This is a genomic window from Pseudomonas cannabina, from assembly GCF_900100365.1.
GTDB classification, from domain to species: Bacteria; Pseudomonadota; Gammaproteobacteria; order Pseudomonadales; family Pseudomonadaceae; genus Aquipseudomonas; species Aquipseudomonas cannabina.
The window spans coordinates 3,912,855-3,970,525 of the sequence record NZ_FNKU01000001.1; the positions used below are offsets into that span (position 1 = coordinate 3,912,855).

Here is a 57,671-nt window from a genome sequence, read left to right on the forward strand (position 1 = left end):
CGTCGGCACCGCCATTCCTGGCTACGCCCCCTGGTTCAGTCACAAGAGCCGCAAGACCCGCGACGTGAAGATCATCTTTGGCCACTGGGCGGCGCTGGAAGGTCGCTGCGACGAACCCGGTGTCTTTGCCCTCGACAGCGGATGTGTCTGGGGCGGCGCCATGACCCTGCTCAACGTCGATACGCTTGAACGCCATCAATGCAATTGCGATGCTACAGGCAATGCCGCGCCCGCGCCCATCGTCATCGGCAGGCAGCCCGATATCGCCGACACCCAGCAACCTCAGGCCCAGGAGCCCAAGCAATGACCGAATTCAAACGTATCCCGCCTGAACAGGCTCAGGCGCTGCGCGAACAGGGCGCCGTGCTGGTCGATGTACGAGACGCGCAGTCCTTTCAGAGCAATCACATTCCTGAATCCCTGCATCTGGACAACCATTCGATCGCCGACTTCATCCGTGAAGCCGACCTCGACAAGCCACTGGTCGTGGTCTGTTACCACGGCAACTCCAGCCAGAGCGCTGCGGCCTACCTGGTGGGTCAGGGTTTCTCCGATGTGTACAGCGTGGACGGCGGTTTCGAACTGTGGCGCGCCACTTACCCCGACAAAACCGCGCAAGGCTGATACAAAATATTTTTATGACAGCTGATCCCGCGTTCTACGCGGGCTCGCGCACCATCTGACGAACGGTCTGCCCCTCTTCTCGCGCATCCCTTCTTTATCTTTCCGAATCCGAACTATCCTTAGCCTCAGGCCATCCGTATTCAGGGGAGAGCCGGTACACCGGCGCGTGGGTCATCGGTAGTTACTTTTATGGTGTTCTGGGAGGTAAACAGCATCTGGATACTCAGTTGCTGCCAGCATCGACTGACGATCCGCCGCCGGCTCTACGTATCGAGCGAGGTGACGTCATGAGTATATTCAGCCACTTCAAAGACCGCTTTGAAAGCACACGACAGGAAGAGCTCTCGTTACAGGAGTATCTGGAGCTCTGCAAACAGGATCGCAGCGCCTACGCCTCAGCCGCAGAACGTCTGCTGCTGGCCATCGGCGAACCTGAACTGGTGGACACGTCCGCCAACTCCCGGTTATCGCGAATATTCTCCAACAAGGTCATACGCCGCTATCCGGCCTTTGCCGACTTCCACGGGATGGAAGAATGCATCGACCAGATCGTCTCGTATTTCCGCCATGCCGCCCAAGGCCTGGAAGAGAAGAAACAAATCCTCTATCTGCTCGGCCCGGTGGGCGGCGGTAAATCGTCCCTGGCTGAAAAACTCAAGCAACTGATCGAAAAAGTCCCGTTCTATGCCATCAAGGGCTCGCCGGTTTTCGAATCGCCTCTGGGCCTGTTCAATGCCAGTGAAGACGGCGCGATTCTCGAGGAAGACTTCGGTATTCCACGCCGCTACCTGAGCACCATCATGTCGCCTTGGGCGACCAAACGTCTGGCAGAGTTCGGGGGCGACATCAGCCAGTTCAAGGTGGTGAAGCTGTATCCCTCGATTCTCAATCAGATCGCCGTAGCGAAAACCGAGCCGGGCGACGAAAACAACCAGGATATTTCCGCGCTGGTCGGCAAGGTCGATATCCGCAAGCTGGAAGAATCCCCACAGAACGACGCCGATGCCTACAGCTATTCGGGCGCGTTGTGCCGGGCCAACCAGGGACTGATGGAATTCGTCGAAATGTTCAAGGCCCCGATCAAGGTCCTGCACCCGTTGCTGACCGCGACCCAGGAAGGCAACTACAACAGTACCGAAGGGCTCGGGGCGATTCCGTTCACCGGTATTCTGCTGGCCCACTCCAACGAATCGGAATGGCACAGCTTCCGCAACAACAAGAACAACGAAGCTTTCATCGACCGTATCTACATCGTGAAGGTGCCCTACTGCCTGCGGGTCAGTGACGAAATCAAGATTTACGACAAGCTGCTGTTCAACAGCTCGCTGGCCAAGGCGCATTGCGCTCCGGACACCCTGAAAATGCTCGCGCAGTTCACCACGCTGTCGCGCCTCAAGGAACCGGACAACTCCAACATCTACTCCAAGATGCGCGTGTACGACGGCGAAAACCTGAAGGACACCGATCCGAAAGCCAAGTCGATTCAGGAGTACCGCGACAGCGCAGGCGTCGACGAAGGCATGAACGGCCTGTCGACACGTTTTGCGTTCAAGATCCTGTCCAAGGTTTTCAACTTCGACCCGCATGAAATCGCCGCCAACCCGGTGCACTTGCTTTACGTGCTGGAGCAACAGATCGAACAGGAACAATTCCCGGCCGAAACTCGCGAACGCTACCTGCGTTTCATCAAGGAATACCTGGCTCCGCGTTACATCGAGTTCATCGGCAAGGAAATCCAGACCGCGTACCTGGAATCCTACAGCGAGTACGGTCAGAACATCTTTGACCGCTACGTGCTGTATGCGGACTTCTGGATTCAGGATCAGGAATACCGCGATCCGGAAACCGGCGAAATTCTCAACCGTGTGGCCTTGAACGAGGAACTGGAGAAGATCGAGAAACCGGCCGGCATCAGCAACCCGAAAGATTTCCGCAACGAAATTGTCAATTTCGTGCTGCGCGCTCGTGCCAATAACAATGGCAAGAACCCGACCTGGCTCAGTTACGAAAAACTGCGGGTGGTGATCGAGAAGAAAATGTTCTCCAACACCGAGGACCTGCTGCCGGTCATCAGTTTCAACGCCAAAGCCAGCAAAGAGGACCAGCAGAAACACAACGACTTCGTCACACGAATGGTCGAGAGGGGCTACACGGACAAGCAGGTACGGTTGCTGTCCGAATGGTATCTGCGCGTTCGCAAGTCTCAGTAACGCAGGTGCAAGCTTCAAGCTATCGGCTGCAAGCGAACAGCAGTCAGGCCTGTGGTAACAGGCTGACAGCGCATTCGCTTGCAGCTTGAAGCTTTCAACTTGAAGCTCCCCGGAGGGGCCTATGAGTTATGTGATCGACCGACGTCTCAACGGCAAGAACAAGAGCACGGTAAACCGGCAGCGGTTTCTGCGGCGTTATCGTGACCATATCAAGAAGGCAGTGGAGGAAGCCGTCAGCCGACGCTCCATTACCGACATGGAACATGGCGAACAGATCAGTATTCCCGGGCGCGACATCGACGAACCGGTTCTGCATCACGGGCGCGGTGGCAAACAGACCGTGGTTCATCCCGGCAACAAGGAATTCACGACGGGCGAGCACATCGCCCGCCCGCAAGGTGGCGCCGGTGGCAAAGGGCCTGGTAAAGCAGGCAACTCCGGCGAAGGTATGGACGAATTCTCGTTCCAGATCACACAGGAAGAGTTTCTCGAATTCATGTTCGAGGACCTGGAACTGCCCAATCTGGTCAAACGTAACCTGACCGGCACGGACACCTTCAAGACCGTGCGCGCCGGGATCAGCAATGAAGGCAACCCGTCACGCATCAACATTATTCGCACGCTGCGCTCGGCTCACGCGCGGCGGATCGCACTGTCGGGCAGCAGCCGCGCCAAGCTCCGGGAAGCGACCAGCGAACTGGAGCGCATGAAGCGCGAAGAGCCGGATAATTTCGGGGACATCCAAGAGCTGGAAGTCGAAATAGAACGCCTCAAGGCTCGCATCCGGCGCGTACCGTACCTCGACACTTTCGACCTCAAATACAACCTGCTGGTCAAACAGCCCAACCCCAGCTCCAAAGCGGTCATGTTCTGCCTGATGGACGTTTCCGGCTCCATGACCCAGGCCACCAAAGACATCGCCAAGCGCTTCTTCATCCTGCTGTATCTGTTTCTCAAGCGTAACTACGACAAGATCGACGTTGTGTTCATTCGCCACCACACCAGTGCTCGCGAAGTGGACGAAGAGGAATTTTTCTATTCCCGGGAAACCGGCGGCACCATCGTTTCCAGTGCCTTGAAACTGATGCAGGAAATCATGGCTGCACGCTACCCGAGCAGCGACTGGAATATCTATGCCGCCCAGGCTTCGGACGGCGACAACTGGAACGACGATTCGCCGATCTGCCGGGAAATCCTCACCAAACAGATCATGCCGTTTGTGCAGTACTACACCTACGTGGAGATCACTCCTCGTGAACATCAGGCCCTATGGTACGAATACGAGCGCATCGGTGAAGAATATGCCGACACGTTTGCCCAGCAGCAGCTGGTCTCTGCCGGTGATATCTATCCGGTATTCCGCGAACTCTTCCAGCGAAGGTTAGTGTCATGACCGCCAGAGAGCAGAAACGCCAACCCCTTTCCACCGGGTCAGAGTGGACGTTCGAACTGATACGGGCCTACGACCGGGAAATCGGCAGGATTGCCGAGCGCTATGCCCTGGACACGTATCCCAACCAGATTGAAGTGATCACCGCCGAACAGATGATGGATGCCTATGCGTCGGTGGGCATGCCGCTGGGTTACCACCACTGGTCCTACGGCAAACATTTCCTCAGCACGGAAAAATCCTACTCGCGAGGCCAGATGGGTCTGGCCTACGAAATCGTGATCAACTCCGATCCGTGCATCGCCTATCTGATGGAAGAAAACACCATCTGCATGCAGGCGCTGGTGGTTGCCCACGCCTGCTATGGACACAACAGCTTTTTCAAGGGCAATTACCTGTTCCGCACCTGGACTGACGCCAGTTCGATCATCGATTACCTGGTGTTCGCCAAGCAGTACATCATGCAGTGCGAGGAGCGCCATGGCATCGACGCCGTGGAGGACTTGCTCGACTCCTGCCATGCGTTGATGAATTACGGCGTGGACCGCTACAAGCGTCCGTACCCGATTTCTGCCGAAGAGGAGCGACGTCGCCAGAAGGACTGTGAGGAGCACCTGCAACGGCAGATCAACGACCTGTGGCGGACCATTCCGAAAAACGCCGACAAGAGCAGCAAGGAAGACAACGCGCGCTTCCCTGCCGAACCCCAGGAAAACATTCTCTACTTCATCGAGAAGCACGCGCCGCTGCTGGAGCCCTGGCAGCGCGAAGTGGTGCGCATCGTGCGCAAGATTGCGCAGTACTTCTACCCACAACGTCAGACCCAGGTGATGAACGAGGGCTGGGCAACGTTCTGGCATTACACGCTGATGAATGACCTGTATGACGAAGGCCTGGTGACTGACGGCTTCATGATGGAATTTCTGCAGTCGCACACCAGTGTGATTTACCAGCCGGGCTTTGACAGCCCGTATTACAGCGGCATAAACCCCTACACCCTCGGCTTTGCGATGTATCAGGACATCCGCCGGATGTGCGAGCACCCGACCGATGAAGACCGGCAGTGGTTTCCGGAAATTGCCGGCACCGACTGGCTGACCGCGATCAAGTTTGCGATGAGTAGCTTCAAGGACGAGAGCTTCATCCTGCAATACCTGTCGCCCAAGGTTATCCGTGACCTCAAGCTGTTCAGCATCATGGACGACGACCAGAAGGAAGACCTGCTGGTGCCGGCCATCCACGATGAAAACGGTTACCGGACCATCCGCGAAATCCTCGCGGCCCAGTACAACCTCGGCAATCGTGAGCCCAACATTCAGATCTACAGCATCGATCGTCGCGGCGACCGCTCGCTGACCCTGCGCCACCAGCAGCACAACCGTAAACCGCTGGGCGACTCCACTGATGAAGTGCTCAAGCATTTGCATCGGCTATGGGGTTTTGACATCCATCTGGAAACGCTTCAGGGCGATGAGGTGGTCAAAGTCCATCACGTCCCCCCGAAGGGCGAGCATGCCGACAGCGAGTTTTCCCGGCGTGATCTGGCGGTTGTACACCTGTAGTGAGTGGACACACTGTTAGCTGAGCAGTGATTCACTCAGTTTTAGCCTCCGTGAGTGCGACGCAAGGTTTATCCTGTCGCGCTTACGGAGGTTTTTTATGCAGATATATAAAGTTGGCGGCGCTGTACGCGACCGACTGCTGGGATTGCCCGTCACGGATGTCGACTGGGTGGTGGTGGGTGCAAGCACGGAAGAGATGCTGATCAAGGGCTATCGCCCGGTCGGGACGGACTTTCCGGTGTTTCTGCATCCGCTGACCAACGAGGAATACGCGCTGGCGCGCACCGAGCGTAAAAGCGGCGTCGGTTACGGCGGCTTTGTCTTTCATGCCAGCCCCGAAGTCACGCTGGAACAGGACCTGATCCGCCGCGACCTGACGATCAATGCGATGGCCGAAGACAAGGACGGCAATCTGACCGATCCTTACCACGGCCAGCGCGATCTTGAAGCGCGCATTTTGCGTCACGTTTCGCCCGCGTTCGCTGAAGATCCACTCAGAGTGTTGCGCGTGGCCCGTTTTGCCGCGCGCTACGCCGAACACGGTTTCAGCATTGCGCCAGAGACCATGGACTTGATGCGCCAGCTCAGTGAGTCCGGTGAGCTCAAGGCGTTGACCGCAGAACGAAGCTGGAAGGAAATCTCCCGCGCCTTGATGGAAAAACAGCCTCAGGTGTTCATCCAGGTGCTGCATGACTGCGGCGCGCTGAACGAGCTGATGCCGGAGGTCGAAGCCCTGTTCGGCGTACCGCAACCGGCTGCGCATCACCCGGAAATCGACACCGGCGTGCACGTGCTCAGCGTGCTTGAGCAGTCAGCCATCCACCAGCATCCGCTGAGTGTACGCTGGGCCTGCCTGCTGCACGATCTGGGTAAAGGGCTGACGCCCGAGTCCGAATGGCCCCGCCATATCGCCCATGAACACACTGGTTTGCGGCTGATCAAAGCCGTCAATGAGCGCTTTCGTGTGCCAAGGGAATGTCAGGAACTGGCGTTGCTGGTCGGTCAATATCACACCCACGGGCACCGGGCGCTGGAACTGAAGCCTTCGACCCTGCTGGAGCTGTTGCAAAGCTTCGACGTCTACCGCCGCCCGCAGCGATTCGAAGAGTTCATTGCCGCTTGCGAAATGGACGCCCGAGGCCGACATGGCTTCGAGCAGCGTAATTATCCACAGGCCGAGTACCTGCGCGGCGCGACACAAGCGTCCCGAGCGGTGTCAGTGCAACCGCTGCTGGAGAAAGGCCTGAAAGGCAAGGAGCTGGGCGATGCGCTGAAAGAAGAGCGGCTCAAGGCATTGAAAGTTTACAAGGCGGGGCATGCTGCCTGATTTGCACACCCGCTATCGCTACCACGCTCATCCTTAAACACAAGCCCTGGAACGCCTGGAATAGAGGGCTTACGGGCTTCTGCCCGAAGGGCGTGGGAGCGACCGGGGTGGCGACCCGCATTGTTCGCGAAAGGGCCGGAACATCCGCCGAAGATGTGGCGCCTGAAACACCGTCTTCGCGAACAATGCGGGTCGCCGCCCCGGTCGCTCCCACGGCCTCCGGCCAGAATCAAAAGCGGACTTGCGTATAACGGAGCAGGTTGCATGGCTGACTAGCATGCTCGCTCCCACAAGATTGGCACGAAACCGTCTGCACTGAAGCACCACGACCCACCTCACCGACCCAGCAAACCCTCAGGCGTCAACCCCACTCCCCGCCACTCGAATGCCACCGGCCAAAGCTGCTGGTCAATCTGCGCATCAGCCCACAATGTGCTGAACGACACGCCTACCCCCGGATGCAGACGTTCGGGGGCGATCAGTGCCAATGGGCGCAATACGAAAGCATTTTTCAGAATTTCAGCGCGCGGTAAAATCAGTCCGTCAAAGTTGCCGACCTGCTCGCCATACAGCAGCACGTCGATGTCCAGCGGCAAACCGACCCGCTCCGGCGCATAGCGGCCATTGTCCGCCTCGATGAATTTCAGACGGCGATCCAGTTCTGCCAATGGTAAATCGGTCAGCGCCGACACCACCAGATTGAAAAATGGACCGCTTTTGATGCCCACCGCGTGGCTCTCGAAAACCGGCGAGCAGCTCATGTCGGTCAGAAAGCCATCCAGCGCGTCCAGCCCTGCATGCAGATGCCGTTCGCGTTCGATATTGCTCCCCAGACCGAGGAAAATCCGCGTCAGCGACATCCGCGCTCGATCTCCACGCCTACACGGCTGGCGGCGGCCACGGCGCCCGGCTTGGTCAATTTCAGACGCAGCCAGGGGATATGGAATTCGCTCATCAAGACTTCAGCCAGACGCTCGGCAAACGTCTCGACCAGTTGAAACTGCGCCTGCTCGGCGAATGCCTGAATGCGCGCCGAAACACTGGCGTAGTCGAGCGCCTTGCTCAGGTCGTCGCCCGCTGCGGCAGGTCGGTTGTCCCAGGCAAAACTGAGGTCCAGACGCAGGCACTGGCGAATGCCACGCTCCCAGTCATAAGCGCCGATGACCGTATCGACCTCCAGGCCCTCGATGAAAACTCTGTCCAAGCCTACTCTCCACTGCACGACAAGGGCGCGATGCGCCGTTAGAATCAGGGCATCCTCGCCCGGAATGGTTAGCATGTTTTGGTTACTGGCGACCTTCGCCTACCTGCTCGGCTCGCTGTCCTTCGCCATCCTGCTCAGCCGCCTCAGCGGCAGCCCGGACCCGCGCGCCAGTGGTTCCGGCAATGCCGGCGCCACCAACATGTTGCGTCTGGCCGGGAAAAAGCTGGCCATCCTGACCTTGCTCGGCGACCTCTGCAAAGGCCTGATTCCGGTAGTGCTCGCCGGCGCCTGGGGCCTCGACCCCTCACAGCAGGGCTGGATCGGCGTCTGCGCAGTGCTAGGCCATCTGTTTCCGCTGTACTTTCGCTTCCGGGGTGGCAAAGGTGTCGCGACCGCCGCCGGCGTACTACTGGGCCTTTACCCACCTGCAGCTGCCCTGGCGATAGCGGCCTGGCTGCTGACGCTCTACCTGACCCGCACCAGCTCGCTCGCCGCGCTGATCGCCACACCCCTGACCCTGCCCTTACTGGCCTGGCAAGAACCGCATGCCTTGTTGCCGATGAGCATGCTGACCCTGCTCATCGTCTGGCGCCATCGCGGCAATCTACGCGACCTGCTCGCCGGGCGCGAACGGCATTTCTGACGATGCTCCCCGACACCCGCGCAACCGCCCCGCTGCCTTCACCGCCTGATAGCTAGAGCCCCGACAGCTGCTCCATCGGCCAGCGCGCCTGCACACTGATGCTCAAATCCTGCTTCTGCCCGGCCAGCAAACGCTGACAGCCAGCAAAGGCGATCATCGCGCCGTTGTCGGTACAGAACTCCGGACGCGCGTAGTAAACGTGCCCGCGCAGGTCGCCCAGCATACTTTCCAGCGACACCCGCAGCGCCCTGTTGGCGCTGACACCGCCCGCGATGACCAGGCTGTTGAGCCCGGTCTGCTTGAGCGCGCGCTTGCACTTGATGGTCAAAGTCTCCACCACCGCCTGCTGGAAGGCCAGCGCGATGTCGCAGCGGGTTTGCTCACTGTCGTCTCCAGCACTCTGGCACTGCTGCCAAGTGTTGAGCGCCGAGGTTTTCAAGCCGCTGAAGCTGAATGTCAACCCGGGCCGATCAGTCATCGGCCGAGGAAAGACAAACCGCCCCGGCACACCCTGCAGGGCCGCCTTCGAGATTTCCGGACCGCCGGGATACTGCATGCCCATCATCTTCGCGGTCTTGTCGAAGGCCTCGCCCGCCGCATCATCCAGCGTCTCGCCCAGCAGTTCGTATTGACCGATACCGTCAACGCGCACCAGTTGCGTGTGGCCACCGGACACCAGCAAGGCGACGAACGGAAACTGCGGCGGGTTTTCTTCCAGCATCGGGGCCAACAGATGGCCTTCCATGTGATGAACGCCCAGCGCCGGAATATCCCAGGCAAAGGCCAGCGCCTGAGCGCACGAAGCGCCGACCAGCAGCGCACCGACCAGACCTGGCCCGGCGGTGTAGGCAATGGCATCGATATCGGTCGCCACGCAGTCCGCTTCGGCCAGCGTCTGGCGGATCAGCGGCAGCATGCGCTTGACGTGATCGCGTGACGCCAGCTCCGGCACGACGCCGCCATAGGCGCGGTGCAGGTCGATCTGACTGAATAATGCATCCGCCAGCAAACCGCGTTCGCTGTCGTATAACGCGACGCCGGTTTCGTCGCAGGAGGTTTCTAATCCCAGTACTAGCATGGGTTTGCGCCTTGTAGGGGGCAGATTTTAAGGCGCGCATAATAGTCGCCGCCCGAGGTGCCGACCAGCGGTTTTCGATCAGAGGCTTTGCATTCCTCTCAATGAGGGGTTAACATCCGCAACCCTTAAAAACCGACGTACTTTTGTGCAGTGTTTGCACGAAGCGTTGACCCCGGTAATGAATGAAGGTAGCTCTGGATGCCAGCCGTCAAAGTTAAAGAGAACGAACCCTTCGACGTAGCTCTGCGTCGTTTCAAGCGCTCCTGCGAAAAAGCCGGTGTTCTGGCTGAAGTTCGTAGCCGCGAATTTTACGAGAAGCCGACTTCGGAGCGTAAGCGCAAGGCAGCAGCTGCTGTCAAACGCCACGCCAAGAAAGTCCAGCGCGAACAGCGCCGCGCCGTTCGTCTGTATTAACTTACAGACCTTCGTCGCAAGTTTCTGCCTTGCCCAGCCAACCAGCTGGGCTGTCGGCAGTTGCAGCACTGTTAAAGCTGTATAGCAGCGAGAGCTTCGCGCTAGCTAAATTGACAGATTTCCAGACCGCACATGCGACCCGGATGTTTAGTCAAGCACGTCCGGCCTGCTTGCAGGCAACACTGGTCATGCCCACCCGGGCAACAAGACGACCCGTGAACAAGACGAGTATGCCTTGATGACTTCGCAAGAAGCTCAGCCAAGGCAGCGTCTCGTTTGATATCAGATGAACATCAAAGGCCACGGCCCGATGATCAACTCGACCATCACGCACTCACCCTCTCCTGATTTCAGCGCCGACCTGCGGATGCAAAGACGTGCCCGCGTATTGCTGTCGTCGCATAAAAGACGGCTGACAGGCTGACGGAAGACTCGTAGAGTCATCCGATATTTTTGTGACACGCTTGAATGACGAGAACGCCATGGCCGGGCTGATTCCCCAGAGCTTTATCGACGACCTTCTGAACCGCACCGACATTGTCGATGTTGTCAGCTCGCGCGTGCAGCTCAAGAAAGCCGGGAAGAACTACAGCGCGTGCTGTCCGTTCCACAAAGAGAAAACCCCCTCTTTCAGCGTCAGCCCGGACAAACAGTTCTATTACTGCTTTGGCTGCGGCGCAGGCGGTAACGCGCTTGGCTTCATCATGGACCACGACAACCTGGATTTCCCTCAGGCCGTCGAAGACCTGGCCAAAGCCGCCGGCATGGAAGTGCCCCGCGAACAGGGCGTGAAAGGCCAGAAGCCACGCCAGCCGACCGACTCCCCGCTCTATCCATTGCTGAACGCCGCCGACGAATTCTATCGTCAGGCCCTGAAAAGCCATCCGGCGCGCAAGGCGGCAGTGGATTACCTCAAAGGGCGCGGTTTGTCGGGCGAAATTGCCCGGGACTTTGGCCTCGGCTTCGCACCGCCGGGCTGGGACAACCTGTACAAGCACCTGAGCAGTGACGCCTTGCAGCAGAAAGTCATGATCGACGCCGGCTTGCTGATCGAAAACGCAGAAACCGGCAAACGCTATGATCGTTTTCGCGACCGGGTGATGTTTCCGATCCGCGATTCACGCGGGCGCATCATCGCCTTTGGCGGTCGCGTGCTCGGCGACGACAAGCCCAAGTACCTGAACTCTCCGGAAACCCCGGTGTTTCACAAGGGCCAGGAGCTGTACGGGCTTTTCGAGGCGCGCAAATTCAATCGCAACCTTGACGAGATCATCGTGGTTGAAGGCTACATGGACGTCATCGCCCTCGCCCAGCAAGGCCTGCGCAACGCGGTGGCGACACTGGGCACGGCCACCAGTGAAGAACATTTGAAACGGCTGTTCCGGGTCGTGCCCAACGTGCTGTTCTGCTTCGACGGCGATCAGGCCGGACGCAACGCGGCCTGGCGGGCGCTCGAGGCCACGCTGTCCAACCTGCAGGACGGCCGGCGGGCTCGCTTTTTGTTCCTCCCGGAAGGCGAAGACCCGGACACGCTGGTGCGCTCCGAAGGCACTGACGCGTTCAAGGCGCGCATTAATCAGCACGCGCAGCCGCTCGCCGATTACTTCTTCGAGCAACTGACCAAAGAGTCTGACCCGCGCTCGCTGGAAGGCAAAGCGCACATGGCCACCCTCGCGGCTCCGCTGATCGATAAAGTCCCCGGCGCGAACCTGCGCACGCTGATGCGTCAGCGCCTGAGTGAAATCACCGGCCTTACCGGCGAGGCGGTCAGTCAACTGGTGCAGAGCGCCCCGGCGGAGGCACCGCCCAGCTACAACCCGTATGTCGATTACGACGCTGCGCCTGACTTCGCCGATTATCAGCCACAAGGCGGTTACGAAGCCCAGCAGGAATGGACACCGAAGAAAACCGGCGGTCCGAATCAAAAGAAATGGGACAACAAGTCCTGGGGCAAAAAAGGCAAGCGTCAGGACTTCGAACCCCGGACGCCGCGTGTACCGACCGCCGTCGAACCGCCGATGCAGGCCGCCCTGAGAACCTTGCTGCACCACCCGGAACTGGCCGAAAAGGTCGAAAATGCCAGCCACTTCGCCGCAGAAGACCAGTCAAACGCACAATTGCTGGTGGCGTTGATCGAAGCCAGGCAAAAGAATCCCAGCCTGCGGTCGTTACAGTTGATAGCACGTTGGCACGGGACGGAGCAGGGTCGCTTGCTGCGCGCCCTGGCCGAAAAGGAATGGCTGATTGAAGCCGACAACCTTGAACAACAGTTTTTCGACACTATAACTAGTCTATCCGCTCGCCAACGCGAGCGCAGTCTGGAACATCTGATCAGCAAAGCTCGTCAAACCGAGCTGAGCCCAGAAGAGAAAATTCAGCTTCGGGAACTGCTAAATCGCAATGTTCCCGTACAAACCCCGACCTCAACTGGCGCGTGAGGTCATAGCTCGGGTATAATCCTCGGCTTGTTTTTTGCCCGCCAAGACCTTCAGTGGATAGGGTGTTATGTCCGGAAAAGCGCAACAGCAGTCTCGTATCAAAGAGTTGATCACCCTGGGTCGTGAGCAGAAGTATCTGACTTACGCAGAGGTCAACGACCACCTGCCCGAGGATATTTCAGATCCTGAGCAGGTGGAAGACATCATCCGCATGATCAACGACATGGGGATCCCGGTACACGAGAGTGCTCCGGATGCGGACGCCTTGATGCTGGCCGACGCCGATACCGACGAGGCAGCCGCAGAAGAAGCGGCTGCAGCGTTGGCAGCGGTCGAGACCGACATCGGGCGTACCACCGATCCCGTTCGCATGTATATGCGGGAAATGGGCACCGTTGAACTCCTGACCCGTGAAGGCGAGATCGAAATCGCCAAACGTATCGAAGAAGGCATCCGTGAAGTGATGGGCGCAATCGCGCACTTCCCTGGCACGGTTGACCATATCCTCTCCGAATACACACGCGTCACGAGCGAAGGCGGTCGTCTCTCCGACGTTCTGAGCGGTTACATCGACCCGGATGACGGCATTGCGCCGCCTGCCGAAGTGCCTCCGCCTGTCGACCCTAAAGCCGCCAAGGCTGAAGGCGATGACGAAGAAGAAGAAACGGCAGAGGCCACCGATGACGAGGAAGAGGTCGAAAGCGGCCCCGATCCGGTCATTGCCCAGCAGCGCTTTGGTGCCGTTTCCGATCAAATGGAAATCACCCGCAAGGCGTTGAAGAAATTCGGTCGCGACGACAAGCACGCCATTGCCGAAATGGTGGCCCTCGCCGAACTGTTCATGCCGATCAAACTGGTTCCAAAGCAGTTTGAAGGTCTGGTCGAGCGTGTTCGCGGTGCTCTTGAGCGTCTTCGCGCTCAGGAACGCGCCATTATGCAGCTGTGTGTACGTGATGCACGTATGCCGCGCGCCGACTTTCTGCGCCAGTTCCCGGGCCACGAAGTTGACGAAAGCTGGACTGACGCCCTGGCCAAAGGCAAAAGCAAATACGCTGAAGCCATTGCCCGCCTGCAGCCTGATATCCAGCGTTGCCAGCAGAAGCTGTCGGCACTGGAAGAAGATACCGGCCTGAAAATAGCCGAGATCAAGGACATCAACCGTCGCATGTCGATCGGTGAGGCCAAGGCCCGCCGCGCGAAGAAAGAGATGGTTGAAGCGAACTTGCGTCTGGTGATCTCCATTGCCAAGAAGTACACCAACCGTGGCCTGCAATTCCTCGATCTGATCCAGGAAGGCAACATCGGCTTAATGAAGGCTGTGGACAAGTTCGAATACCGTCGCGGTTACAAGTTCTCGACATACGCCACCTGGTGGATCCGTCAGGCGATCACTCGCTCGATCGCCGACCAGGCACGCACCATCCGTATTCCGGTGCACATGATCGAGACGATCAACAAGCTCAACCGTATTTCCCGGCAGATGTTGCAGGAAATGGGTCGCGAACCGACCCCGGAAGAGCTGGGCGAACGCATGGAAATGCCTGAGGATAAAATCCGCAAGGTACTGAAGATCGCCAAAGAGCCGATCTCCATGGAAACCCCGATCGGCGATGACGAAGATTCGCACTTGGGTGACTTCATCGAAGACTCGACCATGCAGTCGCCAATCGATGTTGCCACTGTTGAAAGCCTGAAAGAAGCGACACGCGAAGTGCTGTCGGGCCTCACCGCCCGTGAAGCCAAGGTTCTGCGTATGCGTTTCGGCATCGACATGAACACCGACCACACGCTTGAAGAGGTGGGTAAACAGTTCGACGTAACGCGTGAGCGGATTCGTCAGATCGAAGCCAAAGCACTGCGTAAACTGCGTCACCCGACCCGAAGCGAGCACCTGCGCTCGTTCCTCGACGAGTAATCGCATCTGCGAGTCAACAAAACCCCCGGCATGCCGGGGGTTTTGCATTTTTCGGTCCACAGTCATTACAAACCAGACGCAAATCTGATCGATTTCGGACTGCCAGACGTCGGTCGGATTGCAGGCCCGGAGTAATTGACCTACAACTATGTATCACAACAGACACGATACTTTAGGATTAACCCTTGGCCAGTGGCTTGCTGCCAAGGTCCTGTTACATCAGCGATGGTCAGACACGTACCTGAGCCACCTATGCGAGGAGTAACGATCAATATCAGTGACCGGGATGCACTGCGCCTGTCCGAAGGCAAGTTTGCCTCGGTTTTTGCTCAGTGCCCGGACGCGATGATCATCGCCAGTCTTGTCGACGGGCATATCCTGAATGCCAACGAGGCATTCGTGGAGCAGACAGGTATCGCGGTGGATGAAGCCATCGGCAAAACCCCCACTGAACTGGATCTCTGGGCAGTGCCCGGCATGGGGCCAAACATTCTGGTGCAACTGCAAAACGGTGATATCCATAATCTGGAAATACCTTTTCGACGCAAAAACGGTCAGACTTTTTCCGGCCTCATGTCCGCCCAGCCTTTCGACATGGGCGCAACGCCCGCACTACTGGTGATCGTTCGCGACATTACCCAGCTCAAACAAGCCCAGCAGCAATTGCAGCTCTCCGAAGAAAAGTTCGCCAACGCCTTCCATGCCACGCCTGACGGGCTGTCGATCACCCGCCAAAAAGACGGAATGCTGCTGGAGGTCAATGAAGGGTTCTGTCGCATTACCGGCTACAGCGAGCAGCACTGCCTTGAGCACTCAACGTTCGACCTCGGCGTGTGGGCTGACCTGAATGATCGCCACACAATGATTGAACGGCTTAAAAGCCACGGCCAGGTGCGGGATTTCAGAACCCGGCTTCGCGACGCCAGCGGTAATATCCGGATATGCGAAGTGTCATCGCAGCCGCTGGTGATCGCAGGTGAGGACTGCGTGCTGACAATCACGCGGGACATTACCCAGCACCAGCAAATGCAGGAAAAACTGCATCTGGCAGCAACCGTCTTCGAAAGCACCGCCGAAGGGGTGCTGATCACCGACACCGACCAGCGCATCACGGCGGTCAACCGCGCGTTCACTGAAATCACCGGCTACGGCGAGAGCGACGCTATCGGCCTGACGCCTCGCCTGCTCGCCTCAGGTCAGCATGACAGCGCATTCTACGCGTCGATGTGGCACCAACTGACCGCCGAAGGTCACTGGCAGGGCGAGATCAGTAACCGACGCAAGGATGGCGAGCTTTACCCGAGCTGGCTGACCATCAGCGCCGTGCGCAGCAAAGACGGCCTGCTGACGCATTTCGTTGCCGTATTCGCCGATATCTCCAGCCTTAAGCAAGCGCAGGCACGACTCGACTACCAGGCGCATCACGACCCACTCACCGGCCTGCCCAATCGAACCCTGTTCGAGAATCGCCTCCAGTCAGCGCTATTGCACTGCGAAGAGTCCGGCGGCCTTGGCGCAGTGCTGTTCCTTGATCTGGACCGCTTCAAGCACATCAATGACAGCCTCGGTCATCCGGTCGGCGATCTGCTGCTGAAAGGCATCGCTCATCGCCTCAAGGAGAGCCTGCGGGACATCGACACCGTCGCGCGGGTCGGCGGTGACGAGTTCATCGCTTTGCTGCCCGGCCTGCTGCAACCCAGCGACGCCCTGACCATCGCCAACAAACTGCTGGCCTGCTTCAACGCTCCCTTCGAAGCCGGTGAGCACGAACTGTTCATCAGCCCGAGCATCGGCAGTTGCCTGTTCCCTGACGACGGCACCGACGTCGCGACGCTGGTCAAAAACGCCGACGCCGCCATGTATCGGTCCAAAGCCAAGGGCCGCAACCGGGTCGAAAGCTACACCCGCGACCTGACCGTCCAGGCCAGCGAACGCATTGCGCTGGAGCAGGAACTGAGGCGCGCACTGGACCGCAACCAGTTCAGCCTGGCCTATCAGCCCAAGATCTGCCTGTTGACCCAAGCGCTGGTCGGTGCCGAAGCACTGATTCGCTGGAGCCACCCGACCTTCGGCGACGTGCCCCCGGAAAACTTCATCCCGCTGGCCGAAGAGAACGGCATGATCCTGCAAATCGGCGACTGGGTGCTGGAGCAGGCTTGCCGGCAAATGGGCAAATGGCGCAAAACCCGTCAGCCCTTCGGCCCCCTGTCGGTCAACCTCGCAGGCGCCCAGCTGCGCCAGCCAAATCTGGTCGAACACATCGAAACACTGCTCGCCGACAACGGCCTGGTGCCCGGCTGCCTGCAACTGGAAATCACTGAAAACTTCATCATGAGCCAGACGCAGGAAGCACTGGCCGTGCTGCACAAACTTAAGACCCTCGGCGTGCAACTGGCCATCGACGACTTCGGCACCGGCTACTCATCGCTGAGCTACCTCAAACGCCTGCCACTGGACATTCTCAAGATCGACCAATCCTTTGTCCGGGGCCTGCCCGACGACACCCACGACGCCGCCATTGTCCGCGCCATCATCGCACTGGGCCGAAGCCTGCAACTGACCGTGATCGCTGAAGGCGTCGAAACCCGCGAGCAGCAACAATTCCTCGCCAGCGAAGGCTGCGAACAGATGCAAGGCTACCTCACCAGCCTCCCCCTCCCCGCCGAAGAATTCAGCGCGAGGTTTCTTCTTATGAATCTTTCGGACGTTTCGGATAGCACAGCCGTGAAACCACCGTTATAATCCGCGACCTACTGAGGGCCCATAGCTCAGTTGGTTAGAGCAGAGGACTCATAATCCTTTGGTCCACGGTTCGAGTCCGTGTGGGCCCACCACATCCAAAGCCGCGCATTTCGCGGCTTTTTGCAGTCTGCGAGAAAAACAGCTGGACCAGTCCTATGGTCCACAGGTACAAAATCAGTACAGTGCCAAGACAACGGTACGTTTTTGGAGCAGAAATAAAATGGCCACCATCGTCAAAACAGACGCTGGCACTTGGAAAGCCCTGGTGCGGAAAACCGGCTGGCCCGCCAACGCGAAGACCTTTCGCACCAAGCGTGATGCCGAAGACTGGGCCCGTCGCACAGAAGATGAAATGGTCAGAGGCGTGTACATCCAGAGAAGTGGGTCCGAACGCATGACTCTGGCCATGGCATTAAAACGCTACCTGGCAGAGATCAGCCCAACGAAGAAACCGACGACTCAGCGCGCGGAGGCAACCAAGGCCAAACAGCTGATCAGCCATTTGGGGAAGTACTCAATGGCAGCGCTTTCTGCAGAAATCATCGCCAATTACCGAGATTCGCGCCTAGCCTCGATCACGCATCGCGGCAAGCCAACAAGCAACAACACTGTGCGCTTGGAACTTGCCCTTCTGAGCCACCTGTACACCGTGGCAATCCAGGAGTGGGGTTTGGGGTTAAGTTTCAACCCAGTGCTGAACATCCGCAAGCCAAGCCCCGGCCAAGGTAGAGATCGACGCCTTTCTGCCGAAGAGGAACGCCGGTTACTGGCCGCAGTGAATGCGCACAGCAATCCGATGCTTGGCTGGATTGTTCGAATCGCCTTGGAGACCGGCATGCGCTCGTCGGAGATAACATCGTTGCGCCGACATCAAGTCGATCTGAAAAAGCGCGTGGTGCGCCTCTCTGACACTAAGAACGATAGCGCCCGCACTGTGCCGCTGACCCGGCTAGCCACCGACACGTTCCAATTGGCGATGAGCAACCCTATTCGCCCAATCGATTGCGATCTAGTGTTTTTTGGGGAGCCTGGCAAAGACGATAAGCGCAGCGCGTATGCCTTTACCAAGACATGGGGCAAGCTGAAGACCAAGCTAGGAATGCCTGACCTACGCTTTCATGACCTTCGTCATGAAGCAGTCAGCCGGTTGGTAGAGGGTGGCCTTTCTGACCAGGAGGTTTCTGCCATCAGCGGGCATAAGTCGATGCAGATGCTCAAGCGCTACACGCATCTACGAGCAGAGGATCTGGTAGGCAAATTGGATAAGCTGGAGACAAGAAACTCCTAAATTGAGTAATTGCATCGGCTTGGCAACCCGTTCGCATTCGACGCGAGCAGTCATCTGTATTGCCATGACCGACAGAGAACGACCCAAAACCGCCTTCGGGGAGGGCAACTAACGGTAAAAAGCAGATGGTAGAGATCCTCATGACTTCGTAATGTGCTCGCCATCCAAGTCGAATTGCCTATAATCTGCTTGGCGTTCTTGCACAAGCATTGAGTCCAGACAAGGAGTTGGGAATGGGCAGAATTTTATATAACATAAGTAGCGTTTATAATTTACCGCTTTATGGTCGTTATTTTGTGCTAGTCATAATTCAGGCTTTATACAAATGAACGAAGAAGAGAAAACAGCTTCTCCAGCGAAAAAAATAACAATGGCCTTTATGCAAGAGGTGATGAATAATTATCTGGGCCCGCTTTGGCAATACGTACAACAAAATCCGAATCTCATCAAAACAGCCCCTGGTTTCCTATTAAAACCTGAGGAAATTGTTGTATACATTGGCCAAACTCACATCGCTGTAGAGTACATAGGATCTGAGATTGCTGAGAAGCTGAATTCTGACGGGTTACTGAACCTGAGATATCATGATTACTCGGTGAAAAAGTGCAATCTTTTCGAAAAAATCATTGGTTTTGAATATGACTCGACCGCAAGTCGTGTATCTTCAATGCCCTTGCCACCATTCAGTGAGGACCTAGTCTTCCCGACAAATAAAGGTTGGGAAAAACTCACAGAGTTGAAATGGAACTTTGCAGCTCAAAATAGCATTATGGGTTTTAACGTACCAAGCCCAGAACCTATGAAAGGGCAATTTACCAGAATCGTAAACGGAATGTTTTTCGACGCTGACGACTCTGGATTGAGGACCAGACATATAAAGTGGCTAGATTTCTTCCCTATCCATTTTGATAGTAGCGATGAAAAATTTGATCGCATCGGCTTCAATCTAGAGGAAATTAGAAAACTTGTAGAGTATGATGCTCACTACTCTTACCCTATGCCGGATGACTACAAATATATTCAGCTACCGAAAATAAATAGATTCATCGAAGTATGGGGGAGTTCCAAAAGCACGGAGCCTCATATAACTTCTCACTTATCTAAAGAAGAAAATAAATTTATACTAACAATGAAATTTGGAGCAAAGGATGTGTTTTCTGAATTGATTTGCGAATGGCAGAGCGAAAAAAGGAATGCTATAAGACCAGATTTTTTTGTTCTGCAGCCCAACGGTTACGCAGACATTGTCGAATTCAAACTTCCCGAAATTGACAAAGGCTTCATTGTCGGCGGTCAAAACAGAGAAACATTTTCTTCGTGGCTAAATTCATATATTTCTCAGACCAGGGTGTACGCTACCTACTTTGATGATCCGAACAATCGAAGATGGTTTGAAGAAAAGTATGGATTTAAAGTTCACAAGCCTCGCAGATGGCTCGTCGTAGGACGCAGAAGCGATTTTGAGTCTGATGTATGGCGGGAAATCATGTCAGATCATCAGGGCTTAGAGATAATAACTTTTGACGATTTGATAGATGGAGTTGTAGTGCAGTTCTATAAATGAAAGGCATTGAGGAATCAAAAAATCGTACGCAGTGCTTTAGGTCGGAGTCGGCCGAAAGGATAGAATAAAGTGCGATGCTTGGGATGAGCTAATATTGAACGGGGAGCTGGTCATGCTTGCAATGAAAATAAAGCTGACGCATTGGGTTTTGGTATTTTCTTCCAAGTTCCCTTGGCTTGTGCCGAGACTTTTGCGATTTCTCGGACAGAATTATGGCAAGCAAGATAGCGAGGTGATGCGTGAGATTTATAACGAAGAGAATCGGATTAAAACTGCCAGCATTTTTGAAGGCCGTGTTTCTTGGAAAGGTATAAGCTTTGTTGCGGAAATTGGAAGCGAGGATTTAGGGAGGCGCTGATTTATTCGATTTTTCGTCCCTGCAACGCTCTGGAGGCCTTGATTTATCTGGGGGCAACAGCTGGGTTTTAGAATAAATCAGCGTCTCCTTAGGAAAAGTCCACAAGTGGATGAGTGGCCAACCACGCGCAGGAGGAAATTACAGTTCGACACACGAAGAGGGTATAAAGAGCAAGAATTTGATTGGTGCCAGTTACAACAACTTAGGCTTCGTGTCTTTCGATCGCCCAACGATATTCTCAGTGGGGAGCATAAGTATTGCACCTCAACTTCCTAAAAGCTGCTACATAAGTCTTCTGAGGTTGAAAAACGGGGCTTGCTATATCTCTCTTTATGTGAAGCTTGATGACTCTGTCAAGTCGCTAGTTTCTGACGTCGACGTTCGCCACATTAGTCGATACAAAGTATTTCAATCGTTCAACCCGTTCTCCCCAAGATTTGCAATAACTGAACATCACGACAGAAGGTCTGTAATTGAAAAATTCTTATACAGAAAGGCAAATGAAGTAGTAGGTGAGGCTAAGCAAGCGGTCGAAGCGATGCTAGAAGCTTGGGGTGTAAAAAGGAAAGTTGATGAGTTTTCGTTGGTTGCCGATTTTTTCAGAGAGGGTACAGGCTCTTATTTTGATGAGCTTTCACTATCGGAAAGCGACGAGGCCAGCACTTCTATTGTAGTAATTGAACGTCACAGAGGCCGTTTTTTAATCAGCCCATTGAGCGAAGACACATCAGAGGAGTACATAGAAAACTACATTCCAAGCCAATTTGGAGTAGATGCATTTTTTTTGAAGAGCCAAGTGAGCTTAGATACTGAAAGCTATCGCCGCTATGATTTTAAGTCAATTGGGATTACTGATAATTACACCTATACAGCAATCCTGGCGGAAATATACTCACGCTTCCAGCGATGCACGAGCAAAGTAAGCCCTGTCTTTTTAAGCCACAATAAAAAAGAAGAGCGCGATCTAAAAAAATTGCTTGATGCAGGAGTTGAACTGAACGTAATTGAGGAAAGATTGACTGCTGTTGAAGAGGGGTTGCACTGGTGTGAAGAAAGATATCGCAAGTTTAATCGCGATAGAATACGTGCAATTCGGTCCCACGTGTCTTCTTTTCGGAAGGATGTAGAAAGGCGTCGGGACTTGAATAATGGGAAGCTGCAAGTAAAAAACTTAATTTGGATGCGGCGCTACTCGATAATGGTGTTTCTATTTGTGCTGGTTCAGATTACCTTATCCCTGCTCAATGTTGATTGGACGGATGCTGGCAGAAGTAAAAATCCGATTTATATCAATCTTTTCCATAATACTAAATGAATTTAATTCAGAGTGCCGATAAGACAGTAACACATAAAAATCTCTGTAAGTACTGGGACACGATGGCCCCAGCAACCGCGATTTTAGCTACTAGGGAGGCGCTGATTTATTCGATTTTTCGTCCCTGCAACGCTCTGGAGGCCTTGATTTATCTGGGGGCAACAGCTGGGTTTTAGAATAAATCAGCGTCTCCCTAGCTACTGGTGAGACGCTGTTTTTGGTCGATCTTCGCCAGTCGTCAATACGCTGTGCGTTGATCAGATCGGATGCAAATTTTCGCTCAACACGAATGCAATTTACTGGTCGGTGGCCGTGCAAATGAGTGGTCAATGCAATTACGCACGTGGCCCGACACCATCGTCACTAAGCAAAGCATCAGCCGCTTTTGCCCCGGCTGAAAATCCGCCGGGACAAAAGCGGCTAGCACTTTGATTTCGCATGCTCAGAGATCCCCATCAGACGTACCAGTCCGTCAACTGTACCTTTGCTAAGACCCACTTCCTTAGCGATTACCGTGATCGATAGCCCTTTCATGGCGGCATCCCTTATCGCCTTTCTAATTGGTTCTGGAACCTGCGCCTCGCCGGTTAGCGGGTTGATGTAGCTGCCTGCATGGTGTGTATTCATCAATAACTCTAGGCTTTTCTTGGCTTTTGATATCGCCTGACGCGATATTCCCAATCGCCTCGCCATCTCTGATTGGCTGATGCCCTCTTCGTGCATGAGCCAAACTTTTTCGCGTAGCCCAAGTGATGAGGGCTTACCTGTCGTCACAACGTGCAAGCCTGAGTGCACCTGGTCATAGGCGAGCTTTCTTATTTCCTGGATATCAGGGGAGCTGGGAGGCAGAAAATTGAACGCAAACTCAGATCTTCCCGACCTGCCGAGTGCAGATAGATGATTATGAAACGCAACCTTGTAGCGTAAGTCGGCATGGTATTTAGCCGATCCGGGCTTGTGTACGGCGCAGTACCGGTAGCTTAGGTTCCCCGCCACGATTTTCTCGATACGAAACCGCTCGAATACGACGCGTAGCTTTGCAGCCTCTGCTTTCGATATCAAAGTACTGGATGGAGAAAGCTTGAGGCTGCTTTCCAGCATCCAAGCGTCTGCTAGTCTGGCGTCCTGTTCTTCAGCAGAGAGCTGACACTGACCTGAACGGACAATTTCGCCCACCTCGTAACGCTGCTGAGCTACAAGCTCCTGCAGTCTGTTGGACCGAATGCTTACACGCCAACAAAGCTCACAGTAACCGCCATCCTGTGGACGGGTCCGGTCATCTATAGCGGCATCAAAGTCTCTCAATGCCTTTGTACGCAGGGGTCTGAAGTGGCGCATCAATCGAAACAAGTCACGTATAGATTCCAAAGCCCCGCAAAGCGATTCCGCACCCTCGAACGGCGCCCCGTTCGGGCTAAGCAAACTACGAATGGCGAACTCAATATTTGAGTCCCAGCGATCCAAGTTCTGGAGCTGCCAGTCGATCTCCGGCATATTTTTTGGTCTATCGGATATAACATCGCGAGCCAGAATATCAGCCATCTGAGCGCCTCCACCTGCCTCAGCGCTCGCAACGTAAGGAGCTGCATAAAATGGAGGTGAGGTATGGGCCATTTCCGACAGCCGAGCACCAGTCAGCAAACTCTTGGCCCACTCGCCCTCGTAGCCAGCTAGGCATTGATCAAACGGCGCATCCAAATTCGCCCTCACCAAAGGCCAGATGGGATAGCGCCTGGAGGTTAGGCTTGAGGATGCGTTAAGCCGGCCTAACACCGCTCTGTAGCCAGCAGCAAACTGGACTGAACAACGAGGATCGTGATCGTAGATGTTGAGCAAATTCGTCAGATAACCAAGGCGCGCCATGTCAACCTAGAAGTTAAAAACATTCGCCTCATTCTAGACGTAATTACTCGTAATGTTCTACCTACGTTACTCACTGTAGGCAAAGAAACATGACAACCGAAGAGCTAATTCTGACCAGCAACGGGGGCTCTCCCCTACTCTCACTATCGCAAGTCGCAGAGATCCTTCATCGCAGCCCTGAGGGTTTGCGCATCACATTATCGGGGGACAACGAAATCGCCCGAAACTTGAAACCCTGCAGGATCAAAATTGGTCGGCGCGTCTATTTCCGCGTAGCTGGCATAGCTCGCTTTATCGACGAAGCGTAAGACTAGCCTGTGTCCGCAGTGACCAAACTATCGCGACTAGTGGAACGGGCTTCCAGGCTCCCACCTACTCCGACGGTGGTATCACTAGAACCGGTCCGGTCTGAAAAGGTGCTGACAAGCTGGCCAGACGAAGTGAGAGGCGTACCCAATGTCACTCTCCGGTCTGCGCTTTTCGGGTCCAGTCGCTCCGCTAGCAACGCCTTCCTACAGCGCGCTGAAATTTACACTCAGAGGCCTACGCAAATGAGATATTCGGGACCACGGTTGGACCAGGGCGATTTAGATGTCTGGATCACGTTGTTGCATATCGCTCGCCAAAAGCAGATGGGGACATCGTTTAAAACCAGCGCATACGAGCTTCTGAAACTACAAGGGAAGACGGATGCCGGGAGTAATAGGAAAACTCTCTACAAGCGTTTGTTCCGGCTGGCAGCAGGCACGCTCGAGATAAGTGCAAAGTGTCATTCCTATACGGGAGGTCTGATTGACTCGATCCATAGAAACGATCAGGAGCAGAAGCTGGTTATCACGCTGAACCTTGAGCTCTCTAACCTATTCGGGCCAAATGACTTCACCCACATCGATTGGTCCGTCCGCAGGACTTTGAACTCTAAACCGCTAGCACAGTGGCTACATGGGTATTTCTCCACCCATGCTGAGCCCTACCCTGTATCAATTGGCACACTGATGATGATGGCAAGCAGCATCAATAGCTCTGCGTCCAGCCGTGAACAGAATCTTCGAAGAGCATTGGACGCGCTTAAGGACGCGAGCAATCTGCATGGACAGACGTTTAGCTACGAAATCAGCAGTGGCAACGTGTATGTCACAAAAACCCCAACCAGTAGCCAAGCCAGGCATATTGCGAGGAAAGCCAGCGGCTATGAGAGCAAACAATAGTACCGTAGCGTTGGATAGATGTACCGTAGCATTGGCTAGAAAATACCGTAGCGCCGGCTAGCAAATACCGTAGCACTGGATAAGTTACCCACAGGCCTAACTGGCTACAAGCCGTGTCCCTTGAGGGCTGCGCAGATAATGCACGCCCCCTTAATCCTTTTTAATCATCCTAATACAGCTTGGAGGCCACAATGATTGAGGTCGAAGCAGGTCGCGGCTACGTATACACTGATCTTAGCGACCCAGAAGCGGAGGAAATGCTGGTCAAAGCACAAACGGTCTCCTCAATAATCCGACTCATCGAGGAAAAAGGGCTGTCACTTGGTGACGCTGCACGACTGGCGTGCGTTCCACAGGTGCAGTTAAGCAAGCTTCTGATCGGTCGCTTTCAAACTAACGCCCTGAGCGATTTGGAAGAGATGCGCAAAAAAATCCGGGATGGCAAAAACACATGACGAACGTATCTATCGAGCAGTCCAGCTACTGGCGCGACTATTTCATAACCCTGGACAAAACCCCGCTCAGCCTTGCCATTTGGCGAGGAATTTTCGATGATTCAGAGCTTTGTGAATTTAGCACGCTACCAAAAGAATCCCTCGAAGATGCACTCCAGAGGCATCGGCGCAAGTTGGAAGCCATGCTGCAGGCCCTCGAGGAAATCAATCTTCCTGAATTGGAGTGGCTACCGCCCAAGGTGCGGCAACAGCTAGAGATGTGATAGCCAAATCCCGTCAGCGTTCGATGTCCGCCTCATTGGAATTCTGCTCTTTCGCAAGACGACGTGTCTCGGCGTCGGACCTAATCTGGTCAAGCGTTTTAGACACACTGGGACGGTCGTGTTCGGGCTTTAGCGCCTGATCCTTGAAGTGACCTCGCTCCATTGCCCTGGCTCGCATTTGCTCAATGCTGGAAACGTTATGACCATGTACATTGCCGCGATCTAGTGCCTTTCCACTGCGCGCCGACTGGGCGTTCATCTGCTCCATCGCGCTAGGTACGCAGGCACTTCCCTCCTCCCTCTCCCGCTTCAGTTGGTTAATCAAGCGATCTCCTTCATCGCTTCGCGCTTGCTCCATCCTACGGACCTGATCGCGGATGTTCTTCTCTTGGTCTGATCGTTCTTTTTGAGCTCGCAACTCTTGAGCTGACTTTTCCGACTGCGGGATTTTGTCGATCTGTCGCATGGTTTCAAGATTCTCGCGGCGCTCATTTTTTTGGGAGAGCCCGGTAGCGATTCGTCCAGCCTCTTCTCTACTCATTCGCTCAGCTCTTTTTTTATCAGTAGAAGTACGATTGGAAGTATTTGACATGTCGCTTTGCCTCTCGACCGGACCGGCCGCAATGATGGTCTGTTGCGGGCTACCGCCCGAGTTTTTTTGCACGTGGGTTCGTCGCTCACGCTCTTTCTCAAGGCTAATAATCTCAGCCCCAACGCTCGGAACTTCGCGCCGTAAATCATCACGAGATCGGGAAAGCGCTGCTCGGGCCTGTCGGAAGTCGATCACCTTTGCGCGTAGCAATGGATCTCTCCACTCGCTCGGCAAATATTTCCGTTCTGGGGTTAACCCAGTATTTCTTTCGGCATGGCTGCGCATATCGATCCTCTTTGCAGACCCCGCTCGTTGCAGATGCGTATTGCAGCTTGTCTCCCAGCGATAGCGCAACTGACGTAACTCCGTCTTGCGTTCCGTCGCACTCAGTGTGAGTCCAGCACTTGGGCCATAGCCTTTACGAGCGCCACCATTAGCTGGATTTTTGGAGTTGTAACGTTTGAAGTACTGCTCAGGATCACGTGTATAGCCATCACACTGCCTCTCACTGAACATCAAATGCAGATGAGGCTGCTCGTTGCCGTCGGCTGCTTTCGGCGAGTGAATTGCCCACTGATACGCGTGGCGCGTTCCTATTTCCTGGCGTACAAAGTCATGTACTAGGTCAATGCGCTGCTGTGGTGAAAGCTCACGAGGCAACGCTATTTCCATCTCGCGATAAGTAGTGCCATTTTTTCGCTCATTCGCGTCGGCGGCATTCCAAAACTCTTGGGGACAATGCTGAGCCCAAGCCGGCATGTTCCCGGACTCGGTCGCCTCCAGTTTTTCGTTTCGATCTAGCCGCGCGGCGTACTTACCTTCACGGGCGATATAGGCCGCATGTGGCCCAGCCTTCCCGACCTTTCCCACCTTCATGCTTAAACGGCCAATAGCCATCTGCGGATTACCTCATGCGTCTAAATTTTCGCGCCCGCGAAAATATGCCTTGGCACTACGCTTTTTTTTTCGCGCCCGCGAAAATTCTGCTTTTGATTTTCGCTTCTGCCCCCGGCAGGGCGCGCTGTTTCTGAGGAACGAAGAAACAACTAAGCGCGCCTTCCAATACTGGAAGGATAAAGCAGTTCGCGCGCACATCAAACATATAATAGTTATAATTAGAACCCTAAAAGCAAACTTAGCGTAATTAAGCGAAATGAAAGATAAATGGCTTAGCGATAGGATTCTTCACATAAAAAATCTGAAATCACCAAGTGATCAACAGCGATTACTCCTGATGCTTTTAGAAAAAACCTCTCGAACAAATGACGAGGAGCGAAAACTCAGTTTTCTCATCAAGGCCGAGTGGGCAGAAGCCAAGGCACAGAAGGCCAGAAGCGATGTAGCTCGTATTGTTAATGCAGAAAAAGAATCTGCACGTAAAGCCAGGGACCGCGAGCTTTATCAAGCAGCCGGACTGCTCATACTGGCAGGCTTGGTTGATACAAAGACAGGAAGTCCTCTTTTGGATCGTGGTGAGCTCTTGGGCGCCCTTGTGGCAATTGAAGAAACGGCCGTAACCGATGCAGTGCGAGTCGACTGGAAAAGAACAGGAGATGCACTTATGGCAAGTCGGGAACGACCCAGAAAAAGCTGAGTAGCGCCCCGTCCACACGTCAATAAACCTAGGGAGGCGCTGATTTATTCGATTTTTCGTCCCTGCAACGCTCTGGAGGCCTTGATTTATCTGGGGGCAACAGCTGGGTTTTAGAATAAATCAGCGTCTCCTTAGGGAGGCGCTGCAAAAATAGCCAACTGTCCCCACCCTTGGCACACTAAGTTCCTTCAACAGCCTCCCTCTCCGTGAGCGTTACGCGCGTGCAGAAGACCTTCTCCGAACTCGAATATACCGGCAAGAAAAAGCAGACTCGCCGAGATCGCTTCCTGGCTGACCTTGAACAGTTGGTGCCCTGGGCCCTGCTGGAGGCGCAAGTGGCGCCGTTTTATAGCAACACCGCAGGCAAGCGCGGACGCCCTGCGATAGGGGTGTCGCGCATGTTGCGCATGTACGTCGTGCAGCAGTGTTTCGGTTTCTCCGATGAAGGTTGCGAAGATGCCGTCTACGACAGCCAGGCCATCCGCGGTTTTATGGGTATCGACCTGGGTCGCGAGTCTGCACCGGATGCCACCACCTTGCTGCGTTTTCGCCGCTTGCTGGAAGTCCATCAGCTAACCCGGCTGCTGTTTGAAACGATTAACCAGCATCTGGCCAGCCGGGGGCTGCTGCTCAAGGAAGGCACTATCGTCGACGCTACTCTGATCGCCGCGCCGCCCTCGGTCAAGAACCGAGAAGGCAAGCGTGATCCTGAGATGCATCAGGCCAGGAAAGGCAATCAATGGCACTTTGGGATGAAGGCCCACATTGGTGTAGACGCCACGTCGGGGCTGGTGCACAGCGTAGTAGGGACGGCCGCTAACGTGGCGGATGTCACCCAGGTTGGCCAGTTGCTTCACGGTGACGAAACCTATGTTTCGGGTGACGCTGGATACACCGGTGCGGCCAAGCGACCGGAGCATGCTGAACGGGACGTTATCTGGTCGATTGCAGAACGGCCAAGCAGTTACAAGCAGCACGGCGAAGGCAGCGTGCTGTATCGGGTCAAGCGCAAAATTGAATATGCCAAGGCGCAACTGCGTGCCAAGGTCGAGCACCCCTTCCAGGTAATCAAGGTGCGCTTCAATCATCGCAAGGTTCGCTACCGTGGGCTGGAAAAGAATACAGCGCAGTTGTTCAGTTTGTTTGGGTTGGCCAATCTGATGCTGGCCAAGCGGTATTTACAACAGACGGCAGGATAAATCCGTCTGAAAGGCGGGACTGGCCCGCCTTTCAGCAAAATGAGGGCAGAAATCTGCTCGAGAAACGTAAAATAAGGCCGGCAGGTTGAAAAAAACCGGCTTGGAAATGGGGACGGTGCGAACGGGTTAATTGTTCAGCGTCTCCTTAGCGAAAAGTAAATTTTTTGATGATCCTGTATCGAAGGTAAGGCACTGGCTTTTACATCGAGAGCAAAAAATGATGCGAGCAGTCATTGGTCGAAAATATGAGGATGTCCTAGACCCGCAAGTATATTGGATTGCAGGTACTGATAATGAGCATGACGGCTTATCAGATGACCAAATCGAAAGAATGGCCCAGCGGCTCTCGCTGTCACAAATAGGTGTGTTTCTCGCTCAACGTATCTGGGCAAAGCGAACCTGGCTAGTCGTCCCAATGCTGATGATGGCTGGGCTGCTAATTACTTACATGCTGGTGAATGCAGCTGGCACTACAACAAGCGACAAGCTTATTCCCTTGGTGCTGACAGGCACCGTCTGGCTCAGCTTTTTTCTGTGTTGTTCCGCAACAATATTCGGTCCACTGATTGCCCAGTTATTCCTGCCAAAAATGCCAGTGCGTCAGGATGAAATCGACTCAGTGAAAAGCGTAATCAGTCGCTGCGTCATTCGTGATTTAGAGCCAGAAACTCCGCTCGATCTGAAAGACCGTGCCCGACTATTGGTAACTGATTCCGACGGCCAATCTGTAGCGGGGCAAGTACTAGCTACTGACCTCGAGTTTTCAGCCGTTCGCGCAGAGTGGATGATCACTAAGGCTGTGCTCGTGCTGATGGGCTTAGTCATGCTATCTCCAGTCCTCGCGACCTCATCGCCCATGCTTGCGGTCTTGGATTATTTCTCCCTTTTGGTCTGGCAAAAAATGGCGTTCTGGATTCCTCGCGATCACGAGCAATCCAGATCTGGGCAGCAGGAAAAAGATTCGTCCGTACTCTTCTTCGCACTGAAGGTCGTGATCATCCCACTGCTAATAATTTTTGGGCTCTCAGCGTCCTATCGAGAGCACCTGGATGCTTTTGTTCGGCTGGACGCACAAGTGATTAACTGGGTCTACGTTATCGGGATGTGGGCTTTCGCGATCTATCTCACCTTCACGGCCAAATCTCCACTTAAGGTTCGCGCAATGCTGCTCGATCAAGCAGTGCGTGAAAGTGGTACGGAGCTATTAGTCGACAAGGTCGGACGGGCGTACTTCCAGCATCTTGAGGAGGCACGTACTGAGCAGATCCGAAACGCCAAAAAGGATGGCTCTCCGTTTATCCACCTTGGAACCAGTACTGGTCTCCTAGCGCAACGACGTGACCCACTATCGCCTACTGAGGCCGGCATCCCGTTCGGCCTGTCAGTAACGGACTTGGCTACCCACGTCGGCGTATTAGGAGCTAGCGGCACAGGTAAAACCTCCGGCGTCATTCGCCCCCTTACCAAACAATGGATTGATGGCGATCTAGGGGGGCTTCTAGTACTCGATGGCAAAGGAGCACTGCCCCTCGAATTTGACGGAACAGAAGGATACACACTCATCAGCCCGGATCACGGCCCGTTCAATCCAATTTCTGGTATGACGCCAGATGCATTGGCTGATGTGCTCCCCGACGTATGCGACGACGGAAAAGGGGATACATTCTGGCGTGACTCTGCACGCCTCATGCTGCGCATGGCGGCGATCTTGGTAGAAGCCCATCACAACCTGCCATACACGCTGACGCAGATCCAACAGTTCTGCTTAGCCAGCCACCAAGAGCGCGCGGACTGGCTCGATCCTATTTCTAACGAAATTGACGGTAATGGCCGCCTGCTTGCCGCAGCTCATTACTGGCTGCTGGAGTACCCCGATTTTCCGGAGAAGACTGCCGGCTGTATCAGCAACATGCTTCGAACCTGGCTGGGCAACATCCTGCTTCAAGAGAAGCTTGGTCCGTGGGTCAACACAACTGACACTGAGTTCAGAGTTGAAAATGTGATGACCGGTCAGAAAATTGGGCTTCTGCTACCAGAATCGGAATATGGCATTGGCGGGGTGGCCATCTCAGCTATATGCATGCGCAGAGTCTACGATGCGGTGAAAAAACGCGGCGACACCTGGCAGGGCTTGGAAGGCCATAGGCCTGTTCTGCTCGCCGCTGACGAGGTTCAGAACCTGTTGACCAAAGCGGATCTGGAAACTGTTCCGGTCGCACGCAGCCTAGGGCTGTATCTGATGTTTGCGACACAAAACGTCGACGGTTTGTATAAGCGCTTGGAGCGCGACGGCGCGGTACAGATGCTCGGCAACCTTGCCAGCATCATAGCCTTAGCCCCCCGTACAGATGACTCAAACAGCTACGTTTCCAAGCGGGTCGGTAATGTATGGAAGGCTTCGACACAGAGCTTTCAGGGGCTACCTGACGCCGCCAGCGATTTTGGTCTGTACGCTAACTCTGGTACTGGTCAAGCAATGCAGTCGACCACGCTGCATCGCCAGAATCGCTTCGGCGCGCCACGGCTATCTTATGCGATAGGACTCTGGCATCGTCAGTGGACTCCCAAAGCTATGAACTGGCTGGATGGAATGGTGGTGCCTGATGATCCAAATCAGGCACCACCGCGACCAGCACTCCAGCTAGAGCTATCCCCACTCATCTCGCCCGATGAGATCGACACCCTCTTGGCCATACCAGGTACCGCTATCGCAGTCATCAACCGCGGACGAATCCAACGCCGTGATGTGATCCGCCTGTATCCGAAACAAACGGGGGATGCAGCATGAAAACTACCGAAATCTATATGCCGTTGATGCGTGAAGCGGAGGGCCATTGGTATTGGCCAGGGTCAACTTCCCCGGCGACCTTGCTAGCCTTGGCTCTGCTATTGGCCGCATTCGTTTATGGTTACCGGTACCCTGCGATGAAAGCGGACGAAGCGATTCAACGCATTGAAGCCGTGAACCAGTTGATCGACCAATCGGCGCAACACACACAGGCAGCACTCTCACGCCTCCAGGGCTTGATGGCAGACCAACCTGAATGGCTGCGACAAGTGGCGACCGCACAAACGACTGAACTTCAAGCCCAGCTGTCCTTGGTCAAGCCCTTGAGTAAGGAGCAGATACTTCAGAAAGCGGTAGTGCAGCAAGAACAATACGATCAGGCTCAACAAGTGATCGCAGCTTCGCCATTTAAAGGGTTAACGAAACTGCAGATACCGCTGAGCGCTGAAGGGAAAAGATATCTCGATGCTCTTGAGGTTAAACGCCCCTCACGATTTGAGTACCAAAGGCTTTCAGACGGATTGCTTGATGCGCTGCCTGTACTGCAGGAAGGATTCCAGCTCCAGGCCCAGACAGAGAGCATGGTTCATCGCCTGGATGTGCAACTGAACGGCGACAAGGCAGGCGTGCCCGGGCCAGCAGCAGAGCAAGCTTCCGATTATGACGGTGGAGAACAGCTGTACGAGCGGCAGCAGCCCAAGCCTAAAGCTCCCATTGACGAGCTCAGCAGCGCAATCCGTAAAGCAGAGCGAAACGCAGAAAAGCAGAAACAACAGGCAAAGTTGGAAGCTCAGAATCAGGCACGTCAGGCAGAGAGAGACGCCCGACAAGCAGAGCTGCAGGCGGAACGTGAGCAACAGAAAGTACAGCGTCTATCTATCCAACGCCAACGGGACACTGATCGCCAAGCCAGCGTAGCTGCCGAGGCTACACGCCGAGCAGAGCAAGATTCAGAGCGCCGACTAGCTGCGGCAAAACGCCAATCGGAAGCTGCAGCCGAGGCGAAACAAAGAGAATGTACGGCCAGCATCATGACAAGAGCCAGATGTGCGGCCCAAGGTTACAACCCGCTAACGGGGGCTAGAAATTGATAGCCGTCACAGAGCGATTTGCTGTATCTACTTTCGAAAGATCTCCTCATTTTCGCGCGCGCGAAAATCACAGAGGATTCAAAACCTAATCTTCGCGATGTAAGCGAACGGCAAACACGCATACCGGCACAGGTCATCGACAAAGACATCCCGACTGCCGGGCTGATGGCCCAGGTGATGATCGCGAAATACGCCGATCATTTACCGCTGTACCGCCAGGAGCAAATCTTCGGTCGGGCCGGTCTTGCGATACCTCGCTCAACGCTCGCCAGTTGGGTCGGCGTTTGCGGTGTGCAATTGCAGCCGCTGGTCGACGCAGCGGGCAAATGGAATCGGGGAGTTGTTGCCGCATCGGTGGCAACCCGCTTAGTTGCGCAAGAAGGGATGCCCGGAAGCTTATTCGAATTCGATAGGTACGATCACTACACAAGTGATGGCCTTTGGCTAGAATGCCCCCACCCAGAACAGGGCTGGCAACTTCGTGACATACGTTGCTACCCCGATTACAAGGAAGACTCTATGCCCATGATCGCCAATGACCCCACTACCCAGCTTGCATTCTCTGTATATGAGAACAAGGGAGTGTACGCGTTACTCCTAGGCTCAGGAGTATCCCGCGCCGCCGGTATTCCAACCGGCTGGGAGATCACCATGGAGCTAGTCAAACGTGCCGGTATTGCCTCAGGTGTCGGCGAGCAAGAGGATTGGTATGCTTGGTATCTAGGTCAGACAGGAGAGCAGCCTAACTATTCCACTCTGCTGGAGACCTTAGCGGGCACGCAGAGCGAACGCAGAGCCATTGTGCAGAGCTTCCTTGAGCCTACAGCCCAAGAGCTGGAGGACGGTTTAAAAGTACCCACCAGGGCTCATCGAGCTATCGCAGAAATGGTGCGTGCTGGACACGTGCGGGTCATTGTGACCACCAACTTCGACAGGCTGATGGAAAACGCACTGCGTGATGCCGGCATCGAGCCCACTATCGTGAGTTCGGTCGACACCCTGGCAGGAGCAGAACCGCTCGCCCATTCCCAGTGCTTCATCCTCAAAATCCATGGCGATTACAAGGACGCCCGGATTCTAAATACGGATGTTGAACTGGGCGACTACCCCACTGAATTCAACACTCTGCTCGACCGCATAATCGATGAGTTCGGGTTGATCGTCGCCGGCTGGTCAGGAGAATGGGATCACGCCTTGAGGGCCGCGTTTCTACGCGCCCCTTCCCGACGCTACCCAACCTACTGGCTCGCCCGAGGAGGTGTGTCTGAGCGCGGCCAAGAGTTGGTCGCACGACGCCGCGCTTCGGTGGTTAGTGGGACTGATGCGGATACGTTCTTCGATGCCCTTAACCTGAAGCTTGAGACCATTCAAAAATCCCGCCAGCCCAATCCGGCGAGCGTCGAGCTGATGATCGCCATGGCAAAACGCTTCATGGACCGGCCTGAACACAGAATCCAGCTCGACGACCTAGTCACGGCTCAAACTCGACAGAGTATTGCTGATTTTGTACCTCTATTTGCAGGACAGGGTGATGTGAGAACCCAGGCGTTCAGTGATTGGGTTCCAGAGTACGAGGCTATTGCAGAACCAATCGCACGCCTTGCTTCAGTGCTAGGTCGATGGGGCACAGGTGATGAGCTGAGTCTCGTACTGGATGCCGTTAAAGGACTATATGCAGAAGCTCATAGGGAGCAGGCTGGCTATACCCATTGGCTCGCCCTGAAGAACTACCCAGCTGCGTTGGTCGTTCTTGGCTATTCACTGGGCCTGACCCGTGCAAATCGCCTTGACGTTCTATATACCCTGCTCAATTCAACCGTCATTAACCGCCGTGAGCAACCAGGATTGATTGGTTATGAGTTGTCACCGTTCTATTTAGAGGCCGGCAACGGGCTGCTGGCGCACTGGAAAACCTTAGAGGATCAGAGCAACGCCCGTACACCGCTATCCAATCGCCTGGCCAGCCTCATTACCTGCAAATGGGCACCCTCGTTCGCCGGAGTGCAGGATCCCGAGCTGCTGTACGAGCGTTTCGAGTTTCTGAACCTGCTGTTCTTCGCTCAAACGAACGGCGTCAATGAAGAAGAGCTCAATAATCGAATCCAGCAGAGTCAATTTCGAAACATCGCGATGGGTCGTCTGTCGTGGCACTCGGAGACAATCTCGCGCTTTGCTCAGGAATACTCTACGCCGGAGTTCAACGCGCCCTTGCTTGCTGCCGGCTTTGCCTATGGCAGTGAGAGCTACCTCCAGCGTTTCTTAGAAGGATTAGGCCGAATGAGCAGGTGGTAAAGGCGCTCCAAGGCTTCCCTAAAATCAGATCATGGATCACTGCTCATAGCGACCCGCAACCGTTAGGGTAAGCGTCAGCCGAGCGTGGACACCGTTCGTTTACTTCGCGGTGAACAAATAGTGCACACAGCTCGTTTGGAAGCCCAACAAGATGCTTCCAAATGAGCTGGTGAGATCCAGGGTGACTTGTCGCGCTGGATATCACCAGCAGCCAAGTATTTTCGCGCGCGAAAATACTTGGGGTTGGGAGTTCTTCATCACGGCGAGATCTCGATTCATCTAAACGACTCCATAGATCAGAGCAGCTCAACGCTAGCCGTTTCTGATAGCCCGATCTCGCTGGTTCTGGTTGAACGCTGATCTGAGAAAGACTACGAAGCGTGCTGCGAGCCTTATCTAGCTTGGAGAGCAGATAACTTAGGGAGACGCTGATTTATTCTAAAACCCAGCTGTTGCCCCCAGATAAATCAAGGCCTCCAGAGCGTTGCAGGGACGAAAAATCGAATAAATCAGCGCCTCCTTAGGATCGCGGGTCTCCACTCAGTTTCTCACAAACGCATACTGATACTCGTTCAGCTCATTAGAATTACGAGCGATTAATTTCAACTCAGAGCAGCTACCAATTGCCTCTGCGAAACTAGACCCAACGGCCATAGGCAGGTAAAAATAGTCACCATACATCTGCGGAGGAATACCCCATATCATCCCTCCAAGGTACTTCCCATACTCCTTGTCGGGAAAAATCCTAGCCAGTGAGCTAGGTAAACTGACATCAATTATTTGACCGCTTTCAACTGTCAGCCAAACGTGCAAATTAATCCCCTGCCTGCCTTGAGAAGAAATATCTGCAAGTGAAATTCCTCTCTTACACCAACGTTTCAAATCTTCCCAAGATGGATTGAATGCAACCGTGTCTCCTCTCCAAAGCTGTCCGATGGTGACGTAGACTTTTCTACCGAGAGAGGCCTCAATGTGGGGTGCGAGAAAATGGCTCCATTTAAGGCACTGAAAAGCTGATTTTGAGGCGTCGCTAACACCTGCGGTCAGTAAAGCCCGATCCAGAAAGTCATCGCTTTCGCTAATTGGGGAAGAGAGCCAATTTGGCTTTGCGACCTTAAAGCCCTGGGCATTTGTGAATTTTACCGCGTGTAAAAACCACGCTCTGTAGTCTGAAAAATCCTCTGAGCGAGTGGGAAGAGGCGGCGGCGTATAAAACAAGCGTTCAAACAACCACATTTCAACTCCGAATCAAATCTATAAGTCACAGCATAGACATAGCTTTATTCTCAGCCTGTAGCTCCAAGCTGTCGACGGCAGTGTGTTTTCTGATATGAATTAATACCTTCTCCAGGTCCAGTAGGCGATCCCGTACCCCCCCAAAAGCAGCACTGCGGAACCTCCCCATTGCATGTATGTGCTAGCCCACCACTCCACGTCTAGACGCTCGATGGACAACCCGGGGAAGTACAAGCCTTTGACGCCCCAGTACTGCATGGCAGGCCAGAATCCGCTCCACAAGGTCGATAGCGCTAGAGGCAAAAGCGCCCTGCACCCTAAGAAACCGTCCGTGAGCTCATTCCATATCGCGTAACCTACCAAACTGAGACACAGGAGGATGCTGAACAGCAGTCTGCCTCCAGCGGAAATATCTACGCCTATCTGATCTGAAAATCCTTTAGCTATGGCATATCCGAGCAGCGCGATCCCGGCGGCAAATGCAATTCTCTCAGCGACACGACTTTGGTCAGACCTCATTGAACATCTCCGTTTCGTAAAATTGCTCACGTCATGTTAGCCAGTGGACACGCCCAGGACCAGCCAAAACACACATTCAAAATCATAGGCAATTTTGCGCAGGATGGGATTGAAAGAGGTTTGGAGGACATATGGCAGAATTGAAGTGACTGAATACATGTGAATGGAAACCTTACGAGCGTGATTCTGGTTCAATATTTCGGTACACACCCGGTACAGTCATAAGCTCTCACTACTTTCTCAAAACTACGTCAAACCCGCTGTTTATAATGCTTTCAGCTTTGTGAGCCTACGTTAACCTATGAACAGTTTTGTAAGGCCCACAGCGTTTCTAGGCAACTCATAATCCTTTGGTCCACGGTTCGAGTCCGTGTGGGCCCACCACCTTTGAAAGCCGAGCATTGCGCGGCTTTCGCGTTTCTGGGTGGTTTGGCTCGCAGTTGCCGGTTTTGGTCTTGGCTTTGGCTGCATAAGCTTCGATTCCCTGCTTCCATATGAACATTAGCACCTCGCCATTTTGGGAGTGGCCGGGGCGGCGATTCGCATTGCTCGCGAGGCAGGCACAAACGCCAGGAATTTATGCGTCTACTAATCAGCCTTCGCGATCACGGCGGATCACCGCTACGGCCGCTCTCAGAATAGTTATCCCAGTTTGCTGCGCGACAGCGCGGTATCGTAGAAGCCAACCACCCAATGCGGCGAGACTCCGAAGGCGAGGAATCTCATTGAGCATCTGGGCAAATATTCACTGGTTGCCATACCTACTAAATCTTCGCCGCTCTCGCGTTAACGAGTCATTCGTGCAAACAAGTTCCATCCTGAATAGTCACTTGGCCCGGTAAATCCGTCGAAACCAGGTCTTGCCCGTGTAAAGACGCTTACAGATCTTTATGGACAGAGCACCTATCAGTGCGAAAACGAGCCCGAATACAGCCCACAGCACAGCTGAATGGGTCGAAACGTGATCGTGACAGAGCTTCGCCGCATACCAGCCTGCTGCAACTGAGAGGCCCCCCATGGGACGTTGTTCATGCAATGTGGGCAACTGACGGTTTGGTTGTTTTGCACCGATTCACTCCTTGAAAAGTGTCCTTGAAGAATCGCCATTCTAACCGAGACGTTTCTGGGTGGAAAACCAAGGTGACGTTGATCACGGAGCGATGGGATGCTTAAGCATCTTTCACGAAACTCTGCGCACTGCTTGAGCGCCCCCTTTAACTGCATCCGTGCCTGAGCTTGCCGGACCCGCGCTTTCACTACACTTGAATCGCGACACCAGCTCCGGGAACAGGGACTTCCCTACGCCGAATATCAGCAGCGCTGCAAGCAGATCATGACTGAATAGCTCGCTGCTGAAACCTGCCAAACCGGCGTCGCTTCCATGAAAATCACCGCCATCTCAATACCTTCCGGCGGCAGCTATGCCAACCTGAATTCACCTACACCCACACACTCAACCAGGCCGACACCAACAGCAAAAGAGCCAGCACATGGTTCATCCGTTTAAACCCCCGCTGCGTACCAAAAATGCGTGCACTGCCCACGCCGAGCAGCGCCCAGAGGGTCATGCACGGGAGGGAGACCAGCAGAAACGCCAGCGACAACACCAGCAGCCGCTGGGTCTTGTCGCTGCCGTCGGCAAATACGCTCACCACTGCCACGGCCATCATCCAGACCTTGGGGTTGACCAGTTGCAGAGTAGCCGCGCCGAACACGCTAAGCCCCTCTTCGCGCGGAGCGGCAAAGTCGAGGGACGGCGGCGCGCTTTGAGAAATCTGCCACGCCAGCCAGCTCAACCAGAGCACCCCGACCCAGGTCATCGTGTGTTGCACAAGCGGAAAGCGCAGCAGCGTTTCGCCCACGCCGAGCCCGACTGCAAGCACTATCAGCGCCGCTGCCCCGCATGCGCCAAAAATGATGGGCAAGGTTGCGCTTAGCCCTCGCCGCGAACTGTGGCTCAACACCAGAATATTGGTCGGCCCCGGGGTAATCGAGGCCACGAACGAAAACAGCAAGAAAGGCAGCAAAGACTCCATGACTTAAACTCCTGATCAGACAGGAAACCATGGTCGCGAGTCAGCAGGGTTCAGTCTGGAAGGTTTGAGCAGCGCTTGCGGTAATCCGCAGGTGTGAGCTGGTAGGCACGACGGAACCAGCGGCCCATGTGGCTTTGATCAGCGAACCCGAGCGCGCTGGCCACCTGCGCCGGCGAGTCGCCCCGCGCCAGCAGTTGCCGCGCCTTGGCCAAGCGCAGCTGGATCAAATACGCATGCGGAGCCAGCCCGAAGGCAGCTTTGAAGGCCCGCGTCAGGCGAAAGCGATCGACCCCGCAGGCGTGGGCCAGATCCTCCAGTCCGATGTCTTCGTAGACATGGGCATGCAGGTAATCACGCGCGACCTGGGCCACTAATGGCAGGCGCGGATCAAAGGCGTGCCGCTTGCGCCAATCGAGGTGGCCAGTGAGCGCACCCAGCAAAGTGTCGATGGCGCTCTGACGAACGATGCGCAAGTCACCCTCATGGAGTACGCGGAACGCGCGATAGATGGCCGTCGCCAGTCGCGGATCCTGGCTCAGGGTGTCGGCAAACCCCGGCTGACTGTTGGCTGGCGCATGCTCGAACAACGCGTGCAGCTCCCGTTCCAGCCAGTGCGGATCGAGGTAGAGCATGGAATAGGTAAACCCTTCCTCGGTCGGCGCATGCCCATCGTGAATCTCCCCCGGCTCCAGCATGAACACCTTGCCCGGCGTACTCAGGTGACGAACGCGCCGACAATTGAACTGCTGCACGCCCTGCTCGGTGACCCCCACCAGAAAACTGTCATGCCAGTGCGGATCGTAGGCATGCCCCTGAAAATGGGCACGAATCGACTCAATCCCGGTATCTGCGTCCTGGGACAGCTCAATCCAGTTGCGTTTATCCAAGGAACGCTCCAGAGGTCGTGATTCAGCTTTGAACTGTGCGGACAGCTAAATTACCGTGCTTTGGAAGAGGACGTTTAGAAGATTTGTGCGGGGTGATGAGGGGTTGTGGCTGCGGTCCGGCTAACCGCTCGATCAAAGCACACGCCACAACGTCTTACGTGTCGCCGGACTGAACGTCAGCGATTGGCAATCCATGACAGCCCTTCACCAATGTCAGCGTACGGCATTTGGCCAAAGCCATGCTTTCGCTCAAACGCCACAGAGACTCTCTTTGATCGCTCTGCCGGTAACAACTCCCGGCAGAAGGCCTGAAATCCTTACCCGACAAAGAGCGGCACAAACGAGCACCGCTCCCGCTTAGCTCATAAAACAATCCACAATCGCGGTCGATCAAGCCAACCGTCAATTGCCATAACGGCTCAGGAAAATAGCCGCCCGCTTGGTTACAACAGGCAGGGAGCTCAAATCGATGGTTTCATTTTCACTGTGCGCCCCTTCACCCCAGGCGCCTAATCCGTCCAGGCTTGCGGTTACATATTTGTTCACATAGGAGATGTCAGCTCCGCCTCTTTCCGCTGACGGGGCCGATTCCAGAACAGGCCCGTCGAGATCCTGGCTGACCTTGCTGTAGGCTTCCAGCAGTTTGCGATTGCTTTCGCGATCCGCCATGACCGGCATGATGGCTTTGACTTTCAGATCGCTGTTGGTATGTGGCAGCGGGTGACTGGCTATTTCTTTCAGCTGGCTTTCTGCAGCAACTCTCTGGTCCTCACTGCTGAACCGCAAATCGCCATGCACAGAAGAGATTCGGGCGACTGTCGTCTTTCTTCCTGAGGCAGTGCCTTGTCCGCTGGCGACATCTTCAACCGCAGTGGAGCCGCCGAGGATGAGTCCCGGATTGATGGTCAGGCCTGGCTCGTTCGAAAGCTTCACGCGAATCTCATCAAGCACTCGCGCCGACTCATATACCGCTCCAAAACCGGTTTCAGGCTGGAAGATTGTCGCTGAGTGTTTGTCGATGCCGGTGCTGGTCAGGAACCATTCGCTCAGCCCTCTCCGCTCGGTGATCAACTGATTAGGCGACAAGGCGAATTCGAAACCCAGCGCAATGTCGCTTCTTTTGGCTTCTGCGATCAGTTGTTCTCTGGATATTTCCGTCGGTTTGGCTGCCAGCTCTTCATCACCAATCAAGACCACCGATATATTCATGTTTTCCAGCGCGCCGGCGTGTTTCAGCGCCTGCAAGGCGTAAAGCATCGTGACCATGCCGCCCTTGTCATCAATGACACCGGGGCCTTTGGCTTTCTTGCCGTCTTCAAGGTAGGTGAATGTCTGAAAACTGCTGGTTTCAGGAAAAACCGTGTCCAGATGGCCGATCAGGAGAATGCGTTTCGCAGACTTATTGCCATCGTGGATCGCAACGAGGCTACCGGCATGGTTCATGCCCGCAGGCAGGTCGTGCCAAGTGGTCTCGAAGCCAAGCGCCTCCAGCTCCGGCTTCATCAAATTACCCACTTTGACAACACCTTCAACGTTATCTGTACCGCTGTTGATGTTGACGAGCTTCTCAAGCAGCGCAATCTGCTCAGTGACGTGGCTGTCGACATAGGACGCCATGCTTTGCTCATCACGTGCCGTTCCTGCCGATACACCGTTGCAGAAAAACAGAATCAGGAGCGAGGGGAGAAGACTTTTCATGCTGGATAGCGTCCGCTTTTGTGGTGTCGAGCCATTGTGCCCAAGAACCCGTCAGATTATCCATGACGGGCATTATTGCGGCGTCCTGAGTGGCAGGAAGCCGGGCAAGGTTCCTTGAGCGACGGCGAAAAAGGGATATCAGGACCTGAGATTTTCCTGTCTCTGAAAGCAAGTCTGGAAGATGAGCCGAATGGCACGCACAATCGGCTCACCCTATGAGCCGATTAATGCCTGACGCGCCTTCCGGGCGGCGGGCGCAGTACGCGTTATCAGATCAATAGCACTGCACTTTAAAGAATTGCGCTTCGGCTCCGAAACCTGTCAGACCTACGTGAACGCCATGGAAAGGACTCCCCGTGAATTACAGCGCTATCTTCGCCCCCGTCATCAATATTCTCATCTGGCTAGTTCCTACTTTGCTAGTGCTGACGCTGCTCAAATCATCATGGGCCAAAGGTCATCTCGGTGAGTTGTGGGTGCGCCTGCTTGCTCACTGGAAACTGGACAAGACAGTCTATCGCCGCCTGCACAACGTCACCCTGGACACAGCAGACGGCACAACCCAGATCGATCATGTATTTATATCGCCCTACGGCATCTTTGTACTGGAAACCAAGAACATGCGTGGCTGGATTTTTGGTAGCGAAAAGCAGCCGCAATGGACGCAGAAAATCTACCGACAGACCTTCAGGTTTCAGAACCCGTTACGGCAAAACTACAAACACCTCAAGGCGCTGGAGGCGACTCTCGGCGTAAACATGGCATGCCTGCACTCGGTCATCAGTTTTATGGGCGAAAGCACGTTCAAGACACCAATGCCGATAAACGTGACGCATGGCGCGGGCTTCATTCGCTACATCCGCTCATTCCAGCAGCCGGTGTTCAGTGAAGCGCAGGTAGATGCACTAGTGAACGCACTGCAAGCTGGTCGACGCGTACCCAACCGCGCCACTCATCGTGAACACGTGCGAAATCTCAAGCGTCGAGGATGAGTGCTAACGCTTCAGACGTACCCCACTGGTCGCAGTGACCGCAGCATCCAGTTCCGCTCCAGCAAGGAACTGGCTGTAGTAGTCGTGCAGTTCAGCCTCCCAGCTTGCGACTTCATCCAGCACGGCTTCGGCTTGCGATTTGTTCAGCGCAAAGTGGCTGTGCTGGCTCAGCAGGTTGCCTCGATTGAGACGCGGCCCTTCGATACCCACCGACATGGCAAGTGCCTGAGCAGGCCCTTCATCCAGAATCGGTAGCACGTCGTACATGGGCGACAGCCGCCAGGTACCGTCTTTCCAGATAACCGCGTGATTGCGGGGGTGGTCATCGCCATTGCCGACCAGCACGTTATAAGCCATGCGCTGATACAGCTCTCGCCGGTCCTGATCCGGAGCACCCCGACGATAAAGCTCGTCAGCGAGTGCCGCATATTGCCAGTCCGGATGGCTACGCGCTTTCCACTCGGCATCCAGCAAGGTCAGCCCACTGAGCATTGGTAGTCGCCGGAAACGGCCGGTCTGCTCGTCAAACATCCGATCAAAGCGCTCGACCAGAAGCGTATTGATTTTTTCGCCACGGTAGAGAGAGGTATTGGCCGCTTGGAGGCCTTTAAGCCCTGCGAATGTCATGCAGGCGTGTTCCACAGAGGGCAGATCATAATGATCAAACGCGTCCCGGGGCTTGGCCAGAATCAGTTTTCTATCCCCCAGATAGGTGCGCTTTGGACGAGCACCACCCGCCGAGGATCGCTGATCCCTGACCCTCAAGGCTTCCAGCTGATCGGCACCCAGCTGGCTGTCATAGATTGCTTCGCAAGCCTCGATGAACTGATCAAGACCTTTGGCTTGCAGAGCTTTCGGCGGCGTCAGGCCTAGACCGGGCTGCGGCTCGCGAGCCACGCCGGCCATAATATTGCCCGCTCTGTCGCCGTTCGGGGATTTGAGCAGCAGTTGAATAGCATCCAGACAGACTGTGTGAAAACACACTGATGAAGGCCCAAGCAAACGCCCCGACTTGTTCGGGGCGTTTTTTTTGTATTGGCAGCAGACGAAAAAAATGTCCGCTCAGCCCATCAAAGCCATCAGATGGCGCACACCGAGCACTTTAATCGCTCGTTTCAGGTTATAGGCATTCACCGCCAAGGCCATTTCAGCTTTTGTACCCTCCAGTTGTCGCAGCAAGAAACGGCCATTACCAAATAGCCATTGCTTGAGGTTGCCGAAGGGGTGCTCAACGATGGATCTTCGGTTGGCCATCATCTCAGGATGCGCCTGCATTCTTTGCTCCATCCGCTCGAAAGCCTCTTCATGGGCATGTCGTGAGACATAACGGCGCCGGGCTCGAGTGCATTGCGTTTTCAGCGCGCAGTTGGCGCAGTCATCGACCTCAGCCTGATAGATCCGATCACCTTTGTTGTGCTGTTTTAGCGTTAACCATTTGCCTGCCGGACACTGGAAACGATCGTGTCCGGTCTCATAGATAAAGTCTTTTCGCTCAAAGAGCTGCTCTTCCTGACTGCCAGGGTTTTTCGAACGATTGGGCGGTACATAGGCCGTAATCGAAGCATCCTCGCAGGCCTGAAACTGCTTGCCATTGGAGTAGCCGGCATCGGCAGTGACCGTCAGATCATCTTGCTGTAACTCTGCTTTGGCGGCCTTGGCCATCGGCTCCAGTTGCTTTCGGTCATCGCCATCTTGGGTGACCTCATGATGCAAAATCAGGCAATGCTCGGCGTCCACGACGGTTTGCACGTTGTAGGCCACACGTGGCCCTTTGGCCGTGCGCATCATTCGGGCATCGCTTTCATGGGTGTTGAACTGCTCGATGCCCATCGAACGCATCAGTGCCTGGCAACTCTGATTATCCTGTTGTCGAGCCTCAAGCTGTGCCAGGGCTACCTTGATTGCGCTGCGATCAATTGAATCTGTGGTTTCAGCCTTGTCGGCCTCATCCAGCTCGGCCAGATACTGAGCGATGCGCTTATCCAGTTTTTCTTCCTGGCGCTTGAGCTGCTTCAAATTCACATGACGCCGTGAGGATGCGACCGCCTGAAACTTGCTGCCGTCGATGGCCACCAACTCACCGGCGATCAAGCCTGCCGTGCGACAAAACCGAACGAAAGCACGGCAGGTCGCGATGAAGGCGGGTTTATTGTTCTTGCGAAAATCGGCGATGGTCTTGAAGTCGGGCTTGAGCCGGTTGATCAGCCACATCACTTCGATGTTGCGCTGACACTCGGCTTCAAGACGTCGCGATGAGCGAATCCGCTGAAAATAGCCGTAGAGGTAGAGTTTTAGCTGATCGGCGGGATCATAAGCAGGGCGCCCCGTGCTTTTTGGAATCGCTTTATCGAAGCCCAGTTGCACCAGATCGAGCCTGGCAACGTACAGGTCAATGACACGAACGAGGTGATCCTCGGGGATCAACTCTTCCAGCGAGACCGGGAATAGGCTGGTCTGGCTGCGGGACTCACCTTGGATGTAGGCCATAACGAAAAATGCTCTGTATCTTTCGATACGGAGCATTTTCTTTGAGCGCTGCGCAGATTGCTAGGTTTTCACACAGTCTGCAGAGGGCCCTTTTCGACTCGATGCAAGAGCCGCTCTCCCCAGCCATCAGGCATGGCGTCGTCGATAAAGCCGGGCACGCCAGAATTTTTCGTTATAGAATAAGAACGCGCGGACAATGGATACCTGAATGGATCAGGTACCCAGATATTCGCCTGTACCGCGTCAGGTGAATACTGAAACGTTCCGACACCGGCCTGAATCGTCAGCTTGCCCAGCGTGAGAGTCTGCCCTCTGACAGGGCATTCCATGTAGATATAAGCCTGAGCCATCAAAAATCCTCCGGCTTGTTTCCAGGCAAACGCACCCGCCTGCGTTCAGCGGCCTCCAACTGCTCGACACTGAACGAGGTATCTTCCCTCAGCCCTTGGAATAGGCGTTCCGACACGCCCAGGCCCCAGACCACCAGCATGAAGTCGCGCAGTGATACGCCCTCCGCACTGCCGGCTTCGATGCGACGAAATGTGCGCAGCGAAATCCCCAGCCGCTCGGCGAGGTCGATCTGACGGACGCCTTGTTGCAGACGGGCCTGCTTCACCAGCAGCGCTATCCGCAACAGCGTGTCGGTGCATTGAACGGGGAAAAAAGCTTTCATCAGCAGTTACCGGCCAGAACACGCGGGACGAAGATTCACAACGTAGCACGACTGCATTCAAAAACGTGAAGATAATGGATCATGAAATAACACATTAACGACCATAAAGTTACATATCAAGGCACTTTAACGGATCTCAAAATTGCTCCCTGCTATGTTTGGCACGTTATTCCTACGGTGTTATCTGACGATTCCACTGGCGCTGATTGCCAACAATCCCCACCCAACTCCCGGCAAATGTGGCTTACTGAGCAATACCACCATCCAATCAGGGATTTCTTCCCCACCCTCGCGGTCTCTTTACGCATGACGAATTCGCGCTCTGCTTTCATACCCTCCTGGCTTCGCCCTGTTCTGCGTCCTTTGCTGGACCCGTACCGCCGTTACCGGCATGCGCGGCTGATCCATGCGGCGCGGATTGCGGTGGGGATGCTGGTGACCATCCTCCTGACCACGGGCCTCAACCTGCCGCATGGCGAGTGGGCGTCGGTGACCATGTTGATCGTGATCGGTGGTTTGCAGCACCACGGCAATATCGGCAAGAAATCGGTCGAGCGGGCCTACGGAACACTGATCGGTGCCGGGCTCGGGCTGATTGTGGTGGTGCAGCAGGGTTATCTGGAAATGCCGCTGCTGACCTACGCGATGATGTCGGTCATGTGCGGTTTCTTTGCTTATCACGCCATCGGCAAGGGCGGGTACACCGCGTTACTGTCGGCGATCACGCTGTTCATCGTGGCCGGCCACGGTTACAACCGGATCAGCGACGGGTTGTGGCGCACCGTCGATATCCTGATCGGTATCGCGTTGGCGCTGGCGTTCTCGTTCGCGCTGCCGTTGTACGCGGTGTTTTCCTGGCGCTACAACCTTGCCAGCGGCCTGCGTGATTGTGCCAAAGTTTATGGGCCCATCGTGCAGGGCCAGCCGGTCACCGCCGACGAGCACTTGAAACTGACCGCCAGGCTCAACGCCACCATGTTGCAATTGCGCTCGTTGCTGCCGTCGGTGTCCAAGGAAGTGAAGATGTCCATGGTCGAGCTGGACGCCATTCAGGGCCATTTCCGCATGTGCCTGAGCACGCTGGAAATCCTCGCCAATATTCGACCTGCGAACCTGAATCAGATCGCTGACGAGTCGCTGAAAGCATCGCTGGACGCTGATTACCGGCAGATCCGCCGCCAGTTGATAGGCATGGCCCGCGCCCTGCAAACCGGCGCGACCGAGCGTCTGGCGCGCACGACTGAAACTGCGGAAGCGCCAGCGCTGCAGCCACTCATTCCTGCCGAGCTGATGGGTTACCACTTGATGACCCAGCAACTGGCGCACAATCTGGACGGTTTGCAGGCGCGTCTCGCCAAGACCGCCAAGCGCTGGAAGTTTTAAGGAATGCTCGTGCCTGACACCCGCCCGCCTGCGCTGGATGAAATTGATCGCAAATTGATCGCCGCCTTGCAGATCAACGCGCGCGAAAGCTTGGCCATGCTGGCTCGCCAACTGGGCATCGCCCGCACCACCGTCACCTCTCGGCTGGCGCGACTGGAAAGCAGTAAAGTCATCACCGGTTACGGCGTGCGTCTGGGTCAGCGCGTGGTCGATGGCGGGTTGCAAGCGTATGTCGGCATTACCGTGCAACCGAGGTCAGGCAAGGAAGTGCTGCGGCGCTTGAGTGCGATGGCCCAGGTTCAGCAGTTGTGCGCGGTCAGTGGCGAGTTCGATTACGTGGCCTGGCTGCGTACTGATTCCCCGGAACAACTGGATGAGCTGCTCGACCTGATTGGCAGCGTGGATGGCGTCGAAAAAACCACTACATCGATCATCCTCAGCAGCAAGATTGATCGCGGGCAGCCAGTCTGAATGCATAAACAATGCTGCTGAAACGTACAGTTCGTAATAAAACTTCGTCACTTAGCCTAAATAAACATCATATTGACGACACTTTGCGTCTTATTAACGTGCGCCCCCTTCTCTAGACTGTCGTTTTTCGCCGTTGCCCACCAAGGTCAGTCATGAAAAACAATCGTCACCCCGCCAATGGCAAAAAACCGATCACGATGTTCGGCCCGGATTTCCCCTTCGCTTTCGATGACTGGATCGAGCACCCGAAAGGCCTGGGCAGCATTCCGGCGGAACATCATGGCGCGGAAGTGGCGATTGTCGGTGCCGGTATCGCCGGGCTGGTGGCGGCTTATGAATTGATGAAGATGGGCCTTAAGCCGGTCGTCTACGAGGCCTCGAAAATGGGCGGTCGTCTGCGCTCGCAGGAGTTCGAAGGCGCCAAGGGCATCGTGGCCGAGCTGGGCGGCATGCGCTTTCCGGTGTCCTCGACCGCGTTCTTTCATTACGTCGACAAGCTGGGCCTGGAATCCAGGCCGTTTCCCAACCCGTTGACGGCGGCGTCCGGCAGTACCGTCATCGATCTGGAAGGCACCACGTATTACGCGCAAATGCTCTCGGACCTGCCCGCGCTGTTTCAGGAAGTCGCTGACGCTTGGGCCGATGCCCTGGAAAGCGGCTCGCAATTCGCCGATATCCAGCAAGCCATCCGCGACCGCGACGTGCCACGTCTCAAATCACTATGGAACACGCTGGTGCCGCTGTGGGACGACCGCACGTTCTATGACTTTGTCGCAACCTCCGAAGCCTTCGCCAAACTGTCGTTTTACCATCGCGAAGTGTTCGGCCAGGTCGGTTTCGGCACTGGCGGCTGGGATTCGGATTTCCCCAATTCGATGCTGGAGATCTTCCGCGTCGTCATGACCAACTGCGACGAGCACCAGCATCTGATCGTCGGCGGCGTGCAGCAAGTGCCGGTCGGGTTGTGGAACCACGTGCCGGAACGCTGCGCGCACTGGCCCAAAGGAACCAGCCTGTCGTCGCTGCACCGTGGCGCACCGCGTACCGGCGTCAAGCGTATTGCGCGGGCCGAGAATGGCAACTTCAGCGTGACCGATAACTGGGGCGACACCCGGCAATACGCGGCGGTGCTGACCACCTGCCAGAGCTGGCTGCTGACCACTCAGATCGAGTGCGAGGAATCGCTGTTTTCGCAGAAGATGTGGATGGCGCTGGACCGCACGCGCTACATGCAGTCATCGAAGACCTTCGTCATGGTCGACCGTCCGTTCTGGAAGGACAAAGACCCGGAAACCGGTCGCGACGTGATGAGCATGACACTCACCGACCGCCTGACCCGCGGCACCTATCTGTTCGATAACGGCGACGACAAGCCGGGGGTGATTTGTCTGTCTTACTCGTGGATGAGCGATGCGCTGAAAATGCTCCCGCAGCCTATCGACAAGCGCGTGAAGCTGGCGCTCGATGCGCTGAAGAAGATCTACCCGAAAGTCGACATTGCCGCGCGCATCATCGGCGATCCGATCACGGTGTCGTGGGAAGCCGACCCGCACTTCCTCGGCGCATTCAAAGGTGCGCTGCCGGGGCATTACCGTTATAACCAGCGCATGTACGCGCACTTCATGCAGCAGGACATGCCCAGCGAACAGCGCGGCCTGTTCATCGCCGGTGACGATGTGTCGTGGACGCCCGCCTAGGTCGAAGGTGCGGTGCAGACGTCGCTGAATGCCGTATGGGGCATCATGAATCACTTTGGCGGCAAGACCCACGCCAGCAACCCCGGCCCTGGCGACGTGTTCCACGAAATCGGCCCGATCGCACTGGCTGACTGACAACCAAGGAAAACGTCATGCGAATTGCGCTGTATCAATGCCCGCCATTGCCGCTGGACGTGAGCGGCAATCTGGCCCGGCTGGAACAACAAGCCGTTAGCGCCGCCGCACAAGGCGCGCAGGTGCTGATCTGTCCGGAAATGTTTCTGACCGGCTATAACATCGGCGCACAGGCGGTCAGTGAACGGGCACAGGCACAAGACGGACCGGCAGCGGCTCACATCGCCGCCCTTGCCCAGGCCAACGGTATCGCCATCCTGTATGGCTATCCGGAGCGCGGCGCTGATCAACAGATCTACAACGCCGTGCAGTTGATCGACAGCCAAGGCACCCGCCTGTGCAATTACCGCAAGACGCATCAGTTTGCTGACCTGGACAAGTCGATGTTCACGGCAGGCGATGATCACTTCCCGGTGGTCGAGCTGAACGGCTGGCGCCTCGGCCTGCTGATCTGCTACGACGTGGAATTCCCCGAAAACACCCGCCGCCTGGCCCTGGCAGGTGCCGAACTGATTCTGGTGCCGACGGCGAACATGCTGCCTTACGACTTCGTCTGTGACGTAACCGTGCGGGCGCGGGCGTTCGAGAATCATTGCTACCTGGTGTACGCCAACTACTGCGGCAGCGAGGGCGAGATTCGTTATTGCGGGCTCAGCAGCGTCTGCGCACCCGACGGCAGCCGCCCGCTGCTGGCGGGTCAGGATGAAACACTGATGATCTGCACACTGGACAAGGCACTGTTGGCACAGGCCAGGATCGCGAATGACTACTTTGTTGATCGTCGGCCGGGGCTTTATGCGTCACTGACCCGAGCACGACACTGACCCCTGTGGGAGCGGACCGGGCGACGCTTCGCTTGTTCGCGAAGACGGTGTTTCAGGTGAATGTATCGGCCATCTCAACTAACGTGCCAGGCTCGCGAACCTCGCCGGTTATCCGCTAGCATGACGTCTCGCACTCCCTGCCCCCGTGGACACTTCATGCCTGCCCCGCTACCCAACGACACCCGACGCATCACGCTGGCCAACGGCTTGAGTGTGGTGCTGTGTCACGATTCGCGGTTCAAGCGTAGTGCGGCTTCGTTGCGGGTCACCGCGGGCAGTCATGATGTGCCGCAGGCGTGGCCGGGGCTGGCGCATTTTCTGGAGCACCTGTTCTTCCTCGGCACTGAGCGCTTCCCCGCCGGGGAAAACCTGATGACCTTCGTGCAGCGTCATGGTGGACAGGTGAATGCCAGCACCCGCGAGCGCACCACCGATTTTTTCTTCGAGCTGCCACAAGCTGCCTTCGCGCAAGGCCTGGAGCGCCTGTGCGACATGCTCGCCAACCCGCGCATGGCCATTGCCGATCAACGGCGCGAACGCGAAGTGCTGCACGCCGAGTTCATTGCCTGGCTGGGCGACGTCGAAGCGCAAAAGCAGATACGCCTGCTTGCGCCGATCAATCCACAGCATCCGCTGCGCGGTTTCCATGCCGGCAACCGTTACAGCCTGTCCGTGCCCAATCCGGCGTTCCAGCAAGCACTGAACGATTTTTACACCCGTTTCTATCAAGCCGGGCAAATGACCTTATGCCTGACCGGGCCGCAATCGTTGAACGAACTGGAAGCGCTGGCCGAAAACCATGGCGTGCTGTTTGCCAGCGGAAAAAAGCTCAGACAGCGCCCGCCGCCGCCACTGGTGACTCACTCACCCGGTCATCAACAAAAAAGTGCTCAGCACACGTTGTTGTTTGCCTGCGAAGATTTGCCAGCGCAGGCAGGCGAGGCAGTAGCGTTTCTCTGCCACTGGATGAACAACACGCAGCCGGGCGGTCTGGTGGCCGGGCTGGCCGACAGAGGCCTGGCTGAATCGCTGAACGCCACGCCGTTGTATCAGTTCGAGGGCCAGTTACTGCTGGTTGTCGAGTTCAAAGGGGCCTTGGCAAACACAGCCCGTGTCAGCAGTGTGCTTTGCAACTGGCTTGAGTTCTTCAAGACCCATTGGCCTGCGCTGGTCGACGAATATCAGCGCCTGCAACAGCGTCGTCTGTGCAGGTACGAGCCTCTGGCGCTGGCGCATCACCATTGCCACGAGCTGCCAGCGCAACTGAGCGCACACGGCGCAACGGCACTGAGCATTTTGCTTGAACAGCTCATGTCAGATGCCTTGATCGATCCGCCGACTGTGGATAACTCAGACAACGATCACATTGACTGGCGTTTACCGTCGCCCAATCCATTTCTGAATTCGACGCTGAACGACAGCGCTGAAGCCGTGCTTTATCTGCGCTGGGCGCTGCCATCCCCGCAACCTGCACTGTGGGAAAGGCTCAATGCCAATCTCAAAGACCTGATCGAAAACGCCCGACAAGCCGGCGTGACCGTCACGTTCTGCGCTTATGGCGCGTTCTGGCAATTGCAACTCAACGGTCTGCGGGCGCCAATGGCCGACATCCTTGCGCACGGCCTGCATCGTCTGCACCTGCTTCAACCGGAAACGCTGAGACCCGAAACGCAGCCCGCGCTGATTCCGATTCGTCAGTTGCTCAAACGCCTGGCTGATCACTATTTGAGCAGCGTGCCAGAGCAACCGGTCGGTGATCTGCAAGCCGTCTGGGCAGATTCACGCTGGATCAGTTTCACCAGAGGCTGGTGCCCTGCCAGCCAACTGCGGATCAACGCGGCACTGGACGCCACGCCCGGAACCCCGCACACCACCCCATCGACACTGCCAGCCCTACAGCCCGGCAAACGCTGGGCGTCTGAAGCGTCGTCCTCTTCAGAAGACGCCGTGCTGGTGTTTTGTCCTGCACCGAGCGAGTCAGCCGAAAACAAGGCCGCGTGGCGTCTGCTTGGGCACTTGTTGCAGGCACCGTTCTATCAAAAACTGCGGGTCGAATTGCAGCTGGGTTACGCGGTGTTCAGCGGCATCAGGCAAATCGCCGGGCGCAACGGGTTGCTGTTCGGCGTTCAAGCACCTACCTGCAACGCCGAACAACTGTTTCAGCACATCGAGGCCTTCATCGGCGCACTGCCGGATATCGTCCGGAGCGCAGACCTGCCCGAGCAAATCTGTGCCCTGTCAGCCCAATTCGACCCTATAAACCTGCCCGAACAGCAGCACGCCGAGCTGCAGTGGCAGGCGCACCTTGCCGGGCATCAAGACGATCCGGCGCAAGCGTTGCGAGAAGCTCTGTCAAATCTGGATACACACTCGTTGCTGGCCGCCGCTGATCGATTGATCGACGCCACGAGCGGCTGGCTGATTGTGGCCAACCGCCCGGCTCCTGTGCCCAACGCCCGATCCTTACCTGAACGGTAACGGTCTTTCGTGCAGATTCTGGCCCTGCTTAATTGTTAAAATGAGTAACATAGCTCCCTAAGCATCTGAACGTATGCCTCCAGCGATGCACTAAGATGTAGTCACCCACCGCTGCACTTATCCGAGGAGATTTTATGTCGTGGACTAAACCTGCTTACACTGATCTGCGTATCGGTTTTGAAGTCACCATGTACTTCGCAAGCCGTTGATTTCAGTGCGTTGTGAAGCCTCGGTTCGCCGGGGCTTTTTTTATGGTTGTGGCGGTTGTTTATTTTTGTGTTCCAGATTGTGTGCCAGGGAGCTGACATGTACATCCAGATTCTAGGTTCCGCTGCGGGCGGTGGATTCCCCCAATGGAACTGCAACTGCGTCAATTGCGCAGGTTTTCGCGATAGCAGCCTGCGGGCCCAGGCGCGTACCCAGTCGTCCATTGCGCTGTCCGATGATGGCGTGAACTGGGTGCTGTGCAACGCGTCGCCGGATATTCGCGCGCAATTGCAGAGCTTCGCGCCCATGCAGCCAGGCCGGGCGCTTCGTGACACCGGCATCAGCGCCATCGTGCTGATGGACAGCCAGATCGACCACACCACCGGCCTGCTCAGCCTGCGCGAAGGGTGCCCGCACCAGGTTTGGTGTACCGACATGGTTCACGAAGATCTGAGCACCGGCTTCCCGCTGTTCGAAATGCTCAAGCACTGGAACGGTGGCCTGAACTGGAACCGTATCGAGCTGCAAGGCAGTTTCGTGATCCCGGCCTGCCCGAACCTGCGCTTCACGCCCTTCCCGTTGCGCAGCGCCGCACCGCCCTACTCGCCGCACCGCTTCGACCCGCATCCAGGCGACAACATTGGCCTGCTGGTCGAGGATACGCGCACCGGCGGCAAGCTGTTCTATGCGCCGGGGCTGGGCAAGGTCGTTGAAGCGCTCGCCGAGAAAATGCGCGCTGCCGATTGCCTGCTGGTCGACGGCACGATGTGGAACGACGACGAAATGCAGCGCCGTGGCGTGGGCACCCGTACCGGCCGGGAAATGGGTCATTTGGCACAGAACGGCCCCGGCGGCATGCTCGAGGTGCTGGAAGGTTTCCCGGATCAGCGCAAGGTGCTGATCCACATCAACAACACCAACCCGATTCTCGACGAAGACTCGCCGGAGCGCGCCGAGCTGGTGCGGCGTAACGTCGAAGTTGCCTATGACGGCATGAGCATCGAGCTTTAGGAACTGACATGAGCGAAGCGACTGCGTTGTCCCCCGCTGAATTTGAGCAGGCCCTGCGTGCCAAGGGCGCGTACTACCACATCTATCACCCGTTTCACGTGGCGATGTACGAAGGCCGCGCGACCCGCGAGCAGATTCAGGGCTGGGTCGCCAACCGTTTCTACTATCAGGTGAACATTCCGCTCAAGGACGCAGCGATTCTGGCCAATTGCCCGGATCGCGAGATTCGTCGCGAATGGATTCAGCGCCTGCTCGATCACGATGGCGCGCCCGGTGAAGACGGCGGCATCGAAGCCTGGCTACGCCTCGGTGAGGCGGTCGGGCTGGACCCGGATCAACTGCGCTCTCAGGAACTGGTGCTGCCGGGCGTGCGCTTTGCGGTCGACGCTTACGTGAACTTCGCCCGTCGCGCCAATTGGCAGGAAGCGGCCAGCAGCTCGCTGACCGAACTGTTCGCGCCGCAGATCCATCAGTCGCGGCTGGACAGCTGGCCGCAGCATTACCCGTGGATCGACCCGGCCGGTTACGCGTATTTCCGCACTCGCCTGGGCCAGGCCCGGCGCGATGTAGAACATGGCCTCGCGATCACGCTACAGCACTACACTACGTATGAAGGCCAGCAGCGTATGCTGGAAATCCTGCAGTTCAAACTCGACATTCTGTGGAGCATGCTCGATGCGATGTCCATGGCCTACGAGCTGAATCGCCCGCCGTATCACAGTGTTACAAACCAGAAGGTCTGGCATAAGGGGATTACGCTATGAAGCACGATCCGACGTTCCGCGCGTTGACACCCACGTGGCACCAAGGCTATCGCTTTCAGTACGAGCCGGCGCAAAAAGCCCACGTGGTGCTTTACCCTGAAGGCATGATCAAACTCAATGACAGCGCGGCCATGATTGGCGGGCTGATCGATGGGCAGCGTACGATCGCTGCCATCATCCATGAGCTTCATCAGCAGTTCCCGAATGTCCCCGAACTGGGCATGGACGTCGACGAGTTCATGGAAGGCGCCAAAAAGAAAAACTGGATCGATCTTGTCTGACATCACGCCCGCTACCAACAGTCCCTACATTCCGCCCACGCCCGAGGTCGGCCTTCCGCTGTGGCTGCTCGCCGAGCTGACCTATCGCTGCCCGCTGCAATGCCCTTACTGCTCCAACCCGCTGGATTTCGCCAAACAGGGCCAGGAGCTGACCACCGAGCAGTGGTTCAAGGTCATGCAGGAAGCGCGGGAAATGGGGGCGGCGCAGATCGGTTTTTCCGGCGGCGAGCCGCTGGTGCGTCAGGACCTCGCCGAGCTGGTCGCCGAAGCGCGCCGGCTGGGCTTTTATACCAACCTCATCACCTCGGGCATCGGTCTGACCGAAGAAAAGATCATCGCCTTCAAACAAGCGGGGCTGGACCATATCCAGATCAGCTTTCAGGCCAGCGACGAGCAAGTGAACAACATGCTCGCCGGCTCGAAGAAAGCCTTCGCGCAAAAGCTGGAAATGGCCAAAGCGGTTAAAAAGCATGGCTACCCGATGGTGCTGAATTTTGTCACCCATCGGCACAACATCGACCGGATCGACAAGATCATCGAGCTGTGTCTAGCGCTGGAGGCGGACTTCGTCGAACTGGCGACCTGTCAGTTTTACGGCTGGGCGCATTTGAACCGTATTGGCCTGCTGCCGACCAAGGATCAACTGGTGCGTGCCGAAGCCGTCACCAATCAATACCGGGCGCGGCTAGAGGCGGAAAATCACCCGTGCAAACTGATCTTCGTCACCCCCGATTACTATGAAGAGCGCCCCAAGGCCTGCATGAATGGCTGGGGCAATATCTTCCTGACCGTGACCCCGGACGGCACTGCCCTGCCCTGTCACGGCGCGCGGCAGATGCCGATCCAGTTCCCCAACGTGCGTGACCACAGCATGCAGCACATCTGGTACGACTCGTTCGGCTTCAACCGTTTTCGCGGTTACGACTGGATGCCCGAGCCGTGCCGTTCGTGCGACGAGAAAGAAAAGGACTTCGGCGGCTGCCGCTGCCAGGCGTTCATGCTGACCGGTGATGCGGCCAACGCCGATCCGGTGTGCAGCAAATCCTATCACCACGGGATCATCACTCAGGCTCGCGACGAGTCCGAAACCGCTACTCAAACCATTGAAGAGCTGGCCTTTCGCAATGACCGAAACTCACGACTCATCGCAAAATCTTCCTGAACCCCTGACTGCCGCTCAGGCGGTTGCAGCGGGCGTCGACTTCGCCGAGCTGGACGTCAACTCCGCAGGCCTGTTCTGGAATGAATATCGGTCCGAAGACGGGGCCAGTCGCCTCTGGCACTGGTACGCGAACAGCAAGCGCTGCCTGACGCCGCAGGGCTACAGCGTGCGCAGCCGGGTGTATGAATACGGCGGCGGGTCGTTCTGCCTGGCCGACGACGGTGTGGTGTTCGTCAATGAACGCGATCAGCAGCTTTATCGACAGGCGCTGGACGCCAGTGAACCGCTGGCCCTGACTCATGGCGACAAACGTTACGGCGGCCTGTTTTTCAGCAACGACCAGGTTCTCGCCGTCGAAGAAGACCACGACACCCACCGGCTGGTCGCCATCGCCTTGGTGGATGGTCAGCGCACGCTGCTGGCCGAAGGCGCCGACTTCTACGCGTCACCCGTTATCAGCGCCGACGGCAAACGCCTCGCCTGGATCGAATGGCAGCGCCCCCATCAACCGTGGACCCGCACCCGCCTGATGTGCGCAACCCGGCAGGACGATGGCCACTGGGGTGCTGCGTTGTGTGTTGCAGGTGATGACACCGAAGAATCCTTGCAACAACCGCGCTTCGACGCGCAGGGCCGGCTGTTCTGCCTGACTGATCGCGGCGGCTTCTGGCAGCCATGGGGCGAGTCGCCTTCCGGGTTTGCACCGCTTGCGGCCGCGCCCGCTGATCATGCGTCCGCGCCGTGGCAACTGGGCAGTTGCACCTGGCTGCCGATCAACGAGGGTTATCTGGCCAGTTGGGCGCAGGACGGCTCGTGGGTACTGGGCCTTAAAAACGCAGACGGCTCGGCGCAGGATTTCAGCGCCGGATACAACCGGTTCCGCAGCCTGGCAGTCGACGAAGACTTTATCTACTGCATCGCAGCCTCGGCGGTCAGCACCTCTGCCGTGCTGGCCATCTCCCGAGCCGATCAACGCGTGCAGGTGTTGGCCGGTGGCGGCTCTCCGTTGCCGGTCGAGCAGATCAGCCTTCCGCAGGCGTTGCGCTATCCCAGCGGCGGCGCCGAGGCTTACGGTTATTTCTACCCAGCCATGACCGGAGTGCAAACGCCGCCGCTGGTGGTCTTCATTCACGGCGGCCCGACGTCGGCCTGCTACCCGGTGCTGGACCCGCGTATTCAATACTGGACACATCGCGGGTTTGCCGTGGCGGACCTGAACTATCGTGGCAGCAGCGGCTACGGCCGCGAGTATCGACAAAGCCTGCATCTGACCTGGGGCGTGGCGGATGTCGAGGATGCCTGTGCGGTGGTCA

46 protein-coding genes, 1 tRNA gene and 5 pseudogenes (2 of these 52 cut by a window edge) are annotated in these 57,671 nt (G+C 55.9%); 39 read left to right on the forward strand and 13 right to left on the reverse strand.

Annotation, left to right across the window (positions count from 1 at the left end):
* The 6 genes from BLT55_RS18500 to BLT55_RS18525 form a co-directional block, all read left to right on the forward strand.
* On the forward strand, window positions 1-307 hold the 3' portion of the coding sequence (locus BLT55_RS18500; protein WP_054998875.1) for a symmetrical bis(5'-nucleosyl)-tetraphosphatase. The gene continues 599 nt to the left of window position 1, outside the view; only the last 307 of its 906 coding nucleotides appear in the window; its start codon lies beyond the left edge, outside the window; it ends in the stop codon at window positions 305-307.
* The gene (gene glpE / locus BLT55_RS18505; protein WP_054998874.1) at window positions 304-624 is read left to right on the forward strand and encodes a thiosulfate sulfurtransferase GlpE; all 321 of its coding nucleotides are present in this window, start codon (window positions 304-306) and stop codon (window positions 622-624) included. Before BLT55_RS18500 ends, glpE begins: the two co-directional genes overlap by 4 nt.
* 287 nt (window positions 625-911) lie before the next feature.
* On the forward strand, window positions 912-2,834 hold the full coding sequence (locus BLT55_RS18510; protein ID WP_054998904.1) for a PrkA family serine protein kinase: 1,923 nt from the start codon (window positions 912-914) through the stop codon (window positions 2,832-2,834).
* Between the two features lie 121 nt (window positions 2,835-2,955).
* Window positions 2,956-4,227, forward strand: a complete 1,272-nt coding sequence (locus BLT55_RS18515; RefSeq protein ID WP_007251950.1) for a YeaH/YhbH family protein — start codon at window positions 2,956-2,958, stop codon at window positions 4,225-4,227.
* Complete coding sequence (locus BLT55_RS18520) at window positions 4,224-5,786, forward strand: SpoVR family protein (protein WP_054998873.1); 1,563 nt, start codon at window positions 4,224-4,226, stop codon at window positions 5,784-5,786. The genes BLT55_RS18515 and BLT55_RS18520 overlap by 4 nt, the downstream gene beginning before the upstream one ends.
* 97 nt (window positions 5,787-5,883) lie before the next feature.
* Complete coding sequence (locus BLT55_RS18525) at window positions 5,884-7,113, forward strand: multifunctional CCA addition/repair protein (RefSeq protein WP_054998872.1); 1,230 nt, start codon at window positions 5,884-5,886, stop codon at window positions 7,111-7,113.
* Window positions 7,114-7,448: 335 nt separating this feature from the next.
* On the opposite strand, the gene folK is transcribed toward BLT55_RS18525, so the two are convergent.
* Entirely contained in the window at window positions 7,449-7,973 is a 525-nt protein-coding gene (gene folK, locus BLT55_RS18530) for a 2-amino-4-hydroxy-6-hydroxymethyldihydropteridine diphosphokinase (protein ID WP_054998871.1), read from the reverse strand.
* Complete coding sequence (gene folB, locus BLT55_RS18535) at window positions 7,964-8,317, reverse strand: dihydroneopterin aldolase (protein WP_054998870.1); 354 nt, start codon at window positions 8,315-8,317, stop codon at window positions 7,964-7,966. The genes folK and folB overlap by 10 nt, the downstream gene beginning before the upstream one ends.
* Before the next feature lie 73 nt (window positions 8,318-8,390).
* Here folB and plsY point away from each other — a divergent pair, with 73 nt between their 5' ends.
* A complete protein-coding gene (plsY, locus tag BLT55_RS18540) occupies window positions 8,391-8,960 on the forward strand; it encodes a glycerol-3-phosphate 1-O-acyltransferase PlsY (RefSeq protein WP_054998869.1) in 570 nt (189 codons plus the stop codon).
* Between the two features lie 52 nt (window positions 8,961-9,012).
* On the opposite strand, the gene tsaD is transcribed toward plsY, so the two are convergent.
* Window positions 9,013-10,038: a tRNA (adenosine(37)-N6)-threonylcarbamoyltransferase complex transferase subunit TsaD gene (gene tsaD, locus BLT55_RS18545; protein WP_054998868.1), complete on the reverse strand. Its 1,026-nt coding sequence runs from the start codon at window positions 10,036-10,038 to the stop codon at window positions 9,013-9,015.
* 198 nt (window positions 10,039-10,236) lie between these two features.
* On the opposite strand from tsaD, the gene rpsU reads away from it, so the two are divergent.
* The 9 genes from rpsU (at window position 10,237) to BLT55_RS18590 (ending at window position 22,072) form a co-directional block, all read left to right on the forward strand.
* Window positions 10,237-10,452 carry a 30S ribosomal protein S21 gene (rpsU, locus tag BLT55_RS18550; RefSeq protein WP_002551877.1) on the forward strand — a complete coding sequence of 72 codons (216 nt, stop codon included), beginning with the start codon at window positions 10,237-10,239 and terminating at the stop codon, window positions 10,450-10,452.
* A gap of 482 nt (window positions 10,453-10,934) precedes the next feature.
* Window positions 10,935-12,890, forward strand: coding sequence for a DNA primase (gene dnaG, locus BLT55_RS18555; protein ID WP_054998867.1), 1,956 nt, complete (start codon window positions 10,935-10,937; stop codon window positions 12,888-12,890).
* A gap of 67 nt (window positions 12,891-12,957) precedes the next feature.
* Window positions 12,958-14,805, forward strand: coding sequence for an RNA polymerase sigma factor RpoD (gene rpoD / locus BLT55_RS18560; protein WP_054998866.1), 1,848 nt, complete (start codon window positions 12,958-12,960; stop codon window positions 14,803-14,805).
* 252 nt (window positions 14,806-15,057) lie between these two features.
* A complete protein-coding gene (locus BLT55_RS18565; RefSeq protein WP_054998865.1) occupies window positions 15,058-17,547 on the forward strand; it encodes a sensor domain-containing protein in 2,490 nt (829 codons plus the stop codon).
* Window positions 17,548-17,562: 15 nt separating this feature from the next.
* A tRNA-Ile gene (locus BLT55_RS18570) sits at window positions 17,563-17,639 on the forward strand.
* Window positions 17,640-17,767: 128 nt separating this feature from the next.
* Window positions 17,768-18,835: a site-specific integrase gene (locus tag BLT55_RS18575; RefSeq protein WP_054998864.1), complete on the forward strand. Its 1,068-nt coding sequence runs from the start codon at window positions 17,768-17,770 to the stop codon at window positions 18,833-18,835.
* A 325-nt stretch (window positions 18,836-19,160) separates the two neighbouring features.
* Complete coding sequence (locus BLT55_RS18580; protein ID WP_054998863.1) at window positions 19,161-20,399, forward strand: Shedu anti-phage system protein SduA domain-containing protein; 1,239 nt, start codon at window positions 19,161-19,163, stop codon at window positions 20,397-20,399.
* A 112-nt stretch (window positions 20,400-20,511) separates the two neighbouring features.
* Window positions 20,512-20,757 carry a hypothetical protein gene (locus BLT55_RS18585; RefSeq protein WP_139206404.1) on the forward strand — a complete coding sequence of 82 codons (246 nt, stop codon included), beginning with the start codon at window positions 20,512-20,514 and terminating at the stop codon, window positions 20,755-20,757.
* A gap of 178 nt (window positions 20,758-20,935) precedes the next feature.
* Window positions 20,936-22,072: a hypothetical protein gene (locus BLT55_RS18590; protein ID WP_054998861.1), complete on the forward strand. Its 1,137-nt coding sequence runs from the start codon at window positions 20,936-20,938 to the stop codon at window positions 22,070-22,072.
* A gap of 420 nt (window positions 22,073-22,492) precedes the next feature.
* Here BLT55_RS18590 and BLT55_RS18595 read toward each other — a convergent pair whose 3' ends face one another.
* Window positions 22,493-23,614, reverse strand: a complete 1,122-nt coding sequence (locus BLT55_RS18595; protein WP_223862746.1) for a MarR family transcriptional regulator — start codon at window positions 23,612-23,614, stop codon at window positions 22,493-22,495.
* A 410-nt stretch (window positions 23,615-24,024) separates the two neighbouring features.
* Here BLT55_RS18595 and BLT55_RS34010 point away from each other — a divergent pair, with 410 nt between their 5' ends.
* From BLT55_RS34010 to BLT55_RS18615, 4 genes are all read left to right on the forward strand, one after another.
* Window positions 24,025-24,243 (forward strand): hypothetical protein, encoded by a 219-nt coding sequence (locus BLT55_RS34010; protein WP_054998860.1) that lies wholly within the window; start codon window positions 24,025-24,027, stop codon window positions 24,241-24,243.
* 108 nt (window positions 24,244-24,351) lie between these two features.
* A complete protein-coding gene (gene trfA / locus BLT55_RS18605; protein ID WP_223862747.1) occupies window positions 24,352-25,143 on the forward strand; it encodes a plasmid replication initiator TrfA in 792 nt (263 codons plus the stop codon).
* Window positions 25,144-25,334: 191 nt separating this feature from the next.
* Window positions 25,335-25,598 carry an XRE family transcriptional regulator gene (locus BLT55_RS18610; protein WP_054998858.1) on the forward strand — a complete coding sequence of 88 codons (264 nt, stop codon included), beginning with the start codon at window positions 25,335-25,337 and terminating at the stop codon, window positions 25,596-25,598.
* Window positions 25,595-25,861: a hypothetical protein gene (locus BLT55_RS18615; protein WP_054998857.1), complete on the forward strand. Its 267-nt coding sequence runs from the start codon at window positions 25,595-25,597 to the stop codon at window positions 25,859-25,861. The genes BLT55_RS18610 and BLT55_RS18615 overlap by 4 nt, the downstream gene beginning before the upstream one ends.
* 13 nt (window positions 25,862-25,874) lie before the next feature.
* On the opposite strand, the gene BLT55_RS18620 is transcribed toward BLT55_RS18615, so the two are convergent.
* On the reverse strand, window positions 25,875-27,350 hold the full coding sequence (locus BLT55_RS18620) for a MobA/MobL family protein (protein ID WP_104442804.1): 1,476 nt from the start codon (window positions 27,348-27,350) through the stop codon (window positions 25,875-25,877).
* A 256-nt stretch (window positions 27,351-27,606) separates the two neighbouring features.
* Here BLT55_RS18620 and BLT55_RS18625 point away from each other — a divergent pair, with 256 nt between their 5' ends.
* The 6 genes and pseudogenes from BLT55_RS18625 (at window position 27,607) to BLT55_RS18655 (ending at window position 35,417) form a co-directional block, all read left to right on the forward strand.
* Window positions 27,607-28,047, forward strand: a complete 441-nt coding sequence (locus tag BLT55_RS18625) for a conjugal transfer protein TraD (protein WP_054998856.1) — start codon at window positions 27,607-27,609, stop codon at window positions 28,045-28,047.
* Between the two features lie 221 nt (window positions 28,048-28,268).
* Complete coding sequence (locus BLT55_RS18630) at window positions 28,269-29,246, forward strand: IS5 family transposase (RefSeq protein ID WP_007247761.1); 978 nt, start codon at window positions 28,269-28,271, stop codon at window positions 29,244-29,246.
* A gap of 130 nt (window positions 29,247-29,376) precedes the next feature.
* On the forward strand, window positions 29,377-32,034 hold the full coding sequence (locus BLT55_RS31050) for a type IV secretory system conjugative DNA transfer family protein (protein WP_139206406.1): 2,658 nt from the start codon (window positions 29,377-29,379) through the stop codon (window positions 32,032-32,034).
* Window positions 32,031-33,125 carry a flotillin family protein gene (locus tag BLT55_RS18645; RefSeq protein WP_055001503.1) on the forward strand — a complete coding sequence of 365 codons (1,095 nt, stop codon included), beginning with the start codon at window positions 32,031-32,033 and terminating at the stop codon, window positions 33,123-33,125. The genes BLT55_RS31050 and BLT55_RS18645 overlap by 4 nt, the downstream gene beginning before the upstream one ends.
* 111 nt (window positions 33,126-33,236) lie before the next feature.
* A pseudogene (locus BLT55_RS34805) lies at window positions 33,237-33,443 on the forward strand (IS66 family transposase); the annotation flags it as partial.
* Between the two features lie 66 nt (window positions 33,444-33,509).
* Window positions 33,510-35,417 carry an SIR2 family protein gene (locus BLT55_RS18655; protein ID WP_425262113.1) on the forward strand — a complete coding sequence of 636 codons (1,908 nt, stop codon included), beginning with the start codon at window positions 33,510-33,512 and terminating at the stop codon, window positions 35,415-35,417.
* Between the two features lie 540 nt (window positions 35,418-35,957).
* Here BLT55_RS18655 and BLT55_RS18660 read toward each other — a convergent pair.
* Complete coding sequence (locus BLT55_RS18660; protein ID WP_055001504.1) at window positions 35,958-36,653, reverse strand: hypothetical protein; 696 nt, start codon at window positions 36,651-36,653, stop codon at window positions 35,958-35,960.
* A gap of 1,198 nt (window positions 36,654-37,851) precedes the next feature.
* Here BLT55_RS18660 and BLT55_RS34810 point away from each other — a divergent pair.
* A pseudogene (locus BLT55_RS34810) lies at window positions 37,852-37,932 on the forward strand (integrase); the annotation flags it as partial.
* 679 nt (window positions 37,933-38,611) lie between these two features.
* On the opposite strand, the gene BLT55_RS18675 reads toward BLT55_RS34810, so the two are convergent.
* From BLT55_RS18675 to BLT55_RS18685, 3 genes are all read right to left on the reverse strand, one after another.
* On the reverse strand, window positions 38,612-39,208 hold the full coding sequence (locus tag BLT55_RS18675; protein WP_055001506.1) for a LysE family translocator: 597 nt from the start codon (window positions 39,206-39,208) through the stop codon (window positions 38,612-38,614).
* A 50-nt stretch (window positions 39,209-39,258) separates the two neighbouring features.
* Window positions 39,259-40,095 carry an AraC family transcriptional regulator gene (locus BLT55_RS18680; protein ID WP_055001507.1) on the reverse strand — a complete coding sequence of 279 codons (837 nt, stop codon included), beginning with the start codon at window positions 40,093-40,095 and terminating at the stop codon, window positions 39,259-39,261.
* A gap of 402 nt (window positions 40,096-40,497) precedes the next feature.
* The gene (locus BLT55_RS18685; RefSeq protein ID WP_055001508.1) at window positions 40,498-41,793 is read right to left on the reverse strand and encodes a M20 family metallopeptidase; all 1,296 of its coding nucleotides are present in this window, start codon (window positions 41,791-41,793) and stop codon (window positions 40,498-40,500) included.
* Window positions 41,794-42,149: 356 nt separating this feature from the next.
* Between BLT55_RS18685 and BLT55_RS18690 the strand changes: the two genes are divergently transcribed.
* Complete coding sequence (locus tag BLT55_RS18690; protein ID WP_055001509.1) at window positions 42,150-42,785, forward strand: nuclease-related domain-containing protein; 636 nt, start codon at window positions 42,150-42,152, stop codon at window positions 42,783-42,785.
* Window positions 42,786-42,788: 3 nt separating this feature from the next.
* Here the strand turns inward: BLT55_RS18690 and BLT55_RS18695 are convergent.
* From BLT55_RS18695 to BLT55_RS18710, 4 genes and pseudogenes are all read right to left on the reverse strand, one after another.
* Window positions 42,789-43,748, reverse strand: a pseudogene (locus BLT55_RS18695) (HipA domain-containing protein); the annotation flags it as partial.
* 99 nt (window positions 43,749-43,847) lie between these two features.
* Window positions 43,848-45,272 (reverse strand): IS1182-like element ISPsy6 family transposase, encoded by a 1,425-nt coding sequence (locus BLT55_RS18700; RefSeq protein WP_055001182.1) that lies wholly within the window; start codon window positions 45,270-45,272, stop codon window positions 43,848-43,850.
* Window positions 45,273-45,343: 71 nt separating this feature from the next.
* A pseudogene (locus BLT55_RS18705) lies at window positions 45,344-45,622 on the reverse strand (HipA N-terminal domain-containing protein); the annotation flags it as partial.
* The gene (locus tag BLT55_RS18710; protein WP_007247967.1) at window positions 45,622-45,945 is read right to left on the reverse strand and encodes a helix-turn-helix domain-containing protein; all 324 of its coding nucleotides are present in this window, start codon (window positions 45,943-45,945) and stop codon (window positions 45,622-45,624) included. The gene BLT55_RS18710 and the pseudogene BLT55_RS18705, both read right to left, overlap by 1 nt.
* Window positions 45,946-46,251: 306 nt before the next feature.
* Between BLT55_RS18710 and BLT55_RS18720 the strand changes: the two genes are divergently transcribed.
* The 11 genes and pseudogenes from BLT55_RS18720 to BLT55_RS18770 form a co-directional block, all read left to right on the forward strand.
* Window positions 46,252-47,328, forward strand: coding sequence for an FUSC family protein (locus tag BLT55_RS18720; RefSeq protein WP_054999113.1), 1,077 nt, complete (start codon window positions 46,252-46,254; stop codon window positions 47,326-47,328).
* 9 nt (window positions 47,329-47,337) lie between these two features.
* On the forward strand, window positions 47,338-47,799 hold the full coding sequence (locus tag BLT55_RS18725) for an Lrp/AsnC family transcriptional regulator (protein ID WP_054999117.1): 462 nt from the start codon (window positions 47,338-47,340) through the stop codon (window positions 47,797-47,799).
* A gap of 152 nt (window positions 47,800-47,951) precedes the next feature.
* Window positions 47,952-49,631: pseudogene (locus BLT55_RS18730) on the forward strand (flavin monoamine oxidase family protein).
* A gap of 17 nt (window positions 49,632-49,648) precedes the next feature.
* On the forward strand, window positions 49,649-50,455 hold the full coding sequence (locus BLT55_RS18735) for a carbon-nitrogen hydrolase family protein (RefSeq protein ID WP_054999112.1): 807 nt from the start codon (window positions 49,649-49,651) through the stop codon (window positions 50,453-50,455).
* Between the two features lie 156 nt (window positions 50,456-50,611).
* Window positions 50,612-52,933 (forward strand): pyrroloquinoline quinone biosynthesis protein PqqF, encoded by a 2,322-nt coding sequence (pqqF, locus tag BLT55_RS18740; RefSeq protein ID WP_054999111.1) that lies wholly within the window; start codon window positions 50,612-50,614, stop codon window positions 52,931-52,933.
* A gap of 134 nt (window positions 52,934-53,067) precedes the next feature.
* Window positions 53,068-53,142, forward strand: coding sequence for a pyrroloquinoline quinone precursor peptide PqqA (gene pqqA / locus BLT55_RS18745; protein ID WP_003422658.1), 75 nt, complete (start codon window positions 53,068-53,070; stop codon window positions 53,140-53,142).
* Between the two features lie 97 nt (window positions 53,143-53,239).
* Complete coding sequence (gene pqqB, locus BLT55_RS18750) at window positions 53,240-54,151, forward strand: pyrroloquinoline quinone biosynthesis protein PqqB (protein ID WP_054999110.1); 912 nt, start codon at window positions 53,240-53,242, stop codon at window positions 54,149-54,151.
* An 8-nt stretch (window positions 54,152-54,159) separates the two neighbouring features.
* A complete protein-coding gene (gene pqqC, locus BLT55_RS18755; RefSeq protein WP_054999109.1) occupies window positions 54,160-54,915 on the forward strand; it encodes a pyrroloquinoline-quinone synthase PqqC in 756 nt (251 codons plus the stop codon).
* The gene (gene pqqD, locus BLT55_RS18760) at window positions 54,912-55,196 is read left to right on the forward strand and encodes a pyrroloquinoline quinone biosynthesis peptide chaperone PqqD (RefSeq protein ID WP_054999108.1); all 285 of its coding nucleotides are present in this window, start codon (window positions 54,912-54,914) and stop codon (window positions 55,194-55,196) included. The genes pqqC and pqqD overlap by 4 nt, the downstream gene beginning before the upstream one ends.
* Window positions 55,189-56,358 carry a pyrroloquinoline quinone biosynthesis protein PqqE gene (gene pqqE / locus BLT55_RS18765; protein ID WP_054999107.1) on the forward strand — a complete coding sequence of 390 codons (1,170 nt, stop codon included), beginning with the start codon at window positions 55,189-55,191 and terminating at the stop codon, window positions 56,356-56,358. Before pqqD ends, pqqE begins: the two co-directional genes overlap by 8 nt.
* On the forward strand, window positions 56,321-57,671 hold the 5' portion of the coding sequence (locus BLT55_RS18770) for a S9 family peptidase (RefSeq protein ID WP_054999106.1). The gene runs 482 nt beyond the window's last position; 1,351 of the gene's 1,833 nt are visible here — the first part of the coding sequence; the start codon lies at window positions 56,321-56,323; the stop codon falls past the right edge of the window. Before pqqE ends, BLT55_RS18770 begins: the two co-directional genes overlap by 38 nt.

Coding starts and splice junctions, on each gene's coding strand:
- glpE (WP_054998874.1), top strand. CDS start 304: ATGACCGAATTCAAACGTATCCCGCCTGAACAGGCTCAGGCGCTGCGC.
- BLT55_RS18510 (WP_054998904.1), top strand. CDS start 912: ATGAGTATATTCAGCCACTTCAAAGACCGCTTTGAAAGCACACGACAG.
- BLT55_RS18515 (WP_007251950.1), top strand. CDS start 2,956: ATGAGTTATGTGATCGACCGACGTCTCAACGGCAAGAACAAGAGCACG.
- BLT55_RS18520 (WP_054998873.1), top strand. CDS start 4,224: ATGACCGCCAGAGAGCAGAAACGCCAACCCCTTTCCACCGGGTCAGAG.
- BLT55_RS18525 (WP_054998872.1), top strand. CDS start 5,884: ATGCAGATATATAAAGTTGGCGGCGCTGTACGCGACCGACTGCTGGGA.
- folK (WP_054998871.1), bottom strand. CDS start 7,973: ATGTCGCTGACGCGGATTTTCCTCGGTCTGGGGAGCAATATCGAACGC.
- plsY (WP_054998869.1), top strand. CDS start 8,391: ATGTTTTGGTTACTGGCGACCTTCGCCTACCTGCTCGGCTCGCTGTCC.
- tsaD (WP_054998868.1), bottom strand. CDS start 10,038: ATGCTAGTACTGGGATTAGAAACCTCCTGCGACGAAACCGGCGTCGCG.
- rpsU (WP_002551877.1), top strand. CDS start 10,237: ATGCCAGCCGTCAAAGTTAAAGAGAACGAACCCTTCGACGTAGCTCTG.
- dnaG (WP_054998867.1), top strand. CDS start 10,935: ATGGCCGGGCTGATTCCCCAGAGCTTTATCGACGACCTTCTGAACCGC.
- rpoD (WP_054998866.1), top strand. CDS start 12,958: ATGTCCGGAAAAGCGCAACAGCAGTCTCGTATCAAAGAGTTGATCACC.
- BLT55_RS18565 (WP_054998865.1), top strand. CDS start 15,058: ATGCGAGGAGTAACGATCAATATCAGTGACCGGGATGCACTGCGCCTG.
- BLT55_RS18575 (WP_054998864.1), top strand. CDS start 17,768: ATGGCCACCATCGTCAAAACAGACGCTGGCACTTGGAAAGCCCTGGTG.
- BLT55_RS18580 (WP_054998863.1), top strand. CDS start 19,161: ATGAACGAAGAAGAGAAAACAGCTTCTCCAGCGAAAAAAATAACAATG.
- BLT55_RS18585 (WP_139206404.1), top strand. CDS start 20,512: ATGCTTGCAATGAAAATAAAGCTGACGCATTGGGTTTTGGTATTTTCT.
- BLT55_RS18595 (WP_223862746.1), bottom strand. CDS start 23,614: ATGGCTGATATTCTGGCTCGCGATGTTATATCCGATAGACCAAAAAAT.
- BLT55_RS34010 (WP_054998860.1), top strand. CDS start 24,025: ATGACAACCGAAGAGCTAATTCTGACCAGCAACGGGGGCTCTCCCCTA.
- BLT55_RS18610 (WP_054998858.1), top strand. CDS start 25,335: ATGATTGAGGTCGAAGCAGGTCGCGGCTACGTATACACTGATCTTAGC.
- BLT55_RS18615 (WP_054998857.1), top strand. CDS start 25,595: ATGACGAACGTATCTATCGAGCAGTCCAGCTACTGGCGCGACTATTTC.
- BLT55_RS18620 (WP_104442804.1), bottom strand. CDS start 27,350: ATGGCTATTGGCCGTTTAAGCATGAAGGTGGGAAAGGTCGGGAAGGCT.
- BLT55_RS18625 (WP_054998856.1), top strand. CDS start 27,607: ATGAAAGATAAATGGCTTAGCGATAGGATTCTTCACATAAAAAATCTG.
- BLT55_RS18645 (WP_055001503.1), top strand. CDS start 32,031: ATGAAAACTACCGAAATCTATATGCCGTTGATGCGTGAAGCGGAGGGC.
- BLT55_RS18655 (WP_425262113.1), top strand. CDS start 33,510: ATGCCCGGAAGCTTATTCGAATTCGATAGGTACGATCACTACACAAGT.
- BLT55_RS18660 (WP_055001504.1), bottom strand. CDS start 36,653: ATGTGGTTGTTTGAACGCTTGTTTTATACGCCGCCGCCTCTTCCCACT.
- BLT55_RS18675 (WP_055001506.1), bottom strand. CDS start 39,208: ATGGAGTCTTTGCTGCCTTTCTTGCTGTTTTCGTTCGTGGCCTCGATT.
- BLT55_RS18685 (WP_055001508.1), bottom strand. CDS start 41,793: ATGAAAAGTCTTCTCCCCTCGCTCCTGATTCTGTTTTTCTGCAACGGT.
- BLT55_RS18700 (WP_055001182.1), bottom strand. CDS start 45,272: ATGGCCTACATCCAAGGTGAGTCCCGCAGCCAGACCAGCCTATTCCCG.
- BLT55_RS18710 (WP_007247967.1), bottom strand. CDS start 45,945: ATGAAAGCTTTTTTCCCCGTTCAATGCACCGACACGCTGTTGCGGATA.
- BLT55_RS18720 (WP_054999113.1), top strand. CDS start 46,252: ATGACGAATTCGCGCTCTGCTTTCATACCCTCCTGGCTTCGCCCTGTT.
- BLT55_RS18735 (WP_054999112.1), top strand. CDS start 49,649: ATGCGAATTGCGCTGTATCAATGCCCGCCATTGCCGCTGGACGTGAGC.
- pqqF (WP_054999111.1), top strand. CDS start 50,612: ATGCCTGCCCCGCTACCCAACGACACCCGACGCATCACGCTGGCCAAC.
- pqqB (WP_054999110.1), top strand. CDS start 53,240: ATGTACATCCAGATTCTAGGTTCCGCTGCGGGCGGTGGATTCCCCCAA.
- pqqC (WP_054999109.1), top strand. CDS start 54,160: ATGAGCGAAGCGACTGCGTTGTCCCCCGCTGAATTTGAGCAGGCCCTG.
- pqqD (WP_054999108.1), top strand. CDS start 54,912: ATGAAGCACGATCCGACGTTCCGCGCGTTGACACCCACGTGGCACCAA.